This window comes from Thermomonospora cellulosilytica, assembly GCF_014138835.1.
Classification (GTDB): domain Bacteria; phylum Actinomycetota; class Actinomycetes; order Streptosporangiales; family Streptosporangiaceae; genus Thermomonospora; species Thermomonospora amylolytica.
The window spans coordinates 6,446,985-6,503,627 of record NZ_JACJII010000001.1 but is presented as its reverse complement, the minus strand read 5'-3'; the positions used below and the strand labels follow the sequence as shown (position 1 = coordinate 6,503,627).

The window sequence follows — 56,643 nt, the reverse complement described above, 5'->3', positions numbered from 1 at the left end:
GCGCAGGCGCGCGCCAAGGCGGTGAACTGCGGGCCGGACGGCATGTTCCCGCAGCCCGGCGAAGGGGTTCCGACACCGAGATGATCATCGTGTGTCGGAGCCGAACCGTCCCTGTCAGCCCCGCTGCGACCGGGCCGCGTCTATCAGCTCGACCTGTGACGGCTCTTGCGAACATCGGCTGCTGACCGTACTGCTCGGAGCCGCACTGGGACATGCAACTGATCAAGCGGCAGGAGGCGTTTCTCGCCGTCGATGAGAGGACGCCCCAGGGCTGGTGAGCATCCGAAACGGTCGAGGCACGACTCATGCCCGCAGCGTTCAGTCGTCCAAACCGGATGGGGAGGCTGTTCACCGCGTTGGGCTTCTGCGTCGTTCCGGTGACATCGGGGAAGCTGCTCTTGAGGTCGGTGTGAGGGGCTCTGGAACAGGGGGTCTCCAGGGCAGCGGGTGGTCTGCCGCTGCGAGCTGGAACGCGGAGAGTGTCTGGTCGTCGTGGCCGAACCATGGGGGAGTGCCGGCGGGGGCGGCGCGGTGGAGGTGCTGGTAGGCGGTGCGGGCGGCGGTGGCCTGGGCGATCTGCTGTTGGGTCTGGCGGAGTTGGGCGATGGTCTCGATGAGGGCGGCCAGGCTGGTGAGCAGGGTGATGAGCAGCCGGGTGTTGCGGTCGCCGGTGGTGAGGGCCAGGAGGCGGGCCGTGGTGCGGAGGGTGTTGCCGGCAGGCGTGGGCCGGGGGAGTCGGGCGTAGGAAGGGCGGGCGGCGCGGTCGTAGGCGTCGGCGGCTTTGCGCAGGTGGGGGTTGCCGGTGGCCTGGGCGGCGACGTGCAGGACGTCGGAGGCGGCCCAGCAGGCGTCGGCGGCGGCGTACGGGTTGGTGGCGGCGTAGCGGCGAATGTGGGCGGTGGCGTGGGCTGCGGCGCGGGCGGCGTCCTGGTAGATCGCGTGACGTTCTTCGGCGGTGAGATCCGGCTGGGGCTCTGCGGCGGGGGAGGAGGATGCTGCCCAGCGGCGTTGGAGGGCGGGCAGGGTGAGGTCGTCGGCGAGTTGCCCGCCGCTGTACCAGAGCGGTCGGCGGTCGGGGCCGGTGTGGTCGGGGAGGGTGACGGCGTAGCCGGTGATCTGTGCGGGATCGATGGTGCTGTGGCGGCGGTGGACGAGAATCCCGGCCTTGTGCAGATGGTCGAAGAATTGCTCGGTGGTCCGGGACCGGTCCGCGGCCTGGCGGACGGTGGTCCGGAGCACAGCGCGGGCGGTCCGGCGGGAGAGATGGCGTCCGGTGACCGGATGGTGGTCCGCGGACTGCGGACCGGTCGCCGGACCGGCGGACGGATGGGTGGTCCAGCGGTGGCGGAGCTTGGGGAGGGTGAGGTCGGGGGCGAGTTTCCCGCCGCTGTACCAGATGGGCCGGCCGGAACGATCGGTGTCGCCGGGGAGGGCGACCGCATAGCCGGTCCGCTGGTCCGGATCCTGGCGGCTGAATCTGATTCGGACCAGGATTCCTTCGGCGGCGAGTCGGTCGAAGAAGTCCTGCTCGTCGTGGGCGGCGGCTGCGGCGGTCAGGACCTGGCGGCGCAGTGTGGTGCGGACGGGCTCGGGGCGGTGCTGGCGGCGGGCCTTTTCCGTTTCGCCACGCTTGGGGCGGCGGGCGGCGGTCCGGTCCGCCGGTGCGGTGCGGACCAGTCCGTACGCCTCTTCGATCTCGCGGCAGGCGGCGCGGATGCGGTAGCCGTCGTTCCACACGTCGGGGCGGGTGCCGTCCAGGCGGGCCAGGGTGGCGACGATGTGGATGTGGTCGTCGGCATGGCGGACCGCGATCCAGCGGACCGCCTCGGTGTCGCCGTCCGGGGCCAGTCCGGTGCGGTCCATGATCTGCCGGGCGATGTCGCCCCACTGCTGATCCGACAGCACGGGGTCGTCGGGGTGGGCGCGGACGGACAGATGCCAGACCGGCCGTGCGTAGTTGCGGTCTGCGAGCAGCGCCAATGGCTGCTGCAACAGTGCGTCGAGCCGGCGGAAGTCACGGCTGCCGTCCGGGCGTAACGCGGGCTCCAGCGCCGCCGGGACGTCGAAACCCGCCACGATGTGCGGATCGCGATGCTCATTGAACCTGCCGGGGCCGTACAGGTAGCGGATCAGCCCCTGAACGCGATGTCCCCGCAGGACCTTTCCGATCATCGTGTTGTCGGTCTCCTCGATATCGCGTAGCCGATGCTGGATGGCGCGCAAAAATGTGACTTGCGGAAGGTGGTGTTTTGCCCGCCATGCTCACTTCACAGCGAGCATGACGGATGGAGCCGGGGATGATTTGAGGATTAGCCGATCACGGCAGGCGTTCGCGGATCTGTTCGGCCAGGTCGTCCAGATTCCGTACCGCCGCGCTGACGACTCGCGCGTATTGCTGGAGCGCGTCCGTGGGCTGGCCGAGAGTGTTCAAAGCGGCGACGGCCTGGTTGAGGTTGACGCCTATGCGGCGGACCTGAGCGCTCGCTCGCATCACCTGGCCCATCAGCTCGCGCAACGGCGTGAACGCGGGCGTCTCACCGTGTTCCGCCACGGCGACCAGCACCTGGCCGGCGAAGGCGGCCACCGCCAGCTGCTCGCGTGCGGCGGCCGCGGCCACCGCCGCGTACTCCGCTTCGGTCAGTGGAACCCGTACGCTGCGTGAACGCCGTTCTCCTCGGCTATGCCCCCGACGATGCCCTTGGCGCGGGGTGCCGTGCTCCTTCCTCATCGGCACCCCTCACCGTGTGGACGGACCGCGCCCGGTCCTCGACTCGCCCCCGCTGTTCCCGGGCGAGGAGATATCCACAGGCGCCTGGATCGCGCCGATCCAGGGGAGCATCTGCCATATGCAGCATTTCTTGCTCTGCTCCGCAGCGGGTCCCTGTCCACAGACGAGGAGCGGCCGCCACTGAAGGTGCGAGCATGCCGATAGGAGGCGGTCCCGGCGCGTCGGCCAAGCGGCCGGAGTGCCCATCCGCCACAGCGGGCGGACGACACGCCGCGCGGTCGCTCACGTCCATCGGCTCCTGCCGAAGGCGCTCCTGTCGGAGGAGCCGGTGTGAGGAAGGTGAGCGACGGCCACGGTGATCCCGGCCGTCCGAGGGCCGTGGCGTGCGTGGGCACTTTGGTGCGAGGGCGGCTGCACCATGGTGCTCTGCTCCTCTGGCCCGCAGCAGAGCCGGGTCCATCGTGCCGCCGTTGCATCAGACGCCGGTCGTCGGCCTGCCCCCAGAGCCGGGTTCGTGTCGGCGGATCGGTGTTCAGGCCGAACGAGGTCTCGGGGATGATGTCCGGCTCGGCGAAGCGGATGTAAGGGCCTCGTGTCCGGGTTGTCGCTGGGAGACTCAGGCCAGATCCGGGATTCGGGTGGTTCTTACTCCTGCGGGTCGGTGCCGGCTTGGTGTCGCTGCTCATGGGCATGCGCCTCCAGAAGGACGTGGCGGGTCATCGTGCTCTCCTTCCGGTAGACGGTGCGAAAGGCGCGTTCGGCAGAGTCGCCCATGCGCTCAAGGACGCTAGTTGACTCCATATGCGCTCTGAACGCAGCATGCCATAACGCACAGGGGACCGCCACCATAGCCGGACTGGAGTTTCGTCCACATGGTCGAATATGGACGAAAAGCGGGTTGTGGCGCATGCCGATTTTTGGGGTGGATCGGCGAGTGGCTGTCACATCGGCCCAGAGTGCGAGCTGGCGACACAGTGATCGCCTTACACCGTCAAGGGCTGGGGGTGTGATGACGACTCCATACACGTGACCACCCAGGCGGACTGCTTTCAGGGCAGAGCGCTGCCGATGGTCGGGATCATCGGACACGGGGACGGCTCCTGGTACGGCTGAGACGGTCGTCCTGGCGCCCACGACGAGGGCTTGCCGGTTAGGGAAGTAGCAGCGCGGCCGTCCAGGCCAGGCAGGCTCCGGCCAGCAGCCACCACACCGGCTCCAGCCGACGCCGTCGACCGGTCGTGATCAGGTCCTGAACGGTCAGGCCCGGTGGGGACGTGTGCTGGGCGAGCAGTTCCCGGTGGACCGCGTGCAGGCCGTATGCCTCGACGAGGGCTTCGGTGATGTGGTCGGCGGCACGCTCGGAGGCTCGGGCGGTTCCGGCGGCTATTGCCGCGCCCAGCAGGTCGCCGCAGTTGCGCCGGGAGAACGACTGCCGGCGGGCCTGGGCGGCGGCGTGGCGTAGGTCGTCGCGTACGGCTTCCACCAGGGTGATCGCCTGGCGGAGGGTGCGCGGGTCGGCGTCGGGCAGGCGCGGGTCGGGGCCTGGCCGCCCGTTGCTGTTGGGGCGGGTCATGACGCGGTGTTCCAGCAGGCCCAGGTGACCTTGCCGCCCTGTTCGGCGGGGCAGTGGCCCCAGGCGGTGGTCAGTGCCTCGACCAGCAGCAGTCCGCGTCCGGATTCCTCGGCCGCGCCGGGGTGACGCCGTACCGGCCGCTCCTCGCTGTGGTCCCACACCTCCACTAGCAGGATCGCGCCCGTGTAGCTGAGCTGCAGGGCGATCGTCGCGGGGGTGTGGTCGTACAGGTCGGCATAGTCGGTGGGGGCGGGCCGGCCGGTGTGGTTGACGCTGTTGGTGACCAGTTCCGACACCACCAGCCCGCAGTCTGCGGCCAGTGCTCGCAGGTTCCAGGCGTTCAGCAGGTCGGTGGTGAAGCGGCGGGCGGTGCCGGGCGCGCTGGGCAGGGCGGCCAGCCGGAGCCGTTCGGTGCGGGCCGGGCCCAGCTTTGGCGGCGCCGCCGCCGTACCGGAGGGAGTGTGGCTGTGGGGCATGGGATCTCCCTGAAAGGGCAGGAAAGCCACGAGCGCACGCAACAAGGTCGGAGATGTCGGATTCCTGGCTGGAAGCGGGATTGTGATGCGTGCACCGTGACCGTTCCCGCATCGCTGATTCGGTCACGTTCAGCGAACCTGCTGCACATTCTGTGTGACCAGCCGACAATGAACGGCAGGAGCCGACATGCCGCCCGGCATTGCGTGTCGGGTGTCATCGCGGAGGTGCACGCGTGGCCTACCAGACCACTTCGCAGGTGCGGGCGCGGCTGCGTGCCGAGCGTAAACACCGGGGCTGGGACGTCGTCCGATTGGCGCGGGAGATGCTCGCGGCGATGGACGAGTCCCAGCGGCCGACTCTGACCAGCATGGTCCGCAGCATCGAGCGGTGGGAGTCCGGCACCAACCGCGGCATGAGCGAGCGGTATCGGCTGCTGTACGCCAGGGTGTACGGCACCTCCGAGAAGGACCTGTTCGATTTGGCCCCGCAGGGTCCGGAGAATCGCGGTGAATACATGGGGGACGGCGCTGCCTTGGAGGCTGTGGTCGTTCACCGGGATGTGGCCGAACTCGCCGTTCTTCGGCTGCCCGCGACCCTGTCGGAGAGCGCGAGCCTGATCGCTACTCTCGCGCGTGCCGATCTCGAGGACGGCAGGACGTTCGCCGAGCAGCCTTTCGATGTGGCGGCGTGCTCGTCGGCGGCTTTGCGGTGGCTGATCGCGCCCCGCACGACGCTGGGGCCTGGTGACGGGGACCGCGGGCTCGGCATGGAGGACGTGCAGGAGATCCGCGAGGCGGTGCAGGCGTTCCGGGTGCTGGACAACCAGATGGGCGCCAGCAGGATCCGCCGGACCGTCGTGGACTATCTGTGCGTCGATGTCGCTCCGCTGCTGCGGTCGGCCCGTTGCAGCGAGCCGGTCCGCCGGCAGCTGTTCTCAGCGGCGGCGGAGCTGGCGCAGCTGTGCGGATGGCAGGCGCACGACCTGGAGTTGCAGGCGCTGGCCCAGCGGTACCTGGTACAGGCCCTCGCGCTGGCGCGGTTCGCCGAGGACGACCGGCTCGGCGGGGAGATCCTGGCCGCGATGAGCCAGCTGGCCATCTACGTGAGGCGGCCGGACGAGGCGATCGACATGGCGCAGGCCTCGCAGACCGCCGGTGACCGGACCGGCCTCGCCGTTCTGGAGGCCGAAGGGCTGGCCTTGGAGGCGCACGCCCACGCGCTCCGCGCCGACGCCACGGCATGTTCCAAGGCGCTCAGCCGCGCCGAAACCGCCTTCTCCCGGGCCGGCGACGCCGATGATGTGCCACCCTGGCTGGCCTATTTCGACGAGGCGTACTTCGCGGCGCGGATCGCGCACTGCTACCGCGCCCTCGGGCAGGGCGCGCAGACCGAGCGGCACGCCCAGCGGTCGCTGCGCATGGACCCGCGGTACATCCGCGGCAAGGCGTTCAACACCGCCCTGCTCGCCAGCGGCTACGCCGCCCAGGGCGAGGTCGAGGAGGCGTGCCGGTACGGGCGGCGGGCCGTTGACCTGACCGCCAAGCTCGGGTCGGCCCGGGCGGTCGCCTCCATCCAGGGGCTCCTGCAAGACCTCGCCCCGTACGCGGGCACGGAACAGGTCACCGAGCTTCGGGCGTACGCGGCCGGGCGGTTGCCCGCGCCGCAACGGCATGCAGCACGCCCATGACGGTGGCCGCGCCGACGATCTCCCCGCGGGCGATCATGGCCTGGGCCTCCTCGATCGGCACCCACCGGACCATCTCCGCCTCGTCGGGCTCGGGCTCGCCGACCAGGTCGGCGCCGTGGGCGACGTACAGGTCCTGCGGCGCGTCCGCCGACCCGACCGCCGGCTGGTAGGTCAGCAGGAACTCCACGTTGCGGGGCCGCCAGCCGGTCTCCTCCTCGACCTCGCGGGCGGCGGCGATGGGGCCGTCCTCATCGGGGTCGACGTAGCCGCCGGGGATCTCCCAGTCCCAGCGGTCCAGGATGAAGCGGTGCCTCCAGATCAGCAGGATCCGCTCGCCCGCGTCATCGAGCACCAGCGTCATCGCGCACCGGGGCAGCCGGATCACGTACTGCTCGAACCGCACCCCGTTCGGCAGTTCCACGTCCGCCACCGACAGGCGGATGTGCCGGTTCTCGTCGACGATCCGTTCGCCGTGGACGACCCACTGGGTCCGCCCGGCGGGCTCGGGTTCCGGGTTGGTCACGGCTGGGACGCTACCGCCCAGCCGCGCCGGTGGAGGACACATCCTGCGCGGACGGCCGCGTACCGGCCATGGCCCCGGCGGACCGGCGATAGGTGATGGCCGACTGCGGAACGGGCGGATCGAGCGCTGGTCACAGTCGGCGGAGCAGCTCGGCGGCGTCGGTGATGCGGTCGCGCGGGAAGGTGAGCGAAGCCCAGGGGCCGGAGGGCTCGTCCCTGGCGGCCGGCTGCAGGAGCCACCGCCCGGAGTCGCGCAGCGGTCGCCATGCCTCCAGCAGGCGGGGGCCTTCCTTCGCCCGGACGATGAGCCAGGCACGGCCGATGTTGCGGGCCGCCGCGGCGGGGCGTTCGGGCTCGGGGGTGCGGGTTCCTCCGCCCAGGATCGCTTCGCCGGCGTCCTGGCAGGCCAGGTTCGTGGTGTGGCCGAGCCGCCAGAGTTCGGCCACCAGCGGGACCATCTCCACGTCGATGTCGATGGTCCGCCCGCCGGGGGCCTGCATGGGCTGCGTGGGGTGGACCTGTGTCCAATCGGTCACCGGGGCCGTTCCTTCAACCGGTGGTCCGCCCACCGCCGGATCAGGCCCGCATAGAACGCGACCCACTCGGCCGGGTTGACCTCGCTGCGCGTGCGCCACAGCTCCGCGAAGGCCACCGACCAGCGGGTGACGCAGCCCGGATCCACCTCCGCCCAGGAGGAGAACTGCGCGACCCACTCCTCGGCGGACTGCGGCGAGTGGCCCGCTTTGATCAGCCAGGGAACGAGCAGCCCCAGCTCCACCCACGCGGCGCCCCGCGAGGTGAACGCCCAGTCCACCAGGTAGGCACGACCGTCCGGGGTGATGATGAAGTTGTCCTCGTTGAGGTCGGTGTGCAGCAGCACATTCCCGCTCAAGGGCGTGGTGTCCTCCAGCACCTGCTGCCACCGGCGCTCCACGGCCAGGCGGACCACGTCGGGGCAGGGCGTGGCCTGCAGCGCATGGATCGTCTTGGCCAGGGCGACCAGGTCGGGTGAGCCGGGGGAGAAGTCCGCCCGCCGGCCCTCCACATGCTCGAACCCGAGGGCGAGCCACCCCCCGGCCTCGGCCTGCCACCGAAGCCGGGGAGCGAGCTCGGCCACGTGCGGGTTGACGGCCGCCTCCCGGCGCAGCGACATGACCTCCGGACCGTCCCTGCCGGCCAGCTTGCGGGCGGCCTTGACGAAGGTCCGGCCGCCGGCGGTGTGCAGGGTGCAGGCGATGTCCGCGTGGTTGCCCGCGGGCGCCGGGGTGATGGCGCTGATCGGGCCGGTGTGGGCCTCGATCTGACCTCGCAGGTCCTCGGGCAGGTCGGTCCAGTCACTACGCACGGGCGGTCCCTTGGGTTGTCAGAAGGAGATGGTCAGCGGCGTGTCCGAGGTCAGGCCGTAGCCCTCCCAGCCCTGCAGCCCCACCAGGCCACCCTGGCCGGCGCACTCCGGCGGGCAGCAGCTGGAGGCGGCCTCGTCGTTCCAGAACTCGGCGTCGACGAACAGGCCGGTGGCCTCCAGATGCGGGATGGTCCGGGCGAGCGCCGCGCCGGAACGGATGTCGTCGTCCATCACCGGCCGGTGGTGGATCATCCCCCCGGCGAACGCCAGGCTCAGCGGCAGGTACAGCTCCGTGCGCTGCAGGGCCGTGTGCCACACCTCGTCGACCGGCGGGGTCGGCACGATGCGGGCGTAGGCGTCCGGGTCCTGGCGGGCGGCCCGAAGAATGTTCCCGACCGCCTTCAGGAAGACCAGGAACTGGCCGACGGCGCGGTCGGTGTAGGCGTGCGAGGCGTGGTGCGTCTTGCGGAAGTCCTCCACCAGCAGATCCCACGCCCAAGCGGGAACCAGCTCACGGGGATCCTTCGCCGTGGCCTGGGTGGGGCGGTCTGCCAGAACGGTCATCGAGACTCCTTCCCGTGAAGGGCGGGCCGGCGGCTCGTCACAGCGCGGCCCCGGGCCCTCCTCCTGCGGAGGGCCGGTCACCGTCAGTGGACCAGCGCGTCCACGACCCCAGCCAGCCGACAACGACCGACATCCACCGGCACGGCTCGACGCCCAGGCCGTGAAGACGAACGCCCCACCACGAGGGCGGGGCATCGGTGTTGGCGCACGCATCCGGCAGCCTAGCGCCCGGCCACCTGCGGGAAAGGGAGTTCTCCGGAGCGCGGTCGTTCCTGCGGCGGATGTGCTGCACCGGTAGGCCACCTCTCCTGCGCACCTGGTCAGCGGCATTTCGTCCGTGTCTTGTCGGGCTGTGCCGGGGGAGTGCCCGGGCTTGTCGCTCGCTGCCGGATGGCGATCCGCGGCACACCGGGTGTTCGCTGACAGTGACCGCACGACCCCGCTGTGGGGTGCGGTCAGGGGCGGTGATCCGGCGCGGGCCACCGCCCCTCTTCCCGACAGCGATGGTGCATGCGGAAGGTACCGATGTCTCCCGACCCTGCGCTGCTCCGGCCGCACCCGGCCGGACTCGGCCTGCCGAAATCACCCACCGCCCGCAGGGGCCTGTACTCCTGGACGATCGTCGAAGCCCTGGGAGACCCACCGGCGCTCGGGGCGGTCGGCGTCTGCGACGACCGCGAGCGGGCCATGCAGGAGATGGCCGATGCCCTCCGGGCCACCTCGCAGGAGGGGGCGTTCGGGCTGCTGCACAAGGTCGAGCGTCGCCTGGTCGGGATCGGCTACTGGTATAGCGACCTGCTGGCCCTCGCCCACATCGACCCCGACCGTGATGCGCTGGTGGTGTCCGAAGGGGAGCCGTCCGGCAGCCGGAAGCCGCTGAGCGATGTGTTCTGCGAGGTCGTCAGGGCCACCGGCACGCCCCCGCTCGGAAACGCGGCATGACGCATCTCGGCATTCCCCGCACAGACGGGCTGGAGGCGGACCCACGGCAGACCGCGATCCGGCAGCTGGCCGAGCTGCTGAGAGGCCGGCAGTACGACGTGACGGTAGAAGCCTCGCATCTGACCGTGCAGGACGGCGGACGGCCGGTGCAGGTGTGGGCGATGCACCGGCCCGACGACGACCACAGGCTGTGGTTCGCCTGGCCGGGCCGGATGTGGATCTGCCGGACCAGCCACCTGCAGGACGCCGTCGTGCACGTCAAGAAAGCACTGCGGCGCACCCCCAGCGCTCGCGGCGAGGACCCGCCCTCGTCCCTACGAGGGTGCTGAGCCGACGCGGCGGTCCTGAGCGGAACCCCCCGAACGCCGGGACCGCCGCGTCCTCCAACCCCTCCGACATCGTGTTCCTGCGCGTGGTGTTCTTGCGCGCGCTGATCACCGTGTACCGGCCGTGGATCACCTCCATGGTGGTCAACGAGCCCGAACGCCGACGCGCCGCCGCCCGGGTGGCCGCGGCGCAGCGGGAGCTGGACAAGCTGGCCGCACCACGCCGGCCGGACGGCACATGGACCCGCCCGGGACACCGGAGCTGACCGTCGCCGACGGCACCGAGGTGACCGCCGAGATCAAAGAACACCCTCGTTCCCTGGTCGTTCGTGGCCAAGGGCGCCGGTCTCGAGCTCGTCACCGGGCCGGGAGCCGAGGGCGGTGATTGCCTGCTCGGGCGACAGCAAGGTGATCGGCCGGTGGAGTGGTTGGCGTGGACTGTCGATGTCGATGACGTGGGTGGGGCCGTAGGGCCAGGGACCGGCGAAGAGACCTGTCAGGTTGATGCCGGAGCACCGCCGGATGGTCTGGTGAACGACGTCGGCATCCGATCCCGGGGTGACCAGCCAGAGAGTGCGTGTGCTCTGGGCGGTTGAGGCGGATCCGGGATTGGGCAGGCCGCTCCGTGACTCGAGGTGTTCGATGGCCTCCTCGAGGGTCTCTGCCGCATGGAGACCCGGTGCGAGCGCTTCCAGGAGGGCGCTGTCCAGCTTGATCGGAAACAGGCGTTCGAGGTCGGGTCTCGTGGTGATGACCCGGGTCGGGACGGTCCGGGAGGCCAGCGCTTGGACCAGCGCCGTTCGGAGGAGCCCGTCGGTGCCTGGTCCGATCACTCCCGCCCCGTCCGGGTGATGGAACGCGGACATCAGAGAGAGGGCCTCCCCCAAGAGACCGCCTGCCGTGTCGGTCCGATGGGCTCGAGCGGGCGGGATGTGATCGAGGAGCCTGCGCAGGCGATTTCGGATCGCGGAGTAGGGTGCGCGGATCCCTCGCAAGCCATGCACCACGTTGGAAGCGATCACCCAGGTCTCCCGATGGGAGATGGTGAGGCCCGGGCGAGTGGGGTCGGGTGCTTCGGTCATGGCGTACCTCCAGGTCGGTGGGCGATTGCCGAGCAGGATGCAGGCGGTGCCCCGGGCGGGGCGATGGGTGAAACGCCGCATGGCGACAAGTGATCTGTTGCAGTGGCACCCGAGGGCAGGGCCGTGAGTGCCTGGTAGAGGCGCAGATACGTGGGTCCGGAGCGCGTGGTGAGGCCCGGGCTTGGCAGTGGCGACTTGTGCTCAGTGGCGGGAAGCACCACCGGCTGAACCCTGTGCTGGCATAGAGGCGTGCCGCTACTTTCTGCCTCCGGAAGGAGCGGATGGGGCGCTGAGGTGGTGGCCAAGTGGCTGCTGGCAGGGGTCGTTCCGGACGAGTCGCTGGAGTCGTACGCCGGTTGCTGGAGCAGGGGAGCACTGGCCCGAGGAGGCGGCGGGGGTATGTTGAGGCGCTGACCGATCGGGGAATGGCGCACGTGCGGTTCAGTGACGGCTTCTCGTTTCCAGATTCGGTTGAGGACGAAGGCGGCCCTGGCGATGTCGCCGGTTCGGCCCGGGTTCAGGGTGATGTGTTGCAGGGAGCGCCGACGCTGCCTGAGTTCGGCGGCGGCGCGTTCTCCGAGGGCGCGGACGCCTCTGATCAGGTTGTTCGTGGTGCGTGTGTCAGCATGCAGGGCCTGTCCGGAGCGGCCTTCGGCCGCCGGACCGGAGGAGGATGCCGATTCCGGCGCCGATGTAACCCTTGCCGACCAGGGCGGGCCGGCCGTTGCCGCTACGCGGTACAGCGCGGGGAGTGCGTGGATGCGGGCGGCGGTGATATCGCGGTGGAGCCGGGCTCGGTGCCGGAGACCCACAGCAGGGTGCGGCCAGGAACTGCACGTTGCCGACGAATGCTTGGTGCTTGTGACTGAGCCATGGGTCGTCGCCGTTACGGAGGCCGCCGGCGCGGCGGTCGGGCTCGATCAGGGCGCCGTCCGGATCACGTGGGTCATGGCCTCGCGTCGGCACCGGTCCCGCACCTTGTGCAGATACGGGGCTTGATCGGCGAGGACGCCGATGCCCTCGTGCAGGTGGCGGTGAAAGATGCCGGGTACTCCACGACCTGCTCCGGATGCAGCGCGCACGGGAGCGGCACGTAACCGTCGTAGTCGACGAACACAGGCTCCGGCGGCTGCTCCAGGACCTGTGTCACCTCGGAGGAGTGTCGCCACCGCAGGTGCACCGCCGATGACGACTCGCTCTCGATCTCGGTGGACGGGCACCACAGCACCTGCAGCAGGTCCGTGCCGTCCGGGCAGGGCAGGTCCGGGATGTCCCGCGCGTACAACTGCGCGACCGGCAGCAGCGGCCAGGGCTCGGCGGGCGCCCTTGTCGGGTCATGCTCGACCGGCTCCCGGTCCACGACCGCCTGCTCTGCGGCCGTGCGCGGCGCTCCGGCCTGGAGGATCCGCCGCCGTGCCCGTACGTCCTCCAGACCCCTCAGCCGGGACGACCAGTGCGTCTGCTCGCACATCGGCCAGTCCTCGTCGGCCGGCCACAGCAGCGGCCCGCCCACCGAGCTGTCGTGCACCGTCGGCGTCCCCGGCCGGGGATGCAGCCGCGTGGCCGTCCTGGCCATCCCCGCCAGCTCCGGGAATACCGCGGCCACGTCCACCGGCCGCGGCGGCGTCGTACGCCTCATCCACACCCCCAGCGATCCCTCGCGCCCGACGACCGGCACCGGAATCCGTTGCAACGCGGCAGCTGTGCAGCTCAGCGGCCACTGCCGCACCTGAAAGCCATCCCGGACCGCCCTCTCCAGCAGCCCAGGACAACCAGGACCACCGGCTGACCGCCGACAATAGCCCGCCGGACCGACAACGACCGGGGCTCCTAGACCGCCACTGAACGCGTTGAGCGGTGCGCGGCTTGCGAGGGGGCAGACGCCGGAGTCACCGGTCAGGAACGGCAGTACGTGGGACAGGACATCGGTGGATCTGTCCCAGCCGCTCGACCACCTGCTTCTTTGAGGAACCTCACCGCACCTCTGCGGACCTTTCCGGCAAAGGGATCTCTTGTGCGCTCCGAGAGCTGGTTCAGGATTTCTCTGCTTCGACCACCACAACCATCGGCTCTTCCCACTCCTCCAGCAGGAGCGGCTCCTCCGATGCGGCAGGAAGTCGTCGCACCTGGGCCGATGTCAGCGTGGCGGCGGTGGCGGCGAGGATGAGGAACGCGCTGGCGGTGGCGGTGTTGCGTGGTCCGATCGCAGAGGTCAGGGGGCCGGCGGCCAGGAGGGTCAGCGGGGTCAGGGCGAAGTTGCCGAGCAGGCCCCAGCTGTTGATGCGAGCCAGCATCTGGGGAGGGAACTCGCGCTGGAGCGTGGTGGACCACAACACGAAGTAGACGGCCTGGCCGACGCCGGGGACCAGCATGGCCGCGGCCAGCACGGGCCACGGCGTTCCCGCGCCCAGCAGCAGCATGGGGCCGGCCGCGGAGGCGGGAAGCAGCGCCGCGGCCAATGCCGGGCGGGTGGGTCGCCAGCGGGCCGCCACGAAGCCGCCCAGCAGCGCGCCGAAGGCCTCGCAGCCGGCCACGACTCCCCACGCGCCGGACCCTCCATGGCCTTGCGACATGTGGGACGGGCCGACGACGCCCATGAATGTGCTGACCGAGACGGCCACCGCCGTGAACTGAACGGTGAGGACCCACACCCACCGGGTGGAGGCGAACTCGCGCCAGCCGGTGCGCAGGTCGGTCAGCAGCCTGGGTCGTTCCGGCCGCCATACCGAGGTGTTGAGCCGGATCAGCAGCAGCACGCTGACGGCTCCGGACGCCGCCTTCATCGCCGCCGCCCATCCGGGCCCGACGGCGGCGACCACGATGCCGGACAGTGCCAGGCCGATGAGGAGTCCGGCCGAGTCGGCCTGGCCGAGCAGCGCGTTGGTGTTCTGCCGGTCCCGGACGCGGACCAGGTCGACGACGATGCTGCGCAGGGTCGGCATGAAGACCGGCCGCTCCAGCCCGGACAAGAACGCCAGCAGGCACAGCAGGGCCAGCGGCACGCCCCCGCCCAGGAAGCAGGCCGCCAGAGCACCCCAGGTCACCGCGGCCAGAACTTCGGCACCGGCCAGTACAATATGCCGCCGGAAGCGATCGCCGAGGACACCGCCGACGAGCACCAGCAGCGCGGGCACCGCCCTGCACGCAAGGACCAGCGACAGACCACCCGGCCCATGGCCGAGCTGCAGAGTTCCCCAGGCAAGAGCGATGTGACCGAACCCGTCACCGGTGCTGGAACTCAGCCGAGCCCCGACCAAAGGCGCAACCGAACGGCTTTTGAGCAGATTGAACAGGCTTCGCTGGACCGACACGGCAGCGGACGATACCGAGCCGCCGCATCAGAACGATCTGAGGAATACCCGAACGTGGCAGAACATGGAACTACAGTTGGCCAAGGCGCTGGAAGCCGAACAGCCTCACAGCGCCTTGGCCAAGAGGGTCATCAGTTGCATACGGCGAGCAAGGCGTATCAAGCCCGTTCACGCCTCAACCGTAGTCCTCGACCGCCGCGACGAACCTGCAACTCGAGCCGTCCAGGGCAAAGTGCAGGGCACCTCGCTTGTAGGTCGCGAGGTCGGATTTCGATGCATAGAACCGGAGGCTCGGCCCGGACGGCACTTGTACGCCCACCGCTTCGGCGGCGCGTTTCAGAGCGTCCTCACCGATCGAGTGCGGTCCGTCCGCTTGGCGCAAGTCGATCAGGTCGTTGTCCTGTACGACCTCCGTGACCTGCCGGCAGGGAACCGTGAACGTCAGGTTGAGGTAGTAGGGCGCAGAGTCGTTGCGGCTCTTGAATCGCACCTGGCCGGCGCCGGGGGGCAGATCGAATCTGAGGTCTTGCAACGCCTGGTCCAGGGAGATGTCTGGATCGCTGCCGCGAACGGCGCGGGGATCTGGGTGCTCATCGGTGAGCGGGTCCTCGCCGGCGCCCTGAAGACCACAGGCCGCCAGCAACGACACCATTGTGCCCAGCAGCGCGATGGAGCATCGTTTACCGGTCGGCCGTCTCATGGGCGGCGGTGGGTGGTCGAACCGTACACGTCGAAATCTCGCGCCATTCCACTTGTATGCAGATGTGATATGTCGTTCTGATGGATGGTGCCGAGCGCCGGCAGATGCAGCGGACCGCGCTGCTCGTTCTCGTTGCCGAAATTGTACCGCTTGTAGAACTCGATGGTGTAGTTGTCCCCTTCTCCGCGAATGCGGTACTGATATCCATTGAACGCGTAGTACAGGTCCAGGTTCTCCCGCTCGTTGAAGCGAGTGGACATCCACCCCGTGTCGAAGCTGTGCGATCCCCGGTACTTGTTGAGCTGCTCCTGCACACTGCGCTGGAACTCCGGGCTCTGCTTCATGAGCTCGTCCACGTTCACCTGACGGGGGCTTCCGGAGCCGTCCAGCCAGTGCGCGAGCAGGCCCGATGCGATCGGCCACTCCTTGGCCATGCCGCCCAGAACCACCAGTTCGAGCTTCTTGTGCGTCTCTCGGTCGCGCTCGCTCGGCGTCTCGACTCCGAAGGGGCGTCCGAAGTCCGTGGCCGGCCACAGTGGGGGGAGGTCGAAGATGCCGAGGGGCAGGTCCTCCCGCCAGACTCGGTCGGACGCCAGGAGGCCGAGCTCCATGGTCAGCCGTCGATCGGTGGCGTTGGCGCCGTCGACCGCCCTCTTGAACGCGGCGCTGATCTGGCTCGCGCGTTCCCTGAGCGACGACCACAGCCGCTGCGATTCGGCGTCATGCCGATCGGCTCGAGTCATTTCCGGCAGGGTCAGCGAACCGTCATCTCCCACACGGAGGTTGTTCGCACCGGCATCGTTGATCGCCGACCTGAGATCGTCTTGGTGTTCTTTGAACTCGTTCGCCGCACGACTCAGGCTGTTGTGGACGCTGAAGGCGATCATGACGGCGCGCTGCAGACGTTCGTGCTCTCGCCGTATCTCCTCGGTGGCCGCCGTCGCCGCAAGTCCCTGCCAACCGGAATCCCTTACCCCTCCCACAATGGCCCGGTTGTAGGATTCGGAGGATTTGCGCAGCAGTTCGGAGTGGTTGCGCCATCCGTACGCGGCGGTCGTCAGCGCATTGAAGTCAGCGTCACGCAGTTGCCTGAAATCAACCATGCCACCTCAGTCGAGGATCTTCCAGATCTCGTTGATGCGGCTTCGGATGTTCGACTCCGCACCACGGTATGCGGCGGCCGTACGGGACAGGCGAGGTCCCAGACCATCCGTCTGATCCGCCATGGACCTCATCGACCTCGACCACGAATCCATGAGCTTCGCCAGCGCACCTGCCGACGTGAAACCGTCTCTCAGGGCATCGGTGGCGGCGTCCGTCGGAGCACCCACGCTTCGCAGCAGGCCACGCAACTCACCGGCCAGCGAATCAGCCACCTTGGCGGCCTGATCCAGTTTGCCGATCTGCTCGTAGGACAGCGTCCCAGGGTTGTCCACCAAGGGAGCCAGGCCAGGCGGTACCCCCATCCGCTGCGGCGGTGCCCCTCCCGGATCCAACAACTTCCGAAGGTCGGAGTCGTCAGTCACCAGTCAGACCTTTGCGCTCATGAATCACCACTTGACGATGATGTCAGGTGATCATACAGACGCTGTAGCGGCATACTTCATGACCGAAACCACAGTGGCCGAATCCGGCCTGTCGGCCCTCGTGAAGCAGCTGCTCCCGCTCGCTGACACCGGTCGCCGGATGGCTCACCGCAGCATGTGGATCAGGAATCTGGCGATCTCTTCGTAGGCCTGGATCTCGTTGTTGCGGTTGGTGAAGCCGTGGCCCTCATCGGGGTAGACGTCGTAGCGGACGTTCACGCCGCGTTCGCGGAGGCGGTGGACGAGCTGGTCGGACTCGCTTTGGGGGACGCGGGGGTCACGGGCGCCCTGGATGACGTAGAGCGGGGCGGTGATGGTGTCGGCGTATGTGACCGGTGAACGCTCCAGGAGTCTGTCGGCCCTTGGTTCGCCCTCGGGGGTCGAGGTCAGGCAGGTGCACAGGAAGCGCAGTCAGACGCGGGTGCCACCGAGCGGATCCCGCACGGCGGCCACGGTCCCTGCTGTTTGGGAGGTTTGCTGGAACAGCCGGGCGGCTCACAAGCGCTGCCCCATGTGGCATCGCTGCAACCGCTCCCGAGCGGGCGGGCCATGTCTGTAATGGCTACAGCACAGACGGACACCGGCCCGGCCGGGGCCTCTACCGGCTGTGTGCGGGTCGACCCTCGTGCCCCTTCGCCAGGAATCAAGGTCACTCCCTGCCGACGGCGCACGCCAGCGATCCCCTCGAAGCGGGCAGGCGCTAAAGGATCAACCGGGATGGATGGCCGGCATCGGACACCGGGAGTTCGGCGAGCGGTCGACGGCACCCGCGGGTGAAGCACACATGTCGTCGCAGGTCTTGGGCTCAACCGACCTCACTGGCGTGAAATACGTCATACATCGGCATCCCTGAGCGAGATATCAGCCCATTTCGCCTTTCTTGTCGGGAAAGTGTTATATACAGTGTCCTAGTCGATCTGCCTGGATGTGCGAGCGGCCGGTTTCGCGGGTTCCGTAGCGGTGTCGCACCGTCCCGGCGGGAGTTCTTTGCGCTGAACGGAGTGGGTTGCCGGCATGGCTGCAGGTGAGGAGGGGTTCGACCGCGAGGAACGGTTGCGGGAGGCCCGGGAACGCCTGGCGTCCGCGGGCACCGTGACCGATCGGGCGGAGACCCCGGCCGAAGGTGAAGCCGCGAACGGGTGGGTACGCGCCGTGGCCGCCGAGGGACGGCTGATCGAGATTGTCCTGAACCCCCGGGCGATGCGATGGGGTCCGGCCGAACTGGCCGAACACCTCACCTCAGCGATCAACACGGCCCTTGATGGGGCTCGCGCGGAGGTGCTGGCCGCCACCGAACCGATGATCGACCCGGCCACGTTGCTCGTGCGGTTGCGCGAGGTACAGGACGCGAGCATGCGCGTGATGGCGGCCATCGGTCAAGGCTTGGACGAGGCGATCGCGAAGATCAGGGAGCGCGCCAGCGTCACCGGCACCCCTGCCTCCGCCCAGGGGTTCGACATCCTGTTGGAGCAGACCCGGGCCCTGGTGACCGCGGCCGTCCCCCCGTCCGCCGTCGAGGACGAACAGGACCTGCGGGGAACCGGGCGGGATCCCTCCGGCCTGGTGGTCGCGGTGGCGGCACCCGGCGGACGGGTGGAGTCGCTGGAGATAGGGGCCCGTGCGCTCCGGACCGGTTCGGCGGACCTGGCCGACGGGGTGATGGCAGCGGTGAACGCCGCCCTCGACGACTTGCGGGAACGCGAGAGCGCACGATCGGGCGCGCTCGGTTCGGACGAACTGCTCGGCCGGGTCCGGGAGATCCAGGACCTGAACCTGGAGCAAATGCGCGTTCTCACACGATCCCTTTCCACGGTGATGACGAATATCAGGCGTGACTGAAGGCAGGGCAGCATGGGTTTCGGCGAGCTTGGTTTCGACTCACCCGCGATCGACCGTGCGGGCGGGCGCATCCAGCTGTCCGCGAACGACCTGAAGGCGAAGGTCGACGCGTTCAACACAGAACTGCAAAGCTACGGCCAGCCATGGGGATCCGACGATGTCGGCATGCTGATCGGAATGTGCTATCAGGCGATTTACGAGATCGCCATGGAGTGCTTCCAGGAGAACATCGCGGAGCTTTCCGAGTACGGGAACAGCGTGCGGGTCATGGCCGCGACCTACCGCGAGTCCGAGGATCTGTCGGCCATCGAGGTCAACCGGGTCCGTGACATTCTGGGGTGACGGGTGGGGCTGCAACTTCCAGGCGAGCTGCGCTCGCTGCTGTCCATGCTGGGCTATGACTGGCCGGAGGCGGACGAGACCAAGCTGTTCGAGATGGGCGGCAAGTGGATGAGCTTCGCCGGCACTCTCCAGCAGCCGATCGCGGACACCCAGGGCCACGCCCAGCTGGTGTGGACGGGCAACCGGGGGGAGGGCATCGAGGCGTTCCGCAAGGACTGGACGGCCGAGGACGCCCCCGCCACCAACCTGCAGGACTCGCTCACCGCGTGCCACATCATCGGCGCGGGACTGATGGTCTGCGCCGCCATCGTCCTGGCCCTGAAGATCAGCGTCATCGTTCAGTTGATCATGCTGGCGATCCAGATCGCCCAGGCCATCGCCACGGCCGTACCCACCCTGGGCGCGTCCCTCGCGCAGATCCCCATCTTCAAGATGATCACAGGTCTCATCATCGACATGCTCATCGACATGGCAATGAACGCGATTCTCAATGGTTAGGCGAGGACACCACCTTCCCAGAGGTGCGAACAGCGGCACCGCAAAGGGTGTCTTCAAGGCCGCCATGAGTTTTCTCCGATACTCCAAGCGGGCCCACAAGACCCCGGTCAAGCACGGCACCGTGATGAAGAGATATAAAATCATGCGCGGACCGGTCGAGTTCCGCCTGCCGAAGGACGCCACCCCTGATGAGGTCAGGCAGGCCCAGGAGTACTGTGACTACGCGAACAAAGCCCTGAAGGAAGGGAAGCTGTCCCCGACCGGACGCGTCAAGGTCAGTGGAAAACTCAAGGACGACAAGGAGGACGCGGCCGAACGGGAACGGCAACGCGCCGAGGCGGCAGGAAACCCCTATGGCCCACGGGTCGCCGCCCATCTCCCCGACACCACCTGGGTGGGGGTTCCGGAACCGCCCGGCTGGGGGCGGCACACGAACCGAATAAATTCAGTCCTCGGGTCTCAATCCGGATTGTACCCGGAAGGATACCGGCCCACCGAGTTCCGAATAGAGACATAGTCCGACCCCTTCTCGACTTGCAGACCAGGGCGCCCTCGATTACGCTACGTGTGCATAGTTTTCATCTCAGGTGTCACAGCGAGGGCGGGATGTCCCGCCGGGGAAGGTTCACATGTCCGGCCAGGAGGACTGGAAGACTCTTCTCGGGGCAATGATCATGGCCAAGTCGGACATTGATCAGCTACCCGGAGAGAAGCTCGAGCAATACACCGTTCCGCGTGTCAAGGCCACCGAAGACGAACTCGCCGAGTTCGAGCGCGAGATCGGCGAACGACTTCCCTCCTCCTATCGCAACTTCCTGCTGCATGCGAACGGATGGCCCCGCTTCTACTACCGGATGGATCTCTTCGGAATTCCGGAATTGCGGGGAGGTGGGAACTGGCCGGTGGCCAACGAGCTGCTGACGGTTTACGCCGAGGATGTTCTGCCGTCCGTCGACCTCGACCCCAAGGGGGTGGTGCCGGTCGGCGCCGGCCAGGGAATGCGGGATCTGCTGCTGGTGGTCAGGGAAGGCTGGCCTGCGGCCGGCGAGGTGTCCTGGATCGACGGCGAGGAGATCGGGCGCTTCGAGGACTTCGCCACCTTCATGGCCTACATGGTCCAGAACCGCAGAGAGTACTACGAGAGGCGTGCCGGAGCGGGAAACTAGGCTGCCTGCCGCAGTCTGCCTGTGATGAGGACGCACCACGCTGGGCGATGATCTCGATCAAGTCTGCGCCCGTCGGCGGCGATCTCACCCGGCCGGACTGGACACCCGTGATCCTTCACTGCCGGCCGACGCCCGTAGAGCGCCCTACCCAGATCGCCTTCAGCGCTTCCGGATCAACATCGCCTTTCGCCTCGGCGAAGCCGACTCAGCACGCTCACCTTCGTCCTGGTGCTCCACCCGCACGGCAGCACTGCCTACCGAGGCCGCTGCGCTCACAGGGCTGTCCGACCGCCATGGCAGCGGCACTTCAGCAGGCAGGATGACATGCACACGTAGCGCACCCCGCTATGCGGAACAGCCTGCGTTTTCGACCAGTCCACCGCGGACTGGTCTGTGTGCCCTCACGTTGATCCCCAGAGGGGTTCATCGCAGCATGTGGATCAAGAACTCGGCGATCTCTTCGTAGGCCTGGATCTCGTTGTTGCGGTTGGTGAAGCCGTGGCCCTCATCGGGGTAGACGTCGTAGCGGACGTTCACGCCGCGTTCGCGGAGGCGGTGGACGAGCTGGTCGGACTCGGTCTGGGGGACGCGGGGGTCACGGGCGCCCTGGATGACGTAGAGCGGGGCGGTGATGGTGTCGGCGTGTGTGACCGGTGAACGCTCCAGGAGTCTGTCGGCTTCGGTGTCGGGGTCGCCGAGGACGGTGGCGACGAAGGTCTTCCAGGTGGGTGGGGAGGCTTGGGCGAGGGTGAGCAGGTTGGCCGGGCCGCAGATGGAGACGCCGGCCGCCCACGGATAGGGCAGGCGGGCCAGGCAGGACAGGGCGGCGAAGCCGCCGTAGGAGGCTCCGGCCACGGCGATGCGCTGGGGGTCGGTCCAGGGCAGGGTGTGCAGGTAGCGGACGGTGCGGTCCAGGTCGGCGAGGTCGATGCCGCCCCAGTCGCGGTAGATGAGTTTCTGGTGGGCGGTGCCGTAGCCGGTGGAGCCGGCGATGTTGGGGGCGCAGACGGCGATGCCGTGGGCGAGGAGGTGCTGGTAGAGGCCGGAGCGGGCGTAGACGGGGCGTTCTTGGGCTTCGGGGCCGCCGTGGATGGACAGCAGGACCGGGTGGGGGCCTGGGCCGTGGGGGCGGTAGAGCAGGGCGTGGATCTGCCGGCCGTCTGCGGCCGGATAGGTCACCAGCTCGGGTGCGATCGGCTCGGTGACGTGGAGCGCCGGGGGCCGGGTGTCGGTCAGGTAGCGGAACCGGCCGTGGTTCAGGTCGAGGACGGCGAGTTCGGTGGGGCGGGTGGCGGCGTCGATCAGCAGGACGGCGGTAGAGCCGTCACCGGCCAGGGTCAGCGCGGTGACGACGCCGGGTGGGATGCCGGGCAGCGTCAGGTCGGTGTCGTTGCGGCGGGCGTGCAGGGTGGAGCGGCCGGCCTGGTTGATGGACCAGATCAGGGTGTCCCCTCCGACGTCGAGGAGTTCGACGTCCCAGTCGGGCTGGGCGATCGGGGTGAGGGAGCGGTCGGCCAGGCGGTAGCAGGCGGCGGCGGTGAAGTCGCCCCAGGCGTCGGTGAGCAGGTAGAAACCCGAGGAGTCCGGCGCCCAGGTGGCAGGGTCGAAGACGCCGCCGTCCAGGTCGGCGGTGACGCAGACGGGCTCGGGGTCGGGGTTGGTCAGGTCGATCAAGTAGCAGGCGATGTCGGTGTGGGAGCGGAACCCGGCGGCCAGCAGCCACTGGCCGTCCGGCGAGATGCCTGTGGGTTCGAAGACCACGTCGGGCGGCGGGATGAACCTGCGTTCCCGCTCCTGTTCCAGGTCGAGCAGCAGGAGGTCCTGGACGTGCGGGTCGCGGTCGTTGGCGGCGTAGACCAGGAACCGGCCGGTCGCATCGAACGGCGCAGCGGCCAGGATGCGCTGGCAGTCGCCGCCGGAGGACAGCTCGACGGGCTCACCGCCCTCCGCCGGCACCCGGTACAGCCGGTACTGCTCATCACCACCCCGGTCGGCGGAGAAGACCAGCTCCTTGCCGTCCGGCGTCCAGGCCATCTGCCGCACCGCGCGATCGGGGAACCCGGCCAGGCGGCGCGGCTCGCCGCCGACGACCGGCACCACCCACAGCTCGTACCGGCCCGAGGCGTTACCCGAGTACGCCACCAGGGTCGCGTCCGGGGACAGGGCGATGGCCGGCTGGAACCGGTGGCGGGGAACGAAGTCCTGGAACTGAGGCAATGGACGGCCTTCCAGCGGTTACGGGTTACTTGATCCAGCCGCGGCGCACGGCGGCGGCCCCGGCGGCAAAGCGGGTCTCCACGCCGAGCGCCTCGCGGATGGCGGTGATGTGACGGCGTACGGTGGTCAGGCTCAGATCGACCCGGCGGCTGATCGCCTCATCCGACAGTCCCTGGGCGAGCATCTGCAGGATCGCCGCCTGGATGCCGGTCAGCGGCCCCTCGACGGTGCCGCCGCCGAACGGAACGGCCCGCTCCCACAGCATCTCGAAGTACTCCCGCAACGCCCCGACGATGACCGGTGACCGCACCAGCAGCGCACCGGACATGCCCGTGGGCGTGAGCGGCAGCAACGCCACCGCCTCATCGGCCAGCTTCATCTTCATCCCGATCCGCGGCAGCAGCCGGGCCTGCTCCCCGGCCTGCACGGCGGCCTCGATGGTCTTCACCCCGATCGGGTGCTCGGCGCACCGGGTCTCATAGATCGCCCGGCACGTCACCTCACCGTCGAAGCCCGGCAACGGCGCGAACCCGGTGCTCTCCTGAACCGGAGTCTCCAGCACATAGTTGTCCAGCGTGAGCCAGTCCCGCCGCGCGGCGTTGATCAGCGCGTACGACAGGCGGCTGATCTCCGCCCGATCGGTCACGATCTCCACCAGCTGATCCGCAGAACCACCGGCACTCGCCCGGGGCCTGCGGTGGCTCTCGTTCAACCGGCGATGTCCGGTCAGCAGACGCTCCTGCTCACACGCCAGCCGCCGGCCCAGCTCGGCCAGCACACCCTGCAGGGCCAGATCCGGCGGCGCGGGCACCAGCCGAGGCGGAGCCACCGGACCACCCGGACGAACATGCGCCATCCCCCGGCAGGTCAACGCCTCCACTGCCTCGGCATCACCCAGCAACGCGCCCGCCTCGGCCTGCGGGCAGCCGTCCTCCGCCAACAGCTTCAGATACGCCGCCAGCAGCTCGTCGGGGACGACGCCCTCCAGCAGCCGCCGAGCGTCCTCCTCGTCCCACCCGCTCACCACTCACCTCCCGCGACAGAGAGTAGTGCTAACGGCACTCGTTGCTGCGGCGATTGGGCTTCGCAGCGCGACCTGAACGAACCGGCTGAGCGCTCCCCGCCTCTGACGCGTTGTCATCGCGGCTCCGAACCTCGGAGATGCCCGGAGCGCGGGTTCCTCACGGCTCGCATGGTGGCCCTCGACTGTGCTGGTGGCGGCTGGTCGCCCACTGCTTGCGGAATAGCGCGTGTGTCAACGACGCGCGAATCCTGGCTCAGGCACAGATTTCGTGAAGTGGGCCCGTGTCAGTCGGCCAGCAGGATGCGTTTGCGCAGGAGGTCGGGGTTGGCGCGGCCGTACATCTGTCTCTTGATCGTTTTGGTGCGGTTGACGTGGCCTTCGACCGGGCCGGAGCTGTAGGGCAGGGTGAGACCGGCGGTGACGGCGTCCTGGTCGCGGCGCAGGCCGGTGACGAAGGAGTGCAGCTCAGGCAGATCGTCATCGAGTACGGCGCTCATCCAGGCTTCGAGCCGCTGCCCGGCGCGGTGCACCATCATCTCGGTGAACCGGCGAACATGCGCCCGCAGGGCGGCCAGTTGCGGGCACGCGGTGCACAAGGCGTCGAGGCGGCGGTGGTCGTCGGGGTCGAGGTGGGCGGGATTGCGCAGGAACCAGCCGGTGGCCTGCCGGACCGTCGGCGGCCGCGCTGAAGCCGGGGCGGCAGGCAGTTCGGTCCGCCAGGGCTTCACATACTGGCGGACGGTGGTGTCCCCGCCCCGGTAGCCCAGGACGCACAGTTCCTGCCGGCGGACGGTGTTGCGGCCCAGATTCAACTCGTGGGCGATCTGCCGCAGGCCGTGGCCTTGGACGATCAGGGCATGGATGGCGGCGTGCCGCTGGCGGGTGCGCTCCGCGATGCGATCCTGCCTGGTCCCCGGCGTGACAGAGGGGTTCGCCGTGGGCGGTGCGGGGAGCCCATCGGGCTGGGCGACCGGCGCGTCGATCAGGTCTTGAAGATGTCGGCGGTGCTTGGTGACGGTCCGTTCGACGGCTTCACCGAGGTTGTGCCACAGGTGCCAGCGGTCGGCGACCTGGATGGCCTCGGGCGCTCCCCGGGCGATGCCGTCGGCATAGGCGCCGGCTCGATCTCTGCAGACGATCTCGACACCGGGATGGTCCCGCAGCCAGGCCGCCAGGGTGTCGGCGGTGCGGTCGGCCAGCACATCCACCGGTCTGCTCGTGGCCAGGTCGATCAGGATCGTGCCGTGGATTCTGCCGCGCCGCAGGGCGAAGTCGTCCACGCCCAGCACCTTCGGAGCCTCGAAGGCGGGGCCGGCAAGTTGCGGATCAGCCTGGTCAACGTCATCCGGCTCACCGCGGCCGCCAGGCGTTCGGCCAGGCGCGCACCGGCGCGGCCGACCAATGCCAGCACGATGTCCCCCAAGGCTTCGCCTGCGGTGATGCTGCGGCGGCCGTAGCGGACCGTCAGGCCCGGAACCTGCTCGGCGAAGGTCTTCTTGTCGCAGGCGTCGTTGGGACACCAGAACCGGTGAACCCGCAGGTGGATCAGTACTTCCTGGTTACCGACCGCGGTGTCGGACAGGCGCCGCTCATAGTGGCTGTGTCTGCGCTGCGACAGCGCCCCACAGCCTGGGCACTTGGCCTCGCTCGTCGCGGTTCTGGCCCGGATGCGCACCGAGGCTCCGGAACGGAACACCTGGTCCACGCACACGCGGGCCAGGTGAGGAAACAAGACGGCCACCAACTCCTTGATCGACACACCGGCGATGCCGGTGATCAAGACGTCGGCTACCGACGAGAACACCGAACCGTGACCTACCCGACCGGCGCCTTCACGGAATCTGTGCCTGAGTCAGGATTCGCGCGTGTTGACACAGGCTCACGTTCGAGGAGGGACCATCCCCGCGTGCGCGGGGAGCAGGGACTGTCCGGAAGGTGGTGACGACTAGTGCCGGGACCATCCCCGCGTGCGCGGGGAGCAGGATCGGATTCTCGCCCATCCGGGCAGTGAGAGGGGACCATCCCCGCGTGCGCGGGGAGCAGACGCGCTGCGGGCCGCGCGCACCCCTGGGGAGGGGACCATCCCCGCGTGTGCGGGGAGCAGCGAGAGCTGGTGATTCCGTACACCCGGGAGTCGGGACCATCCCCGCGTGCGCGGGGAGCAGACAGACGTTGCACGTCTGGTCTGAGTACCGGGGGGACCATCCCCGCGTGCGCGGGGAGCAGCAGATCGTGCAGCACACCCTCGACTCCGACAAGGGACCATCCCCGCGTGCGCGGGGAGCAGTGCCGCTTCCAGCGCGGCGTCCGCCTGGGGCTGGGACCATCCCCGCGTGCGCGGGGAGCAGGGCAACAGCCGTCCCACCACCAACGAGGAATGGGGACCATCCCCGCGTGCGCGGGGAGCAGGTCGCCCTGCGCCAGCGGTTGCCGCTGTCGGCGGGACCATCCCCGCGTGCGCGGGGAGCAGGCGTGCGGCCGGAACTGCCACGAGCCGTTCCAGGGACCATCCCCGCGTGCGCGGGGAGCAGACATCCCCCTGGCCGCCGCGTTGCGCGACGTCGGGACCATCCCCGCGTGCGCGGGGAGCAGGAGGCGTCGGACATCCCGGACGGCGCGGTCCAGGGACCATCCCCGCGTGCGCGGGGAGCAGTGGGTGGGCTCGACGTACGGGGAGCCGTCCTCGGGACCATCCCCGCGTGCGCGGGGAGCAGGAGGCGTCGGACATCCCGGACGGCGCGGTCCAGGGACCATCCCCGCGTGCGCGGGGAGCAGTGGGTGGGCTCGACGTACGGGGAGCCGTCCTCGGGACCATCCCCGCGTGCGCGGGGAGCAGGGCGGCGCTTTGCTCTCCGGCCTTGTCTAGCAGGGACCATCCCCGCGTGCGCGGGGAGCAGCGCTTCACCAGCGAGTCCATGATCCGGGTGGTGGGACCATCCCCGCGTGCGCGGGGAGCAGTGCTCCTGACCCCCTCTATTGGGATGTGTGCAGGGACCATCCCCGCGTGCGCGGGGAGCAGGCGCTCAGTGCCGTCCGGGACGCGCCTGCAGCGGGACCATCCCCGCGTGCGCGGGGAGCAGTGCCGAGGTTTCCGCCGGGGTTGTCCTGCGTCGGGACCATCCCCGCGTGCGCGGGGAGCAGAGCTCGGGTTCGCTGCCCGAATGCAGCAGCCAGGGACCATCCCCGCGTGCGCGGGGAGCAGGTCGGCTCCTGGGGGTCGGCCGTCCCCGGGGTGGGACCATCCCCGCGTGCGCGGGGAGCAGGGGGGTGCGGTGAGCGAGCGTCCTGCCGAGCTGGGACCATCCCCGCGTGCGCGGGGAGCAGTTACTTCATAACGATTCGTCTAGGCTCTTTACGGGACCATCCCCGCGTGCGCGGGGAGCAGTGGCAGTTCCGGCAGGACTTCGCGTGGCCCTCGGGACCATCCCCGCGTGCGCGGGGAGCAGCGCAGGACCGGCTCCAACCGGCCCTCGGCACGGGGACCATCCCCGCGTGCGCGGGGAGCAGCGCCCGCTGGCCACCCCCGCCGAGGTCGCCGAGGGACCATCCCCGCGTGCGCGGGGAGCAGGCCGAGCCGGGACGGCCGCCGTGGGCGGTGCAGGGACCATCCCCGCGTGCGCGGGGAGCAGGGCCCCGTTCTGATGCAGACCGTCATCCCCGAGGGACCATCCCCGCGTGCGCGGGGAGCAGCGGACCTCGGCGGACTTCATGCGGCGCGGCTTGGGACCATCCCCGCGTGCGCGGGGAGCAGACGTTGCCGTTGGCGTCGTAGATGACCGCCAGGGGACCATCCCCGCGTGCGCGGGGAGCAGGTGGCGCGCACGTCGTAGACCGGCTTCTGCCTGGGACCATCCCCGCGTGCGCGGGGAGCAGCCTCCGTCGCATGCCTCGCCGCCGGCATCGTCGGGACCATCCCCGCGTGCGCGGGGAGCAGTGCGTCCAGTACTCCTTGAGCTCGCGGCCGTCGGGACCATCCCCGCGTGCGCGGGGAGCAGTCGAGCTGGTCATCGACGAGGGCGATCTGCCGGGGACCATCCCCGCGTGCGCGGGGAGCAGTGGTATACGGCGTCCGGCTCCTTGTTCGCCGGGGGACCATCCCCGCGTGCGCGGGGAGCAGGGGATGGGCGTCCGGGACGGCGATCGGCCACCCGGACCATCCCCGCGTGCGCGGGGAGCAGACTTGCTGACCTGCGGGTTTATGGCGGGGCGGGGGCGAAATTCCTTACTTTTACAGATTCGGGCATTTCGGTCATTGCTTCGTTGGGTGGCTTCGTTGTTGGTTCAGAGTGCCTGCGGCATGGTGGTCGGGACAACTCGATGTGGCGGGTGCTGCTGGAGTCGCAGTATGGATCAGCAGTGCGTCGGCGTGGTGGACCGGCGGCCCGGTCTGCAGCTCTTGAGTCGGTACGTGTCTGCTCTCAAGCATGATCCCGCGGCGCGTTGAGCCTCCGGCGGCGGGTTGATGTGTCGATGGCTCGCTTGTGAGGACTTCGCATCGAGCGGAGGACGGATCGGGCCGGGCCGGTCGCCAGGAGGAGGCCGGTGAGGAGCAGGCAGGTGGCGAAGACGGTGGTGAAGATCCAGAGGTCTTTGGCGCTGAGGACTTGGAGCAGTGCCAGCGCGATGCCCGCCGGCACGGTCACCAGGGTGAAGATCAGTACGGCGCCGTTGATGTTGCGGGTTTCGTCCTCGCGGGCCAGCCGGTTGTAGTCGTTGATCTCGGCCAGGATCTGGGCGAAGCGTTCGGGGAGCCGGTGCTGGCGGTGGAAGGCTTCGAGGAACTGGTTCGGGGCCCCGTGGGCGGACAGGTGCTGCCACCAGAGCTGGTGGCGGAACTGTGCGAGGCGGCGTTCCAGCAGGGGCATGCCGTTGGGGGATCCGCCGTCGAGGGTGGCGGCGAGGGTGTCTTCGAGCTCGCTGATGCCGTGGAGCTGGAGCAGCCCGATGAGGATGGCGTCGAGGTAGATGGTCCGGGCGTAGAGAGCGGCGTGGTTGTAGAAGGGGTCGGAGGTGCCGCGGTCGGGGCGTGTGCCGGTGAGGGCCATTCCCTCGCGGAGCACCAGGGCCGACCAGTCGGCCGAGATCCAGATGCGTTCCTGCTCGGGCAGCCGGGTGATCCGGGGGTCGGGTGGCTGGTCCTGGTAGTTGCTGCGGGAGGCGAGCGCCCACTGCCATTGGTCGAGGTACGGCCAGCGCAGGTAACGAGGGTGGTTGTAGAGGCGAGGCAACCGCCAGCCGCGTGCGGTGACGAACGCCAGAGTGAAAGGCGGACCAGGCCGCAGGGCCGCCTGATCACCGACGAGCCGGGCCGGGTCATATCCCGGCAGGTTCGCTCCATTGCGGCCGGCGAGTGCGCGGACGACATCCACACTGTGCAGGCTGCCTGGGGACAGATGGATGATGATCAGCCCGTCGGCGTCGGGCTGGTCGTTCAGTCGTAGCGCCTCCAGTCCGATGACCGTGAGGCCGCCGATACGTTCCCGCAGTGCCCGGTGCCAGCGGCGCAGATGCTCGGGCGTTCCGTACAGCAGGCGGGCGGTCCGCGGTGGGTAGTAGGTGCTCCGGCTGGCTGTGTCGGCGCGGATTCCGTCGTGGATGAGGGGGAGGGGGCCTTCGGCCCAGTCGGGGGCTTGGGGGAAGGTCGCGCGGTAGACGGCGACGATGGCCTGACGGGCCGGCCGGCTCATCAGTAGTGGGCCTCCACATCGGGTAGGTCGAGCCGGATCACGTAGACGGCGGTGCCCGGCTGATCGGGGTCGGTCAGGAAGCGGACGCGCTCGCCGGTCCGGACGGTGCGGAAACCTTCGGTGACGATGTCCACGTAGGAGAACGTGAAGTCCTCGCCGGTCTCGGAATCGCGGACGACGTAGACGCCCATCCGGCCGCCATAGCCGCTGCCATGCGGACGGCGGTCGACCACGTGGCCGAACCGCTGCTGGAACCTGGGCTCGTTCACAGTTCCTCCACGCAGCGGAATCCGATGGCGTTGCTGCTGATGCGGAAGCCGGCGAGGCCCTTCGACGAGGCCTGCACGGCCCGGTAGGGGTTGTCGAACGACCCGCCGCAGATCACGGACTCGCCTCGGTCGGCCAGGATGGTGGACGTGCGCTCCCAGACGTTGCCGACCATCTGGTGAATGCCGAACGGCGAGCGGTTGCGTTCATGAGCGTGGACCGGGCGGGGGAAGGCGTCCCGCAGGCGTCCTCGGTCGTGCTCCTCCAGCCAGGTCTCATAGGTGATCAGAGGACGGTCGCTGTAGGCGTCCGCACAGTTGACGGCCTGGAGGTCGATCTCGTCTCCCCAGGGGAACAGGCGACCGTCCCGGCCTCGGGCCGCGGCCTCCCATTCGGTCGAGGTGGGCAGGCGCTTGCCCTCGAAGCGGGCGAACGCATGCGCGCTCCACCAGCTCACGCAGATGGCCGGATGGTCGGCGTAAGCGGGATCGCTGTAGTAGTCCTGCACTCGCAGCCGTTCGATCCAAGGCTGGTGCGAGACGTCCGGCGGCATGTCCGGGTGGTCCCACTGAGCAGAGCCGTACCGTTCGACGGCGGCGAGGAACTCGTTGTAGCGGCGTACGGTGACGGTGTACCGATCGAACCGCACAGGTGTCGTGATCTCCCGCAGCATCAGGTGATCCGACGGGCCGACCAGGTACGTCCCGGCAGGGAGAACGCAGTCGTCGCTGCCTGGTTCGTGCCGGGAGCGGTGGTACAGGAACGCCCGTAGCTGCTCGGTGAGCCGGGCGGGTCGCCCGATGCCCTGCAGGCTGGAGAGCCGCAGGTGTTCCGCGGCGAACAGTTCCTGGTACGCGGAGTGGGTGAACGTGACCCGGTCGGCATCAGCCCGCCGGAACAGCGGCCGAAGACGGAAGGACTCGAAGTCGATCCGCCCGCCTGTGAAGCACTCGATGCCGAGCTCGTTGCACAGCTCGATGAGCGTGAACGTCGTACGGCCCTCAAGTCCCGCCCGGCCGAAGAAGGAGACGAGCCGCGGCATCCGGTCTGCGAGACCGGCCTCGGCGGCAGTCCGTTCCACATGCCTCCACAACAGATCGGGCAGCGGCTCCTCGGCTCCCAGGGCACGAGTGAGCCGAACCTCCAGTGGCGAGGTGTTCTCATGCAGCCGTAGCGCGGAGAACCGCGGGACCTTGAGCGGGTCGACCCCTTGGGCGTAGAGGTTCTGGACGAGGCGTTCGGACAGCAGCGCGGTGCCGTCGAGCATCCGGCGCACCTGGGGCGAGTCCTCCAGGAACGACACCCGGGAGCTCATCACGACCACCGACTCCGCCGACAGCACCTGGGCCAGCTCCGTGAACAGCTCGACGAAGCCTGCCAGCGTGTGCTCGGTGACCGCCTCGTCGATGCCGTCGAGCGCGCACACCACCGAGCCGGATCGGGCGAAGTAGTGGAAGACGTCGAAGACCTTGATGCGATCGACCGCCATGCACGGGGCCAGCGTCCGGGTGATGAAGTCCGGGAAGCTCTCGTCCGGCCGTTTCAGGCTCATGTCGAAGTAGAAGCGGTACCGCCGTACGTCCGAGTCCCGGCCGGCCGCCACCAGCCGTTGCAGCAGCACGGTCTTGCCGCTGCCGGACCGGCCCACCACCAGGAGGTTGCCGCCGGAGACGGCCGTCTCGGTCAGGAGTTCGTAGGCGTCGCCGACCTGGGACAGCGTCATGTTGCCCGAGCGTTCATCGACGGTGAGCAGCTGGCCTGACAAGGGGATCTCCTCGCCGACCTCGGCGAGCGTGAACGAGGAGTGGTGCGCGTCCGGGTCGACGATGGTGTCCATGAACCGGTCGTAGGTCACCACCCGGTAGTCCTCGAACTCGCTCACGATCGGGTCGTCGCCCGGGTCGAGGACCAGGAAGCGCGTGAGCTTGGGCAGCCTGGTCTTGAGCAGTTCCCCTCCGGTGCTCTGCAGGACCTGGCGAACCTCGTCGGTCCCACGGCTGAGCAGCAACTCCACGTACTCGATGCGCAGACCGACCTCGCGGCTGAACAGCTGGTACACCGTGTACTGGGTCAGCTCGAACCGCTTGACCGACGTGTAGCCCATCGTGAGATAGAGGCCGGCGAGGAACTCGGCCTTCTTCGCCACGGCCGGAACCAGCCGCGGCACGTCCCCGGTGAGGACCTGGCTGCCGGTCGTGGTGAACCACATCAGTACGTCGATCAGGCGCCGGATGGCCGTGAGGGCGTCCTCTTCGGCGATCGAGTAGCCGTCGTGCGCGGCCCGGTTGCGCAGCAGCTAGATGTCTCGCAGTGCGTCCAGCACGCTGCTGCTGGTGATGTGCGGCCTGCACCCCTTGATCAGCTCGCTGAGCGACTTTCCGGATGGATCACCCGGCACATTGTGGTGTGTCCACAACTCCTTCAGGATGCGCTCGGTGATCTTCCCGACCAGGGAGATCGAGTTCTCCGGATAGCCGTCACCGAGCGAACGGATCGGCCGCTCGAAGTCCAGCCCGAGGTGCCTGGCGATACGGGAGTGGTCGTCGAGTTCTTCCTTGAGCCGCTGCAGACGGGAGTCCAGCTCGCCGCTCATGCCCGCCTTCCGAGAACGAAGGCGAACCGATCGGGGAACTGCAGAACCTCTTCGGGATGGCGCTCATCGATCTCTGCGATCCCCGCCTCCAGTTCGGCGTCGTCGAACATGGAGAGCAGTGACATATAGCGGTTACGGACCATCCGCAAATAGCGCCCCTTGCTGAACGACAACGGGAACGACTCATAGGTCAGACGGACCCGCAGACCCGCTCGTTCCAGATGGCCGGCGACATCCTCAGGGTCTGGCTGGAGCTCCTCGAACAACCGCAAAGCCCTGTCGAACAGCGGATAGTCGATCGTCGTCGGCAGCATCACCACCAGCACACGCCCGCCTGGAGCCAGCATCCCCGCCAGACCTTCCAGCACCCGGGCGCGGTCCTGGACGTGGTGGATCGCCTCTTTGACCAAAATCACGTCGAACTGCCGGTGAGGGAGCAATGCGCGCCCCTCGACCACATCTTCGGCGGACGCCTCAACCGGAACGAAACCCTTCCCCGCCGGAAGCCGCTCCAACATCGCTCCCGACGGATCCACACAGGCCACCTGGCCGGCTCGTTCCACAAGCCCCTGAGTGAAAAGCCCAGTCCCACACCCGATGTCGGCCACCCGGTCTCCGGGCGCCGGCTCAAGCCGCTCCAGGATGCAGCCCGTCATCCAAGCGATGAACTCCGCGCTGTGCGCCCAGTTCTCGTCGTAGCGATCCGCGAGCCGATCGTAATGAGCGGCGATCTCCTCCGACATGTGCAGCCAGCCTCCTGCGTCACCTGCGGCCAAGTGTCACAGTAACCATGTATCGCTACCGACTCGGTGTCTCCTGACGCTGATGGCGACCCTGCAGCCAGCATCACCTCACCCTTGCACCGCGTCCGTTGCATCAGAACGGGTGACCTCTGAAAGCGAACGAGACAACCGACACGCAAGAGCCCGAACCCCTGCTGCCAGAGGCCATCCCCCGCGTGCGCGGGGAGCAGTTCCGCGCCCACCGGCCCGGGCTGGTGCGCGCGGGACCATCCCCGCGTGCGCGGGGAGCAGGGCTGCGGTACCGCAGGCCCGGCGGGGACAGCCGGGACCATCCCCGCGTGCGCGGGGAGCAGAAGGTGAACGGCACCGGCCTGGCCACCCCGACGGGACCATCCCCGCGTGCGCGGGGAGCAGCGGTTTTCTCGGGGTGGCGCCCGAGGCCAAGGTGGGACCATCCCCGCGTGCGCGGGGAGCAGGAACGCGCCGACAAGACCGTCCATGACGACGCGGGACCATCCCCGCGTGCGCGGGGAGCAGCCCGGATCCGCCTGACCGGCCTGCCCCGGTGGGGGACCATCCTCGCGTGCGCGGGGAGCAGCTCTCCGAACTTGGGACGGTTGATGACCGTCCAGGGACCATCCCCGCGTGCGCGGGGAGCAGCAACTCTCTGACTATGAAGTCCCTTGACATGGGGGACCATCCCCGCGTGCGCGGGGAGCAGCCCTGGGATGAGCTCAAGAGGGCGTGGGGCGAGGGACCATCCCCGCGTGCGCGGGGAGCAGATCGGCATGACCGGCGCCCGGATACGGAGGGTGGGACCATCCCCGCGTGCGCGGGGAGCAGAAGGCGAACGCCGAGCCCAGCCAGGCCAAGAAGGGACCATCCCCGCGTGCGCGGGGAGCAGGGTGACCTGGGTGTTCATCTGCGACATTGGATGGGACCATCCCCGCGTGCGCGGGAAGCAGGCCTTGGGCGGGATGACCGCCTCGGGTGTTTGGGGACCATCCCCGCGTGCGCGGGGAGCAGGAGGGCGAGAACCTGTCGCGCAAGAAGCGAGCGGGACCATCCCCGCGTGCGCGGGGAGCAGCCCCGGAAAAGTCCAACCGCTGAACGGAGAGGGGGACCATCCCCGCGTGCGCGGGGAGCAGGGTCACGGCCCGGTTTCCTGTTCCCCGAACCCGGGACCATCCCCGCGTGCGCGGGGAGCAGAGGATCCGGGCCACTTCGTGCTGAGGAGAAGGGGGACCATCCCCGCGTGCGCGGGGAGCAGTCGACGAGGAGGACGTGGAGGCGCTGGCCGAGGGGACCATCCCCGCGTGCGCGGGGAGCAGAGGGCTCCAGCTCTGCCATGACGTCCCTCCCGAGGACCATCCCCGCGTGCGCGGGGAGCAGCCGGTGTTCCCGTCGCTGGAGGCCGCCGCCGAGGGACCATCCCCGCGTGCGCGGGGAGCAGAGATGGCCCCATTGCACGTACACCAGCCCGACGTGGACCATCCCCGCGTGCGCGGGGAGCAGTATGTGAGGAGATCAGTCTTCCGTCAGGGACCAGGACCATCCCCGCGTGCGCGGGGAGCAGCTTCACATCCACGCCGTCAGCAGCGGTAGCGGGGGACCATCCCCGCGTGCGCGGGGAGCAGTGCTGCTGAGCTGCCGCAACGGCGGCTCTGACGGGACCATCCCCGCGTGCGCGGGGAGCAGCGCGGCCGGGGGGACGTCCACGGCTTGCAGGAGGGACCATCCCCGCGTGCGCGGGGAGCAGCTGATGACCTTCACCGGCGCGCTGGCCGCCGTGGGACCATCCCCGCGTGCGCGGGGAGCAGTCGATCGCCTGCGAGACGCCGCGGAACAGGCCGGGACCATCCCCGCGTGCGCGGGGAGCAGGCCGTCGAGCACGGCGACGCCGCCATACCGACGGGACCATCCCCGCGTGCGCGGGGAGCAGGAACTGCTGATCATCTACATGGCGTTGGTCGCGGGACCATCCCCGCGTGCGCGGGGAGCAGTGGTATACGGCGTCCGGCTCCTCGTTCGCCGGGGGACCATCCCCGCGTGCGCGGGGAGCAGGGGATGTCGGCGGTATCACAGGTGCCGCATTCGGGACCATCCCCGCGTGCGCGGGGAGCAGGCCCGGTCTCCGTTCGGGCAGACGGCGGCGTGGGGACCATCCCCGCGTGCGCGGGGAGCAGGGAGATCTTGGCGGTCGGGCGGCGCGGACCAGGGGACCATCCCCGCGTGCGCGGGGAGCAGACCGCGCCCGGCGACAGCCCGTACACCAGTCCGGGACCATCCCCGCGTGCGCGGGGAGCAGCCCCATGGCGGGGACGATGCCAGCGGCGGGGGGGGGACCATCCCCGCGTGCGCGGGGAGCAGGGGAGGACTTGGCGTTCCCTCCGCCCCTTTCGGGGACCATCCCCGCGTGCGCGGGGAGCAGGAGCAGGGATACACCGGCCGCGGGCTCGACGAGGGACCATCCCCGCGTGCGCGGGGAGCAGGCCGTCCAGTCGACGGCGGTGATGTCGCCGAGGGGACCATCCCCGCGTGCGCGGGGAGCAGCTGGTCGACGTCGGCGGGGAGGCACCGGAGGTGGGACCATCCCCGCGTGCGCGGGGAGCAGCACGCCGCTTGCTCGAGCGTCGCCTCCCGTATGGGACCATCCCCGCGTGCGCGGGGAGCAGCTCGACAAGGCCAAGGTCCCCACGGACGGCCGGGGACCATCCCCGCGTGCGCGGGGAGCAGTGACGACTTCGACGTTGATCATCACCATCGTCGGGACCATCCCCGCGTGCGCGGGGAGCAGCAAGCCGTGTACGCGGGGATCCTGCCGACCCTGGGACCATCCCCGCGTGCGCGGGGAGCAGGGGTTCACCGGCGCCGGCCCCGGCGGCGTCCAGGGACCATCCCCGCGTGCGCGGGGAGCAGCCCCGACTGGCAGACGGTCATGGGAACGGTGGAGGGACCATCCCCGCGTGCGCGGGGAGCAGGCCGCGGACGCGCAAGGCGAACGGCGGCCCCGGGGACCATCCCCGCGTGCGCGGGGAGCAGCCGGCCAAGTGGCCGTGGGAGAAGCCGGCCGGGGGACCATCCCCGCGTGCGCGGGGAGCAGCAAGGCGTGGTGGGACGAGCACGGACGCCTCACGGACCATCCCCGCGTGCGCGGGGAGCAGTCAGGGTGGTTGTGTAGCCACTCGACGGCGTCGGGACCATCCCCGCGTGCGCGGGGAGCAGGGGTTCACCGGCGCCGGCCCCGGCGGCGTCCAGGGACCATCCCCGCGTGCGCGGGGAGCAGACGTAGGCGCGGAGTCGGTACACCACCGTGCGGGGACCATCCCCGCGTGCGCGGGGAGCAGAGTCGAGGGTGCCGACCTGCAGGGTGTGAGTGGGGACCATCCCCGCGTGCGCGGGGAGCAGCGTAGCGAGCAGCACAGGCAGCGACCGCTCGTAGGGACCATCCCCGCGTGCGCGGGGAGCAGGCGCTCACGCTGTTCGGCGAGAACCCCGGGCTGGGACCATCCCCGCGTGCGCGGGGAGCAGAAGCTCTTGCGTGCAGGGGTGTTTCACCGTGGGGGACCATCCCCGCGTGCGCGGGGAGCAGAGGGAGGGGGCTGGGCTTCTTAATTCAGCGGCGGGACCATCCCCGCGTGCGCGGGGAGCAGGGGGAGGGGGCAGGGGAGCCGGTTCGGGGGCTGGGATCATCCCCGCGTGCGCGGGGAGCAGACCTCCCACCGCAGCCGCAGCATCGCCAGCGGGGGACCATCCCCGCGTGCGCGGGGAGCAGAACGAGGTGGGTGAGGAGGAGCCGATCGGCGAGGGACCATCCCCGCGTGCGCGGGGAGCAGCGCCGTCGGCTCGCCTACGAGGTCGAATCGCTGGGGACCATCCCCGCGTGCGCGGGGAGCAGCCCACCCAGAGCGGCGGCCTCACCATGACCCAGGGACCATCCCCGCGTGCGCGGGGAGCAGGAAGACCGGCTGTTGGTGCGGGACCTGCCCGAGGGACCATCCCCGCGTGCGCGGGGAGCAGCTGGTTGCCCAGCGGGCGCACGATGCGCTCGAGGGACCATCCCCGCGTGCGCGGGGAGCAGACTTGCTGACCTGCGGGTTTATGGCGGGGCGGGGGCGAAATTCCTTACTTTTGCAGATTCGGATATTTGGGACACGCTTCGTTCCAGGCTTGATTGCTGATACAGCGTGCCTGGACCTGGTGGCGCGGGCAAGCTGGGTTGGGCCGTGGGGCCGGCGGTCGGGCTGGGATCCAAGATCTTCTGTGAAGAGAAGTGTCAGACGAAATCTGGAAAAACTCTGCATAGTCCTGTGTCTCCTGCTTGACTGTGCACATGCCTGACGGGGATGGGTCGGTTCGGCTGGGGGATGGCTTGTCGGCCGCTGCCCGGGCGGTGTGGGCCAAGCATGATCACGCGACTGGTGGATGGCTGCCGTTGTGGCGGCACATGGCCGACAGTGGCGCCGTCGCGGGGCTGCTGTGGGACGAGTGGGTTCCCTGGCAGGTGCAGCGGTTGGTCGCGGCGGAGATGCCGGGAAGGGCAGAGGACGCGCGTCGGCTGGTGGTGTGGCTGGCTACCACGCATGACATCGGTAAGGCCACGCCGGCGTTCGCCTGTCAGGTGGAGGTGCTCGCCGACGCGATGCGAAATGCCGGGCTGGAGATGCCCGGCCATAAGGAGCTGGTGGACCGGAAACTGGCTCCGCACGGTCTGGCCGGGCAACTGTTGCTACAGGAGTGGCTGACGGAACGGCAAGGGTGGAGCCGTTCCGCGACCTTGCAGTTCAGCGTGATCGCGGGTGGGCATCATGGCGTTCCTCCGACGTTCATGGACATCCGTGAGCTGAACGTCCGTCCTCGTCTGCTCCGCACGCCGGGTTGTGAAGCAGCGTGGCGGAGCGTGCAGGATGAGCTGCTCAATGCATGCGCGGTGGCTTGCGGAGTGCAGGACCGCCTGGACGCTTGGCGGCAGGTCAAGTTGTCGCAGCCGGTTCAGGCGCTGTTGTCGGGCTTGGTGATCGTCGCCGACTGGATCGCCAGCAATCCGGACCTCTTCCCGTACTTCCCCGAGGCGGCGAGCATCGGCGACCGCGAGCGCATCGAAGCCGCTTGGCACGGCTTGGCGCTGCCCGCTCCCTGGCAGGCGAAGGAGCCGGAGGAGGGCACGGCCGAGCTATTTGCGTCACGGTTCGCGCTTCCGGCCGGAGCCCGTGTACGCCCGGTTCAGGAGCAGGCGGTGGAGCTGGCGCGCCGCATGGAGCACCCGGGCTTGATGATCATTGAAGCGCCGATGGGGGAGGGCAAGACCGAGGCCGCACTGGCAGTCGCCGAGATCTTCGCCGCCCGTTCGGGCGCGGGCGGCTGTTACGTGGCGCTGCCCACCATGGCGACCGGCAACGCGATGTTCCCTCGCCTGCTGGACTGGTTGCGGCGGCTTCCGGATGACGGCTCTGGAGGAGGCCCGCGTTCGGTTCACCTGGCGCACTCGAAGGCGGCGCTGAACGAGGAGTACCAGGATCTGGTCCGCGCCGGCCGGCGGGCGGTGACCGCGGTGGAGTTGGACGGTGTCGGTGACGAGTGGCGTCACCGCAGCGATCGCAGCGTTCACTCCGCCGAGCTGGTCGCCCATCAGTGGCTTCGTGGCAGGAAGAAGGCGATGCTCGCCTCCTTCGGCGTGGGGACCATCGACCAGCTGTTGTTCATGGGGCTCAAGAGCCGGCATCTGGCGCTGCGTCACCTCGCGCTCGCGGGCAAGGTCGTCGTCATCGACGAGGCTCACGCTTACGACACCTACATGAACTCCTACCTGGACCGGGTGCTGTCGTGGCTGGGCGCGTACCGGGTCCCGGTGATCGTGCTGTCGGCGACGCTGCCCGCCACCAGGCGGCGGGAGCTCGTCGAGGCGTACGCCCAGGTGGAAGGGCCTGTTTTCACGAACGTGGAGGCCGCGGAGGGCTACCCGCTGCTGACGGCCCTGGAGATCGGCCGCCCGCCGGTGTCCCGTTCCGTCGCCCCGTCCGGTCGCCGTACCGAGGTCCACCTGGAACACCTGGACGACGATCTCGATGTCCTGGCGGACCGGCTGGAGCGCGAGCTGTCCGACGGCGGCTGTGCGCTGGTGGTGCGCAACACCGTCGGCCGTGTCCAGGAGACCGCCGCTCACCTGCGGAAACGTTTCGGCGGCAAAAAGATCACCGTTGCGCACGCCCGCTTCCTCGACCTGGACCGCATGGCCAAGGATGCCGACCTGCTCGAACGGTTCGGTCCGCCCGGAAAGAACACCAGGCGTCCGGACGACATGCACATCGTGGTGGCCAGCCAGGTGGCCGAGCAGTCCTTGGACATCGACTTCGACTTGCTGGTGACCGATCTGTGCCCGATCGACCTGCTGTTGCAGCGCATGGGACGCGTGCATCGGCATTTGCGGGGCGAAGGGCAATCCGAACGCCCGCCACGGCTTCGCACAGCCCGATGCCTCGTCACGGGCGCAGACTGGAATGCCGTTCCGGTCGAGCCGGTCAGCGGCTCCCGGCGTATCTACCGATCCCACGCATTGCTGCGTTCTGCGGCAGTTCTGGAGCCGTACTTCTCGGGAACGGCAGAAACCGGGCAAGTCGTGCGTTTGCCGGAGGACATCAGCCCGCTGGTCCAAAAGGCGTACGGAAACGACCCGACAGGACCGTCCGAGTGGCAGCCGGCCATGGACCAGGCACGCCGGGACCAGGATCTGCATCGGGAGACGCAACGGGAGAAGGCGAAGGCCTTCCTGCTCAACAAGGCCGCCCAGGGCGGGCGGCCCTTGATCGGATGGGTCGACGCCGGTGTCGGTGACGCCGACGACACCCGGGCGGGCAGGGCCCAGGTCCGCGACAGCCAGGAGTCCCTGGAAGTGCTCGTGGTGCAACGTCTTGCCGACGGAACCGTGCGCACGGTGCCGTGGCTGACCGAGAACCGTGGAGGACTGGAGCTGCCCACCGAGGCCGTTCCCGAACCTCGCCTCGCGCGAATCGTGGCGGCCTGCGGGCTGCGGCTTCCGTTTCAGTTCTCGCTCCCGGAAGTGATCGACCAGGCGATCGAGGAACTGGAGGCCGAATGCATCCCGGCCTGGCAGTCCAAGGAATGCCACTGGCTGGCCGGTGAATTGGTCTTGTTCCTGGACGAGAAATGTCGGACCCGGCTGGCAGGCTACGACCTGCATTACACGCCCACGGATGGCCTGGAGGTGACTCGTGCCGAGTGAACCGGCCGTACCGTCCTTCGATCTCACCGGCCGCCCGTGGCTGCCGGTGCTGCGCCGCGACGGCTCCGAGGACGTGCTGTCGCTGACCGAGGTCTTCCGTCAGGCTCATGACCTGCGCCGGGTGGTCGGTGACGTGCCCACCCAGGAGTTCGCGCTCCTGCGGTTGCTGCTGGCCGTCCTGCACGACGTGATCGACGGGCCCGAGGACGTCTACGGCTGGACGGAGTTGTGGGACGAGGGCCTGCCCGTCGACCGGATCGCCGCCTACCTGGAACGGCACCGTGAGCGGTTCGACCTGCTCCACCCGCGGACGCCGTTCCTGCAGACCGCCGGCCTGCGCACCGCCAACGACGAGGTCTTCTCCCTGGACCGGATCGTCGCCGACGTCCCCAACGGCGCGCTGTTCTTCACCATGCGGGCCACCGGCGTGGAACGGCTCGAGTTCGCCGAGGCCGCGCGCTGGCTCGTGCACGCCCACGCCTTCGACACCTCCGGCATCAAGTCCGGCGCCGTGGGCGACCCCAGGGTCAAGAACGGCAAGGTGTACCCGCAGGGGGTCGGCTGGGCCGGCAACCTCGGAGGCGTCCTCGTCGAGGGGAACGACCTGCGCGAGACGCTGCTGCTCAACCTCATCGCGTTCGACACCCCCAACCTGGAGATCGACCGTGCCCGCGATGCGCCGGCCTGGCGTCAGGAGCCGCGCGGCCCCCAGGAGCTGGACGAGGTCGAGCTGAGAACCCGCCCCGCCGGCGTCCGCGACCTCTACACCTGGCAGTCCAGGCGCGTACGGCTGCACTTCGACGTCGACGGCGTCTACGGCGTGGTCCTCGCCTACGGCGACGCTCTCGCGCCGCGCAACAAGCACGCACGCGAGCCGATGACGGCCTGGCGACGCAGCCCCGCCCAGGAGAAGAAACTGGGCGAGCCCCAGGTCTACCTGCCGCGCGAGCACGACCCTGGCCGCAGCGCATGGCGCGGGCTGGGCGCACTGATCGCCGGACGCGCGGACGGCGCCGAACAGCGCGGGGAGGCCGCCGCCATCGTGCGCCCCCGGATCCTGGACTGGGTCGCCCGCCTGACGATCGAAGGTCCGCTGCCGCCGGACTATCTGATCCGGGCCCGGCTGCTGGGCGCGGTGTACGGCACCCAGCAGTCGGTCATCGACGAGATGGTCGACGACGCCGTGGCGATGCCCATCGTTCTCCTCCACGACCGGGACAGGGATCTGGGGCAGACGGCGATCGATGCCGTGGCCGACGCGGAGAGCGCTGTGCGGATCCTCGGTGACCTCGCCTCCGACCTGGCCAGGGCGTCAGGCGCCGACACCGAGCCCGCCGCGGCCTCGGCCCGCACCCTCGGGTTCGGCATGCTGGACGGCCCGTTCCGCGAGTGGCTGGCCACGCTGAAACCGGAGGCCGACGCCGGCGAACGCCGGGCCGCATGGCAGAGCCGGGCCCACGAGATCATCCGCAACCTGGGTCGCGACCTGGTGGATTCGGCCGGTGACCCGGCATGGGAGGGGCGGGTCATCGAGACCAGAAAGGGCCAGGAGATCTGGCTGGACGCCTCCCGCGCCTCCCTGACGTTCCGCCGCGAACTCACCAAGGCCCTGCCCGGAGCGGCACAGAACGGCCCGTCCACTGAGAACGACCAGATTCTGGAGGCCCGGTCATGACCATGGCTCCACCCGCCCCACGCCGCCTGCCGGACCTGGTGGGCCAGGTCGCCGGCGCGTCCATCGCCAGGTGGCAGACGGGCTACCTCGCCGACCAGAGCACGGCCGTCGCCGCCCTGGCCCAGTTGCGGCGCGGCGCCGGCAAGCTCCCGCAGGACATGCCCGAGCTGTGGGGGATGATCGGCGCGGAGGCGCTGTTCGAGGAGCGCCTTTCCGACACCGAGGCGACCCGTGCCGAGAACGCCCTGTTCCTGGCGGTGACCCTGTACGCCCTGCACCAGCAGTCCCGCACCGACCAGGGCATGCACAAGCCCGGCATCGAACTCGGCGCGGCCGTCCGCCGGATGATGCCCGGAGGCGACATCGACGAGCCGATCCGCAGGCGCTTCGTCCGGGTGGGGGCGGCGACCACCCCGGACGTCCTCGCCTACCGGCTCCGGGAGATCGTCACCCTCCTGCGCCGGTACGCCGTCCCTCTTGACTACCAGCGGCTCGCGATCCGGCTCTACCAGGCCCAGACCCCGGGCGGCATGCGGCAGGTCCGTCAGATCTGGGGCCGCAGCTTCCACGCCCACAGGCCTGAGCCCGCCGACGCCGGAGCCGCCGACAACACGACGACGAACGACAAGGACTTCTGATGACGACCCGTACCATCGTCGAACTGCACGTCATTCAGACCGTCCCGCCGAGCAACCTCAACCGGGACGACACCGGCACCCCCAAGACCGCCGTCTACGGCGGCGTCCGCCGCGCCCGGGTCTCCAGCCAGTCCTGGAAGCGCGCCACCCGCCGCGCCTTCCACGACCTGCTGGACCCCAGCGATCTGGGCGTCCGTACCAGGCGGGTCGCCGAACTGCTGGCCGGGCGGATCCGGAACCTGGACGGCTCCATCGAGGAGACCGAAGCCTGGGCGCTGGCCGCCGAGACCGTCCAGACCGCCACTGGGTCGAAGATCGAGCCGCCCAAGCGCAACGCGAAGGGGGACGGCCTCGCCCCGGCTCCGGAGTCCAAGTACCTGATGTTCTTCAGTGCCCGCCAGCTGGACGGCCTGGCCGAGCTCGCCGTCAAGGGCCGCGACGACATCAAGGCGTTCTTCAAGGACAAGGACAACAAGGCCGAGGCCAAGCAGATCGCCAACAGCCGGCACTCGGTCGACATCGCGCTGTTCGGCCGGATGGTCGCCGACGGCGCCGACATCAACGTGGACGCCGCCGCCCAGGTCGCCCACGCCATCAGCGTCCACCAGGTGGAGAACGAGTCCGACTACTACACCGCGGTCGACGACCACAAGGAACGCGAGGACGACGACCTCGGCGCGGGCATGATCGGCACCGTCGAGTTCAACTCCGCCACCCTCTACCGGTACGCGGCGGTCGACGTGGACCTGCTGAGCCGCAACCTCGGCAAGGGACTGCGGGAGGACGAGGAGGCCACCGAGCCGGCCCGCCGGGCGGTGGAGGCGTTCGTTCAGGGCTTCATCACGTCGCTGCCCACCGGCAAGCTCAACACCTTCGGCAACCACACCCTGCCCGACGCGGTCGTGGTGAAGATCCGGTCGTCCCGCCCGATCAGCTTCGTGGGCGCGTTCGAGGATGCCTGCCGCGCCGACCAGGACCGGGGCGGGCACGTGCGCGAGGCCAGCGAACGACTGGCCCGGTACGTCCCCGAGATCGAGCGCGCCTACGGTGTCGCCGACGACGCCAAGACCTGGGTGCTGCGCGTCGGGCCGAACACCACCGCCCTGGCGGAACTCGGTGAAGAGGTCTCCCTCCCCGAGCTCGTCAAGAAGGTCGGTGCCGAAGTCGCCGGGCGGCAGAGCGACGCCTCATGAGCGTTCTGCTGCTCCAGCTCGCCGGCCCTCTGCAGGCGTGGGGGTCCTCGGCGCGGTTCGCCCGTCGCACCACCGAGCCGGCCCCCACCAAGAGCGGTGTGATCGGGCTGCTCGCCGCGGCGCTCGGGCGGGACCGTTCGCACGATCCCGTCGACCTGGCGGCGCTGCGGTTCGGCGTCCGCGTCGACCAGCGTGGGGTGCCGATCCGCGACTACCAGACCGCCCACCATTTCGAGACGGGCAAGTCCATGCCGGTCTCCGAACGCTTCTACCTGGCAGACGCCGTGTTCGTCGCGGCGCTCGAAGGCCCCGACGACCTGATCGACGAGCTGCACCAGGCTGTGCGCCGGCCGACGTACCTGCCCTACCTCGGGCGCCGCTCCTGTCCGCCGTCCCGTCCCCTCGACCTGGGCATCCGGGAGGACGGCGACATCGAGCAGGCCCTGAAACGCGAGGACTGGCGCGCGTCCCGATGGCACCAGCGACGGCACCGCGAGCCGACCGTGCGGCTGGAGACCATCATCGAGGCCACCGCCGATGACGGGCCGGTCGACAGCATCCGCGACCAGCCCCTCAGCTTCGACCCGACCCACCGCCGGTACGCCCTGCGCGGCATCCGCCATGGGTACGTCGAAGTGCCCAACCCCGCGGCTCCGCAGCCGTCCGACCACGACCCGATCGCTGTCCTTGGAGGCGAGTGATGTACCTGACCCGCTTCCGCATCAACACGGCGCGGATCACCGCCCGCAAGGTCCTGTCCTCGCCCCAGACGATGCACGCCGCGGTGATGTCCTCGTTCGCCAGGATCCCGGTCCAGGAGGACGACGGACCGCGGGTGCTGTGGCGGATCGACCGCAACAGCAGGGCCGAGACCTACCTCTACATCGTCAGCCCGACCAAGCCCGACCTCACCCACCTGGTCGAACAGGCCGGCTGGCCCACCACGGGCAAGTGGCAGACCTACGACTACGAGCCTTTCCTGTCACGCCTCAGCAAGGGCGACGAGTGGGCGTTCCGCCTCACCGCCAACCCCGTGCACACCGCACGGCGCAACGACACCGAACCCACCAAGCTCACGGCCCACGTCGGTCTGCAGCACCAGCTCCGCTGGCTGTTGCAACGCCAGGAGGCCGCCGGCTTCCGGGTGGTGGAGAAGCCCGGCGACCGCCAGCTCATCCCCGGCACCGACGTCCACGAGGTGATCATCCGGGAACGGCGCCAGCTGACGTTCCGAAAGCGAGGCAGCTCCAGGCCGGTCACCCTGGCCACCGTGACCTATGACGGCAAACTCGAGGTCACCGACCCCGAAGCCCTCCGCCGTACTCTCACCCGCGGACTGGGCCGGGCCAAGGCCTACGGCTGCGGCCTGATGACCCTCGCGGCGGCGTAACCGTGTCCACCGTCGGCCAGCGGGGAGCCTCCTCGCCGCGAGAGCTGACCAGGAGATGCATCTTCATCGTGAGTAAGGCGACATAAACGGCCCACTTTCCTGCTTCCAAGGTTGGAAGAGTAGCGTGGTGCCCACGCCATGTGATGAGAGTGGGCCGTCAAACCTGCAGCTTAGGCAAGCTGCTCCCCGCGCACGCAGGGATGGCCCCGAGATCCGGTCACCCATCCGGGTCAGCTCCCGCTGCTCCCCGCGCATGCGGGGATGGACCTGCGCCCGAATGAGTCCTCGTTTCCGACGCCTACAAGATCGGGGCCACATGCCCAGGCCTTCCAGCGCCGCATGCTTGGAAGTCGCCCGCGCGATGTACCGGATGCGCTTCCCCCACGAGGACCCCGCCGGCCTCACCCGCCAGGAACTTCTCGGCAGGGAAGGCCGCCGGGTCAAAGAGCGCTACCGGACGGAAGCCGCCAGATTCGACATCACCTGGAACGGCCGCCACTACATCCCCGGCGACTTCGGCTCCGGCGACCCGGTCAACCAGGCGGTCACGGCCGCCGCCCAATGCATGTACGGCATCGCGCAGACCACCGTCGCCGCCCTCGGCTGCGCCTCCGGCCTCGGATTCATCCACTCGGGACACGAGTTGGCCTTCGTCCTCGACATCGCCGACCTCTACAAGACCGAGATCGCCATACCCATAGCCTTCGCCACCGCCGCCGAAAGTCCCGAGGACGTCGGCTCACGCACCCGCCGCGCCATCCGCGACGAAGTCAACCGCATCGGCCTGCTACGCCGATGCGTCAACGACATCAAGAGCCTGCTCCCGGAGGCGGCCGGCGACTCCGTGAACAGTGACATCGACCACGTCACCCTCCAGGGCGACCGAGGAGCAGAGCTGGCGTCAGGCCGGAACTACGACGACGGGACGCCCTGGTGACGATCATCATCCTCACCCAGTGCCCCACCGGCCTCCGCGGCTTCCTGACCCGTTGGCTGATGGAGATATCCCCAGGCGTCTTCATCGGCGGCCCCTCTGCACGCATCCGAGAGGCCCTCTGGCGAGAGGTACGCCAGTACGCCGGCACCGGCCGCGCACTCCTCGCCTACACCACCAACAACGAACAGGGCTTCACCTTCGAGACCTGGGACCACAAGTGGCACCCCGTCGACCACGAAGGCGTCACCCTGATCCGCCGTCCCAAGGAGAGGCCGGCGGTCTCAGCAACCCCACCACCAAGCGGCTGGAGCAAGGCATCCAAACGCCGCCGCTACGGCAAACGCTGATCCGCTCTCTTCCGCCATGACCCGATCGGGAACGTTAGCCCCTACCCCCGCAACATCCAGCTGCGTTTCCTAGGCTGGCGTCGATGCAGAGCCGAGCTGCAAAACTACCGAACTGGAACAGGGAGCCGATGGAACACCCATCGGCTCCCTACACGCATGGATCTCAGATGTCCGATATGTCCAAGTTGCAAGAAGTGATGAATTCCGGCGTCAGTCCGAGATAAACCCGCAGGTCAGCAAGTCTGCTCCCCGCGCACGCGGGGATGGTCCCTACGGAAGGTGAATATGGCCAGGAGGGATAGACTGCTCCCCGCGCACGCGGGGATGGTCCCCACCGGAACCCGGCAAACCGGCGACCGGTTCCCTGCTCCCCGCGCACGCGGGGATGGTCCCTGACCCGCCTCGCCGGATTCAAAGCCCACGACCTGCTCCCCGCGCACGCGGGGATGGTCCCCCTGATGTGTCGTGCACGTTGTGCCTGCAGTTCTGCTCCCCGCGCACGCGGGGATGGTCCCGGATCATCGAGCCGGCCTGTGCCGCGCACGAGCTGCTCCCCGCGCACGCGGGGATGGTCCCGCCGACGTTGCGGTCTCTGCGCTGGCGCAGGGCTGCTCCCCGCGCACGCGGGGATGGTCCCGACTACCGCCAGTACGTGGTGCGACGGTCCGACTGCTCCCCGCGCACGCGGGGATGGTCCCGTCCCCTGCCCGTCCACCACGCCCGAGCATGACTGCTCCCCGCGCACGCGGGGATGGTCCCAGCCCGAGACGGTCACCTACGTCCTGGCCTCCCTGCTCCCCGCGCACGCGGGGATGGTCCCTCGTCCCCCAACACCCGCACGGACAGGGCGGTCTGCTCCCCGCGCACGCGGGGATGGTCCCGCCAAGGCTCCGAAGTGGGCCTTCTCCCCAACCTGCTCCCCGCGCACGCGGGGATGGTCCCTCCACCGTTCCCATGACCGTCTGCCAGTCGGGCTGCTCCCCGCGCACGCGGGGATGGTCCCGCCCGCAAGGCCCGCGCCGGCAACAAGGACCTCTGCTCCCCGCGCACGCGGGGATGGTCCCGAGTCCCCGCTTCCCGAGCCCCGTCCGGCCGGCTGCTCCCCGCGCACGCGGGGATGGTCCCGACCGCTAGGTCTTTCTGCTTGAGCTCGACGACTGCTCCCCGCGCACGCGGGGATGGTCCCCGTGACATACCGGTCTGGTGTGGTACCTGGGGCTGCTCCCCGCGCACGCGGGGATGGTCCCTGCCACCGCTTCGGCTCTTCCGAGCCGTCCGGCTGCTCCCCGCGGGCGCGGGGCCGACGGTCCGGGCAGTGGCGCTGGCCGTTGTCGCCGGGGCTGCTCCCCGCGGGCGCGGGGCCGACGTCGCCATGCCGACGGCGATGCCGGCCGAGCCGGGCTGCTCCCCGCGGGCGCGGGGCCGACCCACACCCATGCGTGCGCGACCGCCTGCTGCGTCGGCTGCTCCCCGCGGGCGCGGGGCCGACATCTCGTGATCGCATCCCGGACACCGGTACGTCGGCTGCTCCCCGCGGGCGCGGGGCCGACACTTGCTGACCTGGGGTTTTAGAACGGGTGGGCGGCGTTTTCGTTCAGTCGGATTCCGGTCAGCACGAGAGTCACGGTAGCGCCGAGCGGGCAGCGTGGATGTCGGTTGGGTGCGCTGCGGTGGCCCAGCTGATAGACCCGCCGCCCGGTGGTGACCATCCAGCACCGCAGCATCGTGATCTGCCGGTTCTTGCCCAGAGCGCGGATCTCAGGGCGGTGCCTGTGCGGCGTCCGGTAGGCACGGAGGTGCGATAGCAGATGCAGATGGGTTTCGTCGGCGGCTCACACCACCGTGCTGGCTGGTGGCCGCTGTAGCCAGGCTGCAGCCGGCCACCACACTGGCACGGGCCGGATTCCCGCGGGTGATCGGTTTTGATCCGCCGTCAGACCGCGATCTGCCGCGCTGTTCGATACCACCGTCCGCAGGCTGCTCGGTGGTCGTCGCAGATATCGCCGGTTCCGCAGTACCGTCCATGGCCCCGGCCGCTCGAACAGGCGGCGATTCGCGTCGGTGGCACGGCCGCCCGGCCGGGGCTGCCCCAATCGGGTCGGTCGGACTCGGCCTGTTCGGGGACTTCGTGTGAACCTGGTTGGTCGGCGGGTGGCTGTGACCGTGGAAGGCCCGATGAGACAGGGTATGCGGCGTCACCAGTCGGCATGGGGCGGCAGGTTCCGGGGCATGGTCGAACGGTGGTCAACGATCAAGAGGCCTGATCGTCGTGGTGACGATCAGGCCTCTGACCTGCTTTTCGTGTCGGGATGGCGGGATTTGAACCCGACCTCCTTGACTCCCAGAGAGGTTCCCGGTGCGGGAGGTCAGCTTGTGGTCTTCAGGGGCTTTTTGGGTTTCTTGTTCTTCTTCTTGGAACGTTTGCGGATCTTGGTGAAGGCGTCGATGGCGGTGTCGTCGGCTTCGGGGAGGGTGTGCAGGTACTTCTGGGTGGTGACGATGGAGGCGTGGCCGAGGCGGTCCTTGACGACCTGGAGGTCGGCGCCGCCGTGCAGGAGCCAGGAGGCGTGGGAGTGGCGGAGGTCGTGGACGCGGGGGGTGATGCCCAAGTCGGCGGCCTTGAGGGCGGGGTGCCATACGTAGCGGCGGAACCAGTTGCGGGGGATGTGCTCGTCGTGATCCTCGACCTTGATGGTGGTGCGGGGGCGGTCCTTGCCCTTGGCGCGGCGTTCGGCTCGGTACTGGGCGTAGGCGGCTCGGCAGTGGTCGCAGCGGCAGGGGCCGGCGTTGTAGGCGCTGATGGTGCCGTGCTGGTACTGGCGGCCCTTGGCGTTGGGGCGGGTGAGGCCGAGTTCGGCGGGGTCGGGGACGGCTTGGACGCGGATGGGCGGGCGTGCCTGGACGCGGCGGGCGAAGAGCAGGTCCTCGGGGCCCAGGCGGTGCGCGTCGATGTGGGCCTGGAGCTTCTTGGTGATCTGCTTGCTGAGTTTGAGCCGCCGGAACTCCTTGTCCTTGGGGTAACGGGTGATCAGGAACCGCTTGCCGTCGGGGTGGAACTTGGGGCTGATCTCGGTGGCCTTGCGGCTCACGGTCAGCATCCGGGTGGCCAGGTCGAGGTCCTTGACGCGTAGCTCGATCAGTTCGCCCCAGCGCAGGCCGGTCTCGATGTCGGTCTCCACGAGCAGTCGGTGGTCGGGTTCGCCCAGTGCCTGGTAAAGGACGTCGAACTGTTCAGGGGTGATGATGGTGCGGGGTGTGCTCGGGACGGTGGGGATCTTCACCCCTCGGCAGGGGTGGATGTAGATGATCTGGTCATTGAGCGCGGTGGTGAACAGCGCGTTGAGGATCGAGCTTTTGCAGGACTGGATGACCCAGGGGGACACGCCGGCTGCCTGCAGCTTGGTGATCCACTGGCGGATGTGCTCGGGGAAGATGTCGGCCATTTTCATCGGGCCCAGTTCCGGGAAGATGTGCTTGTCGAGATAGCCGGTGTACTTCTCCCGGGTCTTGGGCTCGATCCGGTGGTTGGGGAGCCAGACGTCCTCGGCGTACTTCCTTAACGTCATCTGGCCGCGGCTCGGATCGCCGACCCGGCCCTGGCGCAGTTCGGCCTCCTTGTCCTGCCATGCCTTGTCGGCCTTCTTCTTGCTGGAGAACGTCCCGGCGGAGCGGATCCGGCCCTTCAGGTCACGGTAGGTGGCGGTGTAGCGGACGTTGCCGTCCTTGTCCACGCGCTTTCGTGAGAACCCCACGGCACCTCATTCATGATCGTTTGTCATCGGCTCGTCATCGGACGACGCATCAGTCGGGGTGATTAGGCGGCACCGTCGCGGACGGTGATCATGCCTCTGACCTGCATCGTAGCCAAGATGTTGCGATCAGTGAAGGGGTGGATTCGGAGGGTGAATCTCCCTCTCAAGGCGGTAACGGCGGTTCGAATCCGCTCGGGGGTACAGAGCAGATGCAGGTCAGGGGCATGATCCCTGACCTGCTTTCGTATTTCGAGATCGTTTGTCCGCGGGGTTCCGCGCACCGGCGCGCCCGGCGACCAGGCCGGCGAGCCTGAGCCCGTGCACTTGCCCGGCCTCCGGGCTGCATCGCTGTGCAGTGGTGAGGATTCTGAGGTCGGTGGTCGTTTTGTGATCTTCTAGGCCCGGTGCCGGCGCGACGGAGCGGCTCGGTGTTCCTGGACGTGCCCGTCCTGTGGCCTCGCCGGGGCGGGCGGCCGGCGGTCGGTGACGAGGAACACTGCGGCGAGGACCAGCGCCATGCCGAACGGGGTGCTCCAGCTCAGCGGCTCCCCGAGGAACACGGTGCCCCACAGCAGCCCGAACAACGGCACGAGAAAGGTGACCGACAGCGCTCCGGTCGGCCCCACCCTGCTCACCATCCGGAAGAACAGCACGAAACCCAGCGCCGTGCAGGCCAGGGCGAGGGCGAGCACGGCCAGCAGGATGCCGGTGCCGGGGGAGCGGCGCGGCGGCAGCGCCAGCGCCGGCCCCAGCAGGATCACCGCCGCCCCCAGTTGCTGGCCGGTCGCGGTGACCAGGGGATGGGTGCCGGGGAACCGGATCTGCGTGTACGTCCCGCCCAACGCGTAGCAGAGGGCGGCCAGCAGGCTGGCGCCGACCGCCAGGAGCAGCGTGCCGTCGACGTGCGGAGGACCGAGCCCCACCAGGACCGCGACCCCCACCACGCCCAGCAGCACCCCGGTGAACTGGCCGCCGGACGGGCGGGCGCGCTGCCGTATGGACGACACCAGCAGGGCGAAGAGCGGGGTGGTGGCGTTCAGGATCGCCGCCAGGGACGCGGTGATCCTCAGTTCCGCGACCGCGATGAGGGTGAAGGGAACGGCGGCCGTCAATGCGCCGAGAACGAGGAATCCACCCGGATCCCGGCGCAGGTCGGAAATCCTCCGCAGCGCCGCGGTGACCGCCAGCAGGCAGAGCCCGGCCAGCAGAACCCGCGCCTCGGTCATTCCCACCGGGCCGAGCACCGGGGCCGCCTCCCGCATGAACAGGAACGAGGCGCCCCAAAGAGCGCCCACCGCCAGCAGGACCCCCAGGTCGATGAAGGTCATTGCTCTCCTTGCGCAGAAAGGGCCGCCGGGACGAGTCCTTGATAGGCCGCTACAGTCGTTCTCGACAAACAAGAGCAATTCATCTCGGGGATGAGGCGGGCTCATGAATCTCGCGCAACTGCGCGCGCTGCGCGCCGTGCACGAGGCGGGCAGCGTGACCGGCGCCGCCGAACTGCTGGACGTCACGCAGTCCGCGGTGAGCCACGCGCTCAACTCGCTGGAGAACGAACTCGGCCTGCGGCTGGTCGTCCGGGAGCGCACGGGCTGCCGGCTGACCGAGGTCGGCCGGCGGCTGATCCCGCACGCGGCCGAGGCGCTGCGCCATGTCGACCGGTTCGCCGAGGAGGCCGCCGCGGCGGCGGGGCTGGTCACCGGGCGGCTCGGAATCGGCGCGTTCCCGAGCGCGCACCGCGTGCTGCCGGCCTTCGTGCGCGAGTTCCGCAGGCTGCACCCGGCCGTCGAGGTGCTCCTTTGGGAGGGGACCGACGACGAGGTGAACGAGTGGATCGAACGGCGTGTCGTCGAACTCGGTGTGGTCTGCGGCCTGCGACCCGACCTTCACACGGTGCCGTTTGCGAACGACGAATTCCTGGCCGTGCTGCCCGCCGACCATCCGCTGGCCGGCGAGCCCGCCGTTTCCCTCGCCGATCTGGAGGACGATCCGTTCCTGCTGTCGGGCGCCGGTTGCGAGCCGCTGCTCCGGGACCTTTACCGCAGCCGGGGACTTTCGCTCGCCCCAGCCCACCGGGTCCACACGATGAGTACGCTGCTGGCCATGGTCCGGGAGAACGTCGGGGTCAGCGTCATCCCGTCACTGGCCCTGGACGAGAGGCGCGATGGAATCGCCGCCGTCCCCCTGCGTCCGCCGGCACCCCGAAGCCTGCTGCTGGCCGCACGCTCGGAGCAGGACCTGAGCCCGGCCGCCCGAGCATTCCTCACGACGATCCCCGATGGAGGCGTCACCCTGACGGCACCCGCGGAGCATGCCTCTGCAGTTCTTTGAAGCCGATCGTCCCCAGCGCCGCTGGGCGACCGCCACGCTTGACGAACTCGGCGGCATGCGGGTGTTCCTCGCGTGGGAGTGATGTCCGACTTGATGAACCTGGATCAAGGGTTCTGTAGAGTCGCAGATCTGGACTTTGGGGAGTTGATGTACAGACTGGAAAGGGCTGCGTCATCCAGGGCTCGGTGATCTGATGTCCGGTCCCAGGGGCCGCGTCGAAGTGGTCGGTGAAGGTGACCTGCTGGAGGCCGTCGAAGCCGCGGATGGCGGTGACGTCCGGGTCTACTCGATTTCGACCGCCGGGCGTTCGGATCGCCGGGGATTCTTCGATGCCGTGCGGGAGTCGCTTCCGCTGGATCCGCCGTTGGCGGGATCCCGCAGTTGGGACGCCCTGGCGGATTCTCTGTGGGGTGGGATCAATTCGCTCGGCGGCCCGAGCGTGCTGATCATCTGGAGAGGTTCTGCGGGGTTCCGTGAACTGTCTCCGGACGAGTACGGCATGGCCTGTGATGTCCTGAACGACGTCGCGGAATCTCTGGGGGACCCTGCGGCCACCGCCGGCGATCCGAAGAACGTGACGGTGTTCATCGTGCAGGACTGAAGGCGTCCGGCCGGGCGTGTTCGGTCGGGTTTCCGGCCATGCGCGGCGCCCATCGGGAGGCCGGCCCGCGCCTCGGCCTCCCGATGGGACGGGTCAGCGGGGGAGTGAGTCGGGGACGGTGAGTTTGGCGGCGGTTCGGGTGGTGACCTCTTCGGGGGTTACGCCGGGGGCGGTTTCGACCAGGACCAGGCCGTCGGGGGTGATGTCGAGGACGGCCAGGTCGGTGATGATGCGGTCGACGCAGGCGCGGCCGGTGAGGGGGAGGGTGCACTCCTCGACGATCTTGGGGGTGCCGTCCTTGGCGGTGTGGGTGGTCAGCACGATCACCCGGCGGGCGCCGTGGACCAGGTCCATGGCGCCGCCCATGCCCTTGATCATGGCGCCGGGGATGACCCAGTTGGCCAGGTCGCCGCGGGCCGAGACCTGCATGGCGCCCAGGATGGCGGTGTCGATGTGGCCGCCGCGGATCATCCCGAACGACAGGGAGGAGTCGAAGAAGGAGGCGCCGGGCAGGACGGTGACGGTCTCCTTGCCGGCGTTGATCAGATCGGGGTCGACCTCGTCCTCGCGCGGGTAGGGGCCGACGCCCAGGACGCCGTTCTCGGAGTGCAGCACGACGTGCACGCCGGGGGGCACGTGGCCGGGCACCAGGGTGGGCAGGCCGATGCCGAGGTTGACGTAGGAGCCGTCGGTCAGTTCGGCGGCGGCGCGGGCCGCCATCTCGTCACGGGTCCAGGCCATCAGGCGCGCACCGTCCTCTTCTCGATCCCTTTGGCCGCCGCCTGCTCGGGGGTCAGCGGCACCACCCGCTGGACGAACACGCCCGGAAGGTGGACCTCGTCGGGATCGAGGGCGTCCACCAGTTCCTCGACCTCGGCGATGGTGATCCGCCCGGCCATCGCGGCGAGCGGGTTGAAGTTGCGGGAGGACTTGTTGAACACCAGGTTGCCGTACCGGTCCCCGCGCCCGGCCCGAACCAGCGCGAAGTCGGTGACGATGCCGCGTTCCAGCACGTACTCGACGCCGTCGAACTCGCGGACCTCCTTGGGCGGGGAGGCCACCGCCACACTGCCGTCCGGCGCGTACCGCCAGGGCAGGCCGCCCTCGGCGACGGCGGTCCCGACCCCGGCGGGCGTGTAGAACGCCGGGATGCCGCAGCCGCCGGCGCGCAGCCGTTCGGCGAGCGTGCCCTGCGGGATCAGTTCGACCTCGACCTCCCCGGCCAGGTACTTGCGGGCGAACGTCCTGTTCTCGCCGATGTAGGAGCCGGTCACCCGGGCGATCCGGCCCGCGGCCAGCAGGATGCCCAGGCCGCCGCCGTCCACCCCGCAGTTGTTCGACACCACGTGCAGCCCGGTCGGCCCGGCCTCGTGCAGCGCCTCGATCAGGACGTTCGGCACGCCGCTGAGCCCGAAGCCGCCGACGGCCAGCGACGCCCCGTCCGGGACGTCCGCGACGGCCGCCGCCGCACTGGCCACCACCTTGTCCATATCCCCGCCCTCAGAGCAGTGTTCGTGTAGTGAACTTTCGTTCATAAATCCGCCGAGCAGTCTGCGTCGCGAACCGGACGGCTGTCAACAGCCCCGGCGGCCCGCCTGCCGGACCGGACCGAAGCGGAGCGGAACGACGGGTGCGCCGGTTCTCGGTGGGGCGATGGGGGGATCGGGGCGGGTGCGTCCTTGTCCGTCGACACCTTTGTGGCCGGAGCGGTGCTCCGGCTGGCCGGGCGTTTTGCCTGGTGCCTTGATCGGGTCCGGGTTTGGCGACTGGTCGTGGCTTTCGGGGCGGGGAAGGGCGGCGACTCCGGTGGGGTGGGAACGTTCACGGTCGTGACCGGACCACGGGGAGGCGGAGGACGGATGGGCGGAGACGGTGGCGGGCCGCCGGAGCCGTTCGGGGTGGAGCGTTCGGCCGAGATCGTCGCCGGAAGCTTCGCCGATACGGCGGATCCCCGGCTGCGTGAGGTGCTGATGGCGCTGGTGCGGCATCTGCACGCGTTCGTCAAGGAGGTCGCGCTCACTCCGCGGGAGTGGGAGGCGGCGATCGGCTTCCTGACCGAGACCGGGCGGATGTGCACCGGCACGCGGCAGGAGTTCGTTCTGCTGTCCGACGTGCTCGGGGTGTCGACGCTGGTCGACGCCCTCGACGGGCGGGCGGACGGAGCCACCGAGTCCACGGTGGAGGGGCCGTTCCACATGGTGGCCTCGCCGCCCCGTGCGCTCGGCGACAGCATCGACGAGCTCGGCAAGGGCGAGCCGTGCCTGGTCACCGGGCGTGTGGCCGACACCGGCGGCGTCCCGGTGGCGGGGGCGTCGGTGGACGTCTGGCAGGCCGACGCCGACGGGTACTACGACGTGCAGCGGCCCGGCGAAGTGCCGCCGCTCAACCTGCGCGGCCTGTTCACCGCCGATGAGGACGGCCGGTTCTGGTTCCGCACGATCGTGCCGCGCCACTACCCGATCCCCGACGACGGGCCGGTCGGAAGACTGCTGCGGGCGACCGGGCGGCACCCCAACCGGCCCGCCCACATCCACTTCCAGATCTCGGCGCCCGGAGTGCGCACGCTGACCACGCATCTGTTCGTGGCCGGTACGCCGTATCTGGACTCCGACGCCGTGTTCGGCGTCAAGGCCGGCCTGATCCGCGAGTTCGCCACCGTGGACGACCCGGTCCGCGCGGCCGAGATCGGCCTGCCCAACCCGTACCGCCGGGTCGACTTCCTCATCACGGTCGAACGAGTCACCGGGTGATCGACGTACAGGGGACCAAAAAACGTTCTAGTGCGCGGTCGGTCGCCGCGATCGTGTCCGGCCCGGAACCGGGGCGATGGAAGTCTTCACGGATCGCGGTGGCGTTGTTACATTGCCCAGCAGACGAGAATTCATTTCAGTCGTCTGGGAGGTGCGATGACCGGGCGAGCAGTGCGGCCGGCCGCGTCCGCGCGGACCGAACCGCCCCCGTCGATGGTGGAGCGGATGACCCTGATCCTGGACGCGTTCACGGGACGGTCGGCCCGGCTGACGCTGGAGGACGTGGCCCGGCACACCGGGCTGCCCCGCTCGACCGCGCACCGCATCCTCGACCAGCTGGTCCGGCAGCACTGGCTGGACCACAACGCCCACGGCTACGGGCTCGGGCAGCGGGCGCTGGGGCTCGGCGGCGGGGACGGCGGGCAGAGCCGGATCCGCGAGGTGGCCGCGCCGCTGCTGCACGAGCTGCAGATCACCACCGGGCTGGTGGCGCACCTGGCGGTGCTGGACGGGGCGGAGATCCTCTACCTGGACAAGGTCGGCGGACGGCTGGCCACCTCGGTGCCGTCC

At 69.4% G+C, this 56,643-nt stretch carries 50 protein-coding genes, 1 pseudogene and 3 CRISPR repeat arrays (2 of these 54 running past the window's edge); of the genes and pseudogenes, 22 read left to right on the top strand and 29 right to left on the bottom strand.

The window, feature by feature from the left end; genetic code table 11:
- Positions 1-84 carry the 3' portion of a hypothetical protein gene (locus tag HNR21_RS30670; RefSeq protein WP_182707891.1) on the top strand. It extends 606 nt beyond the left edge of the window, so the window shows 84 of its 690 coding nt (coding positions 607-690); its start codon lies off the left edge, out of view; the stop codon is at positions 82-84.
- Positions 85-348: 264 nt separating this feature from the next.
- On the opposite strand, the gene HNR21_RS36190 is transcribed toward HNR21_RS30670, so the two are convergent.
- The 4 genes from HNR21_RS36190 to HNR21_RS30650 form a co-directional block, all read right to left on the bottom strand.
- Positions 349-2,172 carry a relaxase/mobilization nuclease domain-containing protein gene (locus tag HNR21_RS36190; RefSeq protein WP_182707890.1) on the bottom strand — a complete coding sequence of 608 codons (1,824 nt, stop codon included), beginning with the start codon at positions 2,170-2,172 and terminating at the stop codon, positions 349-351.
- A 145-nt stretch (positions 2,173-2,317) separates the two neighbouring features.
- Positions 2,318-2,617, bottom strand: coding sequence for a hypothetical protein (locus tag HNR21_RS30660; RefSeq protein WP_182707889.1), 300 nt, complete (start codon positions 2,615-2,617; stop codon positions 2,318-2,320).
- A gap of 1,261 nt (positions 2,618-3,878) precedes the next feature.
- The gene (locus tag HNR21_RS30655; RefSeq protein ID WP_182707888.1) at positions 3,879-4,301 is read right to left on the bottom strand and encodes a hypothetical protein; all 423 of its coding nucleotides are present in this window, start codon (positions 4,299-4,301) and stop codon (positions 3,879-3,881) included.
- Entirely contained in the window at positions 4,298-4,777 is a 480-nt protein-coding gene (locus HNR21_RS30650) for an ATP-binding protein (RefSeq protein WP_182707887.1), read from the bottom strand. The genes HNR21_RS30655 and HNR21_RS30650 overlap by 4 nt, the downstream gene beginning before the upstream one ends.
- Positions 4,778-5,010: 233 nt before the next feature.
- Between HNR21_RS30650 and HNR21_RS30645 the strand changes: the two genes are divergently transcribed.
- Complete coding sequence (locus HNR21_RS30645) at positions 5,011-6,465, top strand: NsdA family TPR-like regulatory protein (protein WP_182707886.1); 1,455 nt, start codon at positions 5,011-5,013, stop codon at positions 6,463-6,465.
- On the opposite strand, the gene HNR21_RS30640 is transcribed toward HNR21_RS30645, so the two are convergent.
- The 4 genes from HNR21_RS30640 to HNR21_RS30625 all read right to left on the bottom strand — a co-directional run bounded on the left by HNR21_RS30640 (position 6,398) and on the right by HNR21_RS30625 (position 8,896).
- Positions 6,398-6,988, bottom strand: coding sequence for an NUDIX hydrolase (locus tag HNR21_RS30640; RefSeq protein WP_312881430.1), 591 nt, complete (start codon positions 6,986-6,988; stop codon positions 6,398-6,400). The genes HNR21_RS30645 and HNR21_RS30640 overlap by 68 nt on opposite strands.
- Positions 6,989-7,118: 130 nt before the next feature.
- Positions 7,119-7,523, bottom strand: coding sequence for a hypothetical protein (locus HNR21_RS30635; protein WP_182707884.1), 405 nt, complete (start codon positions 7,521-7,523; stop codon positions 7,119-7,121).
- Positions 7,520-8,332, bottom strand: coding sequence for a phosphotransferase (locus HNR21_RS30630; protein ID WP_182707883.1), 813 nt, complete (start codon positions 8,330-8,332; stop codon positions 7,520-7,522). The genes HNR21_RS30635 and HNR21_RS30630 overlap by 4 nt, the downstream gene beginning before the upstream one ends.
- An 18-nt stretch (positions 8,333-8,350) precedes the next feature.
- On the bottom strand, positions 8,351-8,896 hold the full coding sequence (locus HNR21_RS30625) for a glycine-rich domain-containing protein (RefSeq protein WP_182707882.1): 546 nt from the start codon (positions 8,894-8,896) through the stop codon (positions 8,351-8,353).
- A gap of 525 nt (positions 8,897-9,421) precedes the next feature.
- Between HNR21_RS30625 and HNR21_RS30620 the strand changes: the two genes are divergently transcribed.
- From HNR21_RS30620 to HNR21_RS30610, 3 genes are read left to right on the top strand one after another with little or no spacing between them, the layout of a single operon-like run.
- Positions 9,422-9,838, top strand: coding sequence for a hypothetical protein (locus HNR21_RS30620; protein ID WP_182707881.1), 417 nt, complete (start codon positions 9,422-9,424; stop codon positions 9,836-9,838).
- Positions 9,835-10,167 carry a hypothetical protein gene (locus HNR21_RS30615; protein ID WP_182707880.1) on the top strand — a complete coding sequence of 111 codons (333 nt, stop codon included), beginning with the start codon at positions 9,835-9,837 and terminating at the stop codon, positions 10,165-10,167. The genes HNR21_RS30620 and HNR21_RS30615 overlap by 4 nt, the downstream gene beginning before the upstream one ends.
- Positions 10,161-10,430, top strand: a complete 270-nt coding sequence (locus HNR21_RS30610) for a hypothetical protein (RefSeq protein WP_182707879.1) — start codon at positions 10,161-10,163, stop codon at positions 10,428-10,430. The genes HNR21_RS30615 and HNR21_RS30610 overlap by 7 nt, the downstream gene beginning before the upstream one ends.
- Before the next feature lie 33 nt (positions 10,431-10,463).
- On the opposite strand, the gene HNR21_RS30605 is transcribed toward HNR21_RS30610, so the two are convergent.
- The 7 genes from HNR21_RS30605 to HNR21_RS30575 form a co-directional block, all read right to left on the bottom strand.
- Positions 10,464-11,246, bottom strand: coding sequence for a hypothetical protein (locus tag HNR21_RS30605; protein ID WP_182707878.1), 783 nt, complete (start codon positions 11,244-11,246; stop codon positions 10,464-10,466).
- 946 nt (positions 11,247-12,192) lie between these two features.
- The gene (locus HNR21_RS30600) at positions 12,193-12,885 is read right to left on the bottom strand and encodes a hypothetical protein (protein ID WP_182707877.1); all 693 of its coding nucleotides are present in this window, start codon (positions 12,883-12,885) and stop codon (positions 12,193-12,195) included.
- 394 nt (positions 12,886-13,279) lie between these two features.
- A complete protein-coding gene (locus HNR21_RS30595) occupies positions 13,280-14,557 on the bottom strand; it encodes an MFS transporter (RefSeq protein ID WP_182707876.1) in 1,278 nt (425 codons plus the stop codon).
- A 175-nt stretch (positions 14,558-14,732) separates the two neighbouring features.
- Positions 14,733-15,209 carry a hypothetical protein gene (locus HNR21_RS30590; protein WP_119730081.1) on the bottom strand — a complete coding sequence of 159 codons (477 nt, stop codon included), beginning with the start codon at positions 15,207-15,209 and terminating at the stop codon, positions 14,733-14,735.
- Positions 15,210-15,253: 44 nt separating this feature from the next.
- The gene (locus HNR21_RS30585; RefSeq protein WP_182707875.1) at positions 15,254-16,360 is read right to left on the bottom strand and encodes a hypothetical protein; all 1,107 of its coding nucleotides are present in this window, start codon (positions 16,358-16,360) and stop codon (positions 15,254-15,256) included.
- A gap of 6 nt (positions 16,361-16,366) precedes the next feature.
- On the bottom strand, positions 16,367-16,783 hold the full coding sequence (locus HNR21_RS30580) for a WXG100 family type VII secretion target (RefSeq protein WP_182707874.1): 417 nt from the start codon (positions 16,781-16,783) through the stop codon (positions 16,367-16,369).
- A gap of 165 nt (positions 16,784-16,948) precedes the next feature.
- Positions 16,949-17,191, bottom strand: coding sequence for an alpha/beta hydrolase family protein (locus HNR21_RS30575; RefSeq protein WP_246445997.1), 243 nt, complete (start codon positions 17,189-17,191; stop codon positions 16,949-16,951).
- 666 nt (positions 17,192-17,857) lie between these two features.
- On the opposite strand from HNR21_RS30575, the gene HNR21_RS30570 reads away from it, so the two are divergent.
- The 5 genes from HNR21_RS30570 (at position 17,858) to HNR21_RS30550 (ending at position 20,688) form a co-directional block, all read left to right on the top strand.
- A complete protein-coding gene (locus HNR21_RS30570) occupies positions 17,858-18,682 on the top strand; it encodes a YbaB/EbfC family nucleoid-associated protein (RefSeq protein WP_182707873.1) in 825 nt (274 codons plus the stop codon).
- A 12-nt stretch (positions 18,683-18,694) separates the two neighbouring features.
- The gene (locus HNR21_RS30565) at positions 18,695-19,024 is read left to right on the top strand and encodes a WXG100 family type VII secretion target (RefSeq protein ID WP_182707872.1); all 330 of its coding nucleotides are present in this window, start codon (positions 18,695-18,697) and stop codon (positions 19,022-19,024) included.
- 3 nt (positions 19,025-19,027) lie between these two features.
- A complete protein-coding gene (locus HNR21_RS30560; protein WP_182707871.1) occupies positions 19,028-19,522 on the top strand; it encodes a WXG100-like domain-containing protein in 495 nt (164 codons plus the stop codon).
- 64 nt (positions 19,523-19,586) lie between these two features.
- Positions 19,587-20,039, top strand: a complete 453-nt coding sequence (locus HNR21_RS30555) for a hypothetical protein (RefSeq protein WP_182707870.1) — start codon at positions 19,587-19,589, stop codon at positions 20,037-20,039.
- A 112-nt stretch (positions 20,040-20,151) separates the two neighbouring features.
- Complete coding sequence (locus HNR21_RS30550) at positions 20,152-20,688, top strand: SMI1/KNR4 family protein (RefSeq protein ID WP_182707869.1); 537 nt, start codon at positions 20,152-20,154, stop codon at positions 20,686-20,688.
- A 423-nt stretch (positions 20,689-21,111) separates the two neighbouring features.
- Here HNR21_RS30550 and HNR21_RS30545 read toward each other — a convergent pair whose 3' ends face one another.
- The 10 genes and pseudogenes from HNR21_RS30545 to HNR21_RS30515 form a co-directional block, all read right to left on the bottom strand.
- Positions 21,112-22,905 (bottom strand): S9 family peptidase, encoded by a 1,794-nt coding sequence (locus tag HNR21_RS30545; RefSeq protein WP_182707868.1) that lies wholly within the window; start codon positions 22,903-22,905, stop codon positions 21,112-21,114.
- Positions 22,906-22,930: 25 nt separating this feature from the next.
- Positions 22,931-23,929: a helix-turn-helix transcriptional regulator gene (locus tag HNR21_RS36470; RefSeq protein ID WP_182707867.1), complete on the bottom strand. Its 999-nt coding sequence runs from the start codon at positions 23,927-23,929 to the stop codon at positions 22,931-22,933.
- A 284-nt stretch (positions 23,930-24,213) separates the two neighbouring features.
- On the bottom strand, positions 24,214-24,912 hold the full coding sequence (locus HNR21_RS30535; RefSeq protein WP_446697342.1) for a transposase: 699 nt from the start codon (positions 24,910-24,912) through the stop codon (positions 24,214-24,216).
- A 63-nt stretch (positions 24,913-24,975) separates the two neighbouring features.
- Positions 24,976-25,209, bottom strand: a pseudogene (locus HNR21_RS36770) (ISL3 family transposase); the annotation flags it as partial.
- Complete coding sequence (locus HNR21_RS34810) at positions 25,161-25,733, bottom strand: transposase family protein (RefSeq protein WP_220500364.1); 573 nt, start codon at positions 25,731-25,733, stop codon at positions 25,161-25,163. The pseudogene HNR21_RS36770 and the gene HNR21_RS34810, both read right to left, overlap by 49 nt.
- A gap of 88 nt (positions 25,734-25,821) precedes the next feature.
- A CRISPR array of direct repeats spans positions 25,822-28,107; the repeat unit is 29 nt; unit sequence GGGACCATCCCCGCGTGCGCGGGGAGCAG.
- Positions 28,108-28,347: 240 nt separating this feature from the next.
- Positions 28,348-29,616 (bottom strand): hypothetical protein, encoded by a 1,269-nt coding sequence (locus tag HNR21_RS30530; RefSeq protein WP_182707866.1) that lies wholly within the window; start codon positions 29,614-29,616, stop codon positions 28,348-28,350.
- Positions 29,616-29,885 carry a hypothetical protein gene (locus HNR21_RS30525; protein WP_182707865.1) on the bottom strand — a complete coding sequence of 90 codons (270 nt, stop codon included), beginning with the start codon at positions 29,883-29,885 and terminating at the stop codon, positions 29,616-29,618. The genes HNR21_RS30530 and HNR21_RS30525 overlap by 1 nt, the downstream gene beginning before the upstream one ends.
- The gene (locus HNR21_RS30520; RefSeq protein ID WP_220500363.1) at positions 29,882-32,092 is read right to left on the bottom strand and encodes an SUMF1/EgtB/PvdO family nonheme iron enzyme; all 2,211 of its coding nucleotides are present in this window, start codon (positions 32,090-32,092) and stop codon (positions 29,882-29,884) included. The genes HNR21_RS30525 and HNR21_RS30520 overlap by 4 nt, the downstream gene beginning before the upstream one ends.
- Positions 32,093-32,179: 87 nt before the next feature.
- Positions 32,180-32,476, bottom strand: a complete 297-nt coding sequence (locus HNR21_RS34805) for a hypothetical protein (RefSeq protein ID WP_220500362.1) — start codon at positions 32,474-32,476, stop codon at positions 32,180-32,182.
- Complete coding sequence (locus HNR21_RS30515; protein ID WP_182707864.1) at positions 32,473-33,219, bottom strand: class I SAM-dependent methyltransferase; 747 nt, start codon at positions 33,217-33,219, stop codon at positions 32,473-32,475. The genes HNR21_RS34805 and HNR21_RS30515 overlap by 4 nt, the downstream gene beginning before the upstream one ends.
- A 201-nt stretch (positions 33,220-33,420) precedes the next feature.
- A CRISPR array of direct repeats spans positions 33,421-37,300; the repeat unit is 29 nt; unit sequence GGGACCATCCCCGCGTGCGCGGGGAGCAG.
- A 252-nt stretch (positions 37,301-37,552) separates the two neighbouring features.
- Here HNR21_RS30515 and cas3 point away from each other — a divergent pair.
- From cas3 to cas2e, 8 genes are all read left to right on the top strand, one after another.
- Positions 37,553-40,459 (top strand): CRISPR-associated helicase Cas3', encoded by a 2,907-nt coding sequence (gene cas3, locus HNR21_RS30510; RefSeq protein WP_182707863.1) that lies wholly within the window; start codon positions 37,553-37,555, stop codon positions 40,457-40,459.
- Positions 40,449-42,134: a type I-E CRISPR-associated protein Cse1/CasA gene (casA, locus tag HNR21_RS30505; protein WP_182707862.1), complete on the top strand. Its 1,686-nt coding sequence runs from the start codon at positions 40,449-40,451 to the stop codon at positions 42,132-42,134. Before cas3 ends, casA begins: the two co-directional genes overlap by 11 nt.
- Positions 42,131-42,772: a type I-E CRISPR-associated protein Cse2/CasB gene (gene casB / locus HNR21_RS30500; protein ID WP_182707861.1), complete on the top strand. Its 642-nt coding sequence runs from the start codon at positions 42,131-42,133 to the stop codon at positions 42,770-42,772. Before casA ends, casB begins: the two co-directional genes overlap by 4 nt.
- Positions 42,772-43,965 carry a type I-E CRISPR-associated protein Cas7/Cse4/CasC gene (cas7e, locus tag HNR21_RS30495; protein ID WP_182707860.1) on the top strand — a complete coding sequence of 398 codons (1,194 nt, stop codon included), beginning with the start codon at positions 42,772-42,774 and terminating at the stop codon, positions 43,963-43,965. The genes casB and cas7e overlap by 1 nt, the downstream gene beginning before the upstream one ends.
- Positions 43,962-44,666: a type I-E CRISPR-associated protein Cas5/CasD gene (cas5e, locus tag HNR21_RS30490; protein ID WP_182707859.1), complete on the top strand. Its 705-nt coding sequence runs from the start codon at positions 43,962-43,964 to the stop codon at positions 44,664-44,666. Before cas7e ends, cas5e begins: the two co-directional genes overlap by 4 nt.
- Positions 44,666-45,355, top strand: coding sequence for a type I-E CRISPR-associated protein Cas6/Cse3/CasE (gene cas6e, locus HNR21_RS30485; RefSeq protein ID WP_182707858.1), 690 nt, complete (start codon positions 44,666-44,668; stop codon positions 45,353-45,355). Before cas5e ends, cas6e begins: the two co-directional genes overlap by 1 nt.
- Before the next feature lie 316 nt (positions 45,356-45,671).
- Positions 45,672-46,292, top strand: coding sequence for a CRISPR-associated endonuclease Cas1 (locus HNR21_RS30480; protein ID WP_246442377.1), 621 nt, complete (start codon positions 45,672-45,674; stop codon positions 46,290-46,292).
- Positions 46,289-46,639: a type I-E CRISPR-associated endoribonuclease Cas2e gene (gene cas2e / locus HNR21_RS30475; protein WP_182707857.1), complete on the top strand. Its 351-nt coding sequence runs from the start codon at positions 46,289-46,291 to the stop codon at positions 46,637-46,639. The genes HNR21_RS30480 and cas2e overlap by 4 nt, the downstream gene beginning before the upstream one ends.
- 242 nt (positions 46,640-46,881) lie before the next feature.
- Positions 46,882-47,886: a CRISPR direct-repeat array (repeat unit 29 nt; unit sequence CTGCTCCCCGCGCACGCGGGGATGGTCCC).
- A gap of 1,119 nt (positions 47,887-49,005) precedes the next feature.
- On the opposite strand, the gene HNR21_RS30470 is transcribed toward cas2e, so the two are convergent.
- Both HNR21_RS30470 and HNR21_RS30465 read right to left on the bottom strand, forming a co-directional pair.
- Positions 49,006-50,391, bottom strand: a complete 1,386-nt coding sequence (locus tag HNR21_RS30470; protein WP_182707856.1) for a tyrosine-type recombinase/integrase — start codon at positions 50,389-50,391, stop codon at positions 49,006-49,008.
- Between the two features lie 395 nt (positions 50,392-50,786).
- A complete protein-coding gene (locus HNR21_RS30465; RefSeq protein WP_182707855.1) occupies positions 50,787-51,719 on the bottom strand; it encodes a DMT family transporter in 933 nt (310 codons plus the stop codon).
- Positions 51,720-51,822: 103 nt separating this feature from the next.
- Between HNR21_RS30465 and HNR21_RS30460 the strand changes: the two genes are divergently transcribed.
- Positions 51,823-52,722 carry a LysR family transcriptional regulator gene (locus tag HNR21_RS30460; protein WP_182707854.1) on the top strand — a complete coding sequence of 300 codons (900 nt, stop codon included), beginning with the start codon at positions 51,823-51,825 and terminating at the stop codon, positions 52,720-52,722.
- 193 nt (positions 52,723-52,915) lie between these two features.
- The gene (locus HNR21_RS30455) at positions 52,916-53,323 is read left to right on the top strand and encodes a barstar family protein (RefSeq protein WP_182707853.1); all 408 of its coding nucleotides are present in this window, start codon (positions 52,916-52,918) and stop codon (positions 53,321-53,323) included.
- A 93-nt stretch (positions 53,324-53,416) separates the two neighbouring features.
- On the opposite strand, the gene HNR21_RS30450 is transcribed toward HNR21_RS30455, so the two are convergent.
- Both HNR21_RS30450 and HNR21_RS30445 read right to left on the bottom strand, forming a co-directional pair.
- Positions 53,417-54,064 (bottom strand): CoA transferase subunit B, encoded by a 648-nt coding sequence (locus HNR21_RS30450; protein WP_182707852.1) that lies wholly within the window; start codon positions 54,062-54,064, stop codon positions 53,417-53,419.
- Positions 54,064-54,813 carry a CoA transferase subunit A gene (locus HNR21_RS30445; RefSeq protein ID WP_182707851.1) on the bottom strand — a complete coding sequence of 250 codons (750 nt, stop codon included), beginning with the start codon at positions 54,811-54,813 and terminating at the stop codon, positions 54,064-54,066. The genes HNR21_RS30450 and HNR21_RS30445 overlap by 1 nt, the downstream gene beginning before the upstream one ends.
- Positions 54,814-55,182: 369 nt before the next feature.
- Here HNR21_RS30445 and HNR21_RS30440 point away from each other — a divergent pair, with 369 nt between their 5' ends.
- Together HNR21_RS30440 and HNR21_RS30435 are read left to right on the top strand one after the other, a co-directional pair.
- Entirely contained in the window at positions 55,183-56,073 is an 891-nt protein-coding gene (locus HNR21_RS30440) for a dioxygenase family protein (protein ID WP_182707850.1), read from the top strand.
- Between the two features lie 156 nt (positions 56,074-56,229).
- Positions 56,230-56,643: the 5' portion of an IclR family transcriptional regulator gene (locus tag HNR21_RS30435; RefSeq protein WP_220500361.1), read on the top strand. The gene runs 483 nt beyond the window's last position; the window shows 414 of its 897 coding nt (coding positions 1-414); its start codon is at positions 56,230-56,232; its stop codon lies off the right edge, out of view.

What these genes read in the sequence shown, in the direction of transcription:
- HNR21_RS36190 (WP_182707890.1), bottom strand. Translation starts at nt 2,172, where the DNA reads ATGATCGGAAAGGTCCTGCGGGGACATCGCGTTCAGGGGCTGATCCGC.
- HNR21_RS30655 (WP_182707888.1), bottom strand. Translation starts at nt 4,301, where the DNA reads ATGACCCGCCCCAACAGCAACGGGCGGCCAGGCCCCGACCCGCGCCTG.
- HNR21_RS30650 (WP_182707887.1), bottom strand. Translation starts at nt 4,777, where the DNA reads ATGCCCCACAGCCACACTCCCTCCGGTACGGCGGCGGCGCCGCCAAAG.
- HNR21_RS30625 (WP_182707882.1), bottom strand. Translation starts at nt 8,896, where the DNA reads ATGACCGTTCTGGCAGACCGCCCCACCCAGGCCACGGCGAAGGATCCC.
- HNR21_RS30620 (WP_182707881.1), top strand. Translation starts at nt 9,422, where the DNA reads ATGTCTCCCGACCCTGCGCTGCTCCGGCCGCACCCGGCCGGACTCGGC.
- HNR21_RS30615 (WP_182707880.1), top strand. Translation starts at nt 9,835, where the DNA reads ATGACGCATCTCGGCATTCCCCGCACAGACGGGCTGGAGGCGGACCCA.
- HNR21_RS30605 (WP_182707878.1), bottom strand. Translation starts at nt 11,246, where the DNA reads ATGACCGAAGCACCCGACCCCACTCGCCCGGGCCTCACCATCTCCCAT.
- HNR21_RS30600 (WP_182707877.1), bottom strand. Translation starts at nt 12,885, where the DNA reads ATGAGGCGTACGACGCCGCCGCGGCCGGTGGACGTGGCCGCGGTATTC.
- HNR21_RS30590 (WP_119730081.1), bottom strand. Translation starts at nt 15,209, where the DNA reads ATGGTGTCGTTGCTGGCGGCCTGTGGTCTTCAGGGCGCCGGCGAGGAC.
- HNR21_RS30585 (WP_182707875.1), bottom strand. Translation starts at nt 16,360, where the DNA reads ATGGTTGATTTCAGGCAACTGCGTGACGCTGACTTCAATGCGCTGACG.
- HNR21_RS30570 (WP_182707873.1), top strand. Translation starts at nt 17,858, where the DNA reads ATGGCTGCAGGTGAGGAGGGGTTCGACCGCGAGGAACGGTTGCGGGAG.
- HNR21_RS30565 (WP_182707872.1), top strand. Translation starts at nt 18,695, where the DNA reads ATGGGTTTCGGCGAGCTTGGTTTCGACTCACCCGCGATCGACCGTGCG.
- HNR21_RS30555 (WP_182707870.1), top strand. Translation starts at nt 19,587, where the DNA reads ATGAGTTTTCTCCGATACTCCAAGCGGGCCCACAAGACCCCGGTCAAG.
- HNR21_RS30550 (WP_182707869.1), top strand. Translation starts at nt 20,152, where the DNA reads ATGTCCGGCCAGGAGGACTGGAAGACTCTTCTCGGGGCAATGATCATG.
- HNR21_RS30530 (WP_182707866.1), bottom strand. Translation starts at nt 29,616, where the DNA reads ATGAGCCGGCCGGCCCGTCAGGCCATCGTCGCCGTCTACCGCGCGACC.
- HNR21_RS30520 (WP_220500363.1), bottom strand. Translation starts at nt 32,092, where the DNA reads ATGTGGTTCACCACGACCGGCAGCCAGGTCCTCACCGGGGACGTGCCG.
- HNR21_RS34805 (WP_220500362.1), bottom strand. Translation starts at nt 32,476, where the DNA reads ATGAGCGGCGAGCTGGACTCCCGTCTGCAGCGGCTCAAGGAAGAACTC.
- HNR21_RS30515 (WP_182707864.1), bottom strand. Translation starts at nt 33,219, where the DNA reads ATGTCGGAGGAGATCGCCGCTCATTACGATCGGCTCGCGGATCGCTAC.
- cas3 (WP_182707863.1), top strand. Translation starts at nt 37,553, where the DNA reads ATGCCTGACGGGGATGGGTCGGTTCGGCTGGGGGATGGCTTGTCGGCC.
- casB (WP_182707861.1), top strand. Translation starts at nt 42,131, where the DNA reads ATGACCATGGCTCCACCCGCCCCACGCCGCCTGCCGGACCTGGTGGGC.
- cas7e (WP_182707860.1), top strand. Translation starts at nt 42,772, where the DNA reads ATGACGACCCGTACCATCGTCGAACTGCACGTCATTCAGACCGTCCCG.
- cas5e (WP_182707859.1), top strand. Translation starts at nt 43,962, where the DNA reads ATGAGCGTTCTGCTGCTCCAGCTCGCCGGCCCTCTGCAGGCGTGGGGG.
- cas6e (WP_182707858.1), top strand. Translation starts at nt 44,666, where the DNA reads ATGTACCTGACCCGCTTCCGCATCAACACGGCGCGGATCACCGCCCGC.
- HNR21_RS30480 (WP_246442377.1), top strand. Translation starts at nt 45,672, where the DNA reads ATGCCCAGGCCTTCCAGCGCCGCATGCTTGGAAGTCGCCCGCGCGATG.
- HNR21_RS30465 (WP_182707855.1), bottom strand. Translation starts at nt 51,719, where the DNA reads ATGACCTTCATCGACCTGGGGGTCCTGCTGGCGGTGGGCGCTCTTTGG.
- HNR21_RS30460 (WP_182707854.1), top strand. Translation starts at nt 51,823, where the DNA reads ATGAATCTCGCGCAACTGCGCGCGCTGCGCGCCGTGCACGAGGCGGGC.
- HNR21_RS30455 (WP_182707853.1), top strand. Translation starts at nt 52,916, where the DNA reads ATGTCCGGTCCCAGGGGCCGCGTCGAAGTGGTCGGTGAAGGTGACCTG.
- HNR21_RS30450 (WP_182707852.1), bottom strand. Translation starts at nt 54,064, where the DNA reads ATGGCCTGGACCCGTGACGAGATGGCGGCCCGCGCCGCCGCCGAACTG.
- HNR21_RS30445 (WP_182707851.1), bottom strand. Translation starts at nt 54,813, where the DNA reads ATGGACAAGGTGGTGGCCAGTGCGGCGGCGGCCGTCGCGGACGTCCCG.
- HNR21_RS30440 (WP_182707850.1), top strand. Translation starts at nt 55,183, where the DNA reads ATGGGCGGAGACGGTGGCGGGCCGCCGGAGCCGTTCGGGGTGGAGCGT.